Below are 57,671 nucleotides of genomic sequence, written 5' to 3' on the forward strand. Positions count from 1 at the left end.
AAAAAATCAAGAAGCGTTTAAGCTCCAAGAAAGTTAAATACGATCTTGAAGCCTATAAAGAGAGATGGTATCTACAATAAACCTCGATGTTGACCTTATCCGTAGGCGGGAGTTTAACTTGCGCATGTTTTAGGTGTTAGGAATAGCTGTAGACATAGATCTTGCTCACAGCAAGTTGCGAGCTAAGGGGTTAGGGATCAGGCTCGAAGCCCGATCCCCGTAGCCCGCTAACTTTCGACTTTACCCGAACCCCGTTGCCAGTTACATAAATGCCAGACAAAAAAACCGCGTTAAAATAAATTAACGCGGCTTTTTATGCTTTGAGCTAAACTCAGTGCTTATTCAGCACTCAGCGTTTTAGTCATCGCTGAGCTTGCACGACTGGCAGGTTTTACCGAGCCAGGGCGAAGGCCGCTGTCAGGGATTAACTCACGTTTGTCATGTGCCATTGCAACCGATATATGCTTGATTTTGCTATCGGCTACAGGCGTAGGCTGTGCCATTGGCGCATTTGCATGTCCTGCTGTAATCACAGTTTTAGCGTTTGCATTAGCTGAACTCGCTTGCGAAACTGTCTTAGGTTTATTTTCAACCACAGGCGCATCTTTCGCTTCTACAGGTGTTTCAGTAGCGCTAACCGGTGCTGTTTCAGCTTCAACAGCAACTTCTTCAGCTTTTACTAGTTCTTCAGCTTTTACTGGTTCTTCAGCTTTTACTGGTTCTTCAGCTTTTACTGGTTCTTCAGCTTTTGCTGGTTCTTCAGCTTTCACTGGTTCTTCAGCTTTTACTGGTTCTTCAGCTTTTACTGGTTCTTCAGCTTTTAATGGTTCTTCAGCTTTCACTGGCTCTTCAGCTTTTGCTGGTTCTTCAGCTTTTACTGGTTCTTCAGCTTTTACTGGTTCTTCAGCTTTTACTAGTTCTCCAGCTTTTACTGGTTCTTCAGCTTTTACTGGTTCTTCAGCTTTTACTGGTTCTTCAGTTTTTACTGGTTCTTCAGCTTTCGCTAAGTCTTCTTCAACAATGTTTTGTTCAACTGCATCAGAGGCATCAACGGCCGTTTTATGTGCTTTTGCTTTTAGCTCTGCTTCGTATTCAGCAGCGGCTTGATCCGCAACTGGAATGAAAACAGGCGCTTCATCAGACTTCTCTTGCGTGCCTTCACCTTCAGGACGACGACGACGTTGACCTGATGCACGAAGATGACGTGGTGAACGACGTGAGCGAGTACGTGTTTGCTCTTGCTCTTCATCTTGTTTTGCCACATTATCGTTTGCATCAACAACAGCTTCTGTTTGTTCTTTAGCAGGTGCAGGTGCTTTTTCATCTGATACCGGCGCTTGCTTTTCAACAACAGGTGCTTGCTCTTTCACTTGTGGCTTGTCTTCTTTAGCCACTGGTTGCTCAACAGCTTGTACAGTAGTTTGAACTTGCTCTGTGCTTTCGTCTTGTACGCGAACTTTTTTACGTAAATTACGACGTTGACGACGTACCTTAGGCTTTTGCTCTTTTGGTTCAGCATTCTTATCAGATTTAACTGCAGTATCCGCATTTTGAGTTGCCTCTGCTTTTACTTGCGTTTTATCTTCAGTTTTATGCTCAGGACGTTTACGCGTATTTGAATTACGACGGCGCTTATTGCGATTCTCATTCTTTTCTTGCGTATCATTTACAGGCGCCGACTCATTTTTAGCTTCAGTGTCTGCAGTACGTTCGTTACGCGGTTTATTACGAGGGTTATTATTACGACGACGTTGGTTGTTATTACGACGACGATTATCATTACCACGGTTATTACTAGGGCGATCTTGCGATTGCTTTTCAGTCTGTTTTTCTGATTTTTGCTCAGTATCAGACCCAAATAACGACTTAATCCATTTACCTAATGCGGCAAATAAACCAATTTCAGCTTTTGCTTCTACTACCGGCGCAGCTTTTGCTGCCGCTTGTGGAGCAGGCGTTGAAGGCATAACGACGCCTTTAAGCTTCGGCTCTTCACGAACAGGTGCCGCTTGCGATTTAGACATTTCAAATGCTTCAGGCTCAGGCGCAATAACTTGCTCGTAGCTTACAGTTTCAAGCGTTTCATCTTTACGTAAACGCATTACTTCGTAGTGAGGTGTTTCCATGTGTTGATTAGGAATAATCACTACATCACACTTATGATCCTTTTCAATACGGTGAACGCTACGACGTTGCTCATTCAATAAATAAGCGGCAACAGCAACAGGCACTTGAGCATTAACTTGAGCGGTGTTGTCTTTAATCGCTTCTTCTTCAATTAAACGAAGAATAGACAATGCGATTGATTCGTTAGAACGAATAGTACCTTGACCACTACAACGTGGACAAACACCTTGGCTTGCTTCACCTAGTGAAGGGCGTAGGCGTTGGCGCGACATTTCAAGTAAGCCAAAGCGAGAAATTTTACCAATTTGTACGCGCGCACGATCTGGGCGAGCAGCATCTTTTAAGCGGTTTTCTACTTCACGTTGATGACGTGGAGGTGTCATATCAATAAAGTCGATAACAATTAAGCCACCTAAATCACGTAAACGAAGTTGACGTGCAATTTCATCTGCCGCTTCTAGATTGGTGTTAAGCGCTGTTTCTTCAATATCGCCGCCTTTTGTTGCTTTAGACGAGTTGATATCGATAGAGGTAAGTGCTTCAGTAGGGTCAATTACAATAGAACCACCTGAAGGTAAGCGCACTTCACGTTGGAACGCAGACTCAATTTGGCTTTCAATTTGGTAATGCGTAAATAACGGTGTGTCACCTTGATAAAGCTTAACGCGACTCATGAAATCAGGACGAAAGCGCTCTATGTGCGCTTTAGCTTCTTCAAAAACACGAGGCTTATCAATTAAAATTTCGCCAATGTCACGACGTAAATAATCGCGAATTGCACGGAAAATTACGTTGCTTTCTTGGTGAATTAAAAATGGTGCTTTAGCACTGTCTGCCGCTTGTTGAATGGCTTCCCAGTGGACTAATAATGCTTTTAAATCGTAGTTTAGTTCTTCAAACGATTTACCAACACCCGCTGTACGTACAATTAAGCCCATACCTTTAGGTAGTTCTAAGCGGCTTAGCGACTCTTTAAGTTCAGTACGCTCATCACCCTCAATACGACGAGAAATACCGCCAGCGCGAGGGTTGTTAGGCATAAGTACTAAATAACTACCTGCCACGCTGATAAAGGTAGTCAGTGCTGCCCCTTTTTGGCCGCGCTCTTCTTTATCAACTTGTACAATAACTTCTTGACCTTCTTTGATCACGTCGCGAATATTTGGACGACCATGAAAGGTATAACCTTGCGGGAAGTAAGTACGGGCAATTTCTTTTAAAGGAAGGAAACCATGACGATCAGCACCGTAATCAACAAATGCTGCTTCTAAAGATGGTTCAATACGTGTGATTTTACCTTTGTAAATATTGGCTTTTTTCTGTTCGTGACCTGGGCTTTCTATATCTAAATCATATAGGCGCTGGCCGTCAACCAGTGCTACGCGCATTTCTTCTTGCTGCGTTGCATTGATTAGCATACGTTTCATAATGTTACTCTACTAGTTTGTGTCGCTGACATGACGATGTTTTCTCGCCTGTTCAGGTGTTCCTATTTTTAGAATGTGCAGTCTCACGACTGGGTCTTTAACGGAACGGCTCTGTATTTAGTAAGCAGTATTTTAAATGCCGGCAAACAATAGGGTGTAATCACGCTATTAAATTCTAAGAGGATACAAACGTGTCGGCTGTTTAGCTCAATACTCGTTTTATCCAGAAGTTGGCCTGTCATAACAATCTTATTAAATGCATTCATATTAGGTACGTAGGGCTCTTTAGCTTCAAACCATAGTTTTGTTTTTAAACTACCGTTATCGTTTTTATGAGCAAAAATCGCTACCGATGTTAATGAACGCTTATTTATTAGATTTTTTTAGTTCTAAATAAGCTGCTGTACGGTACTACAATATTTGAGCGAATTCTGAACGGCGTTTTTTTACGCCGCCACTATCAGACAAATTATCTGTTCATTGCTTTTATTATCACTTTAAAAATCAATTCATGTTCAAACTTAAGCAGCAATATATTACGCGCATTGCCGTTAGTTGTGCGCACGTGTTAACTGGGTATGTATAAAAGCTTTGGAAAACTTAACTCGGATCTGTATGATCGGTTACCCAGAATGTGCATCACGAATGTTTTAATGTGTTAAAAAGCACCGTTGTTATTTGCAAATACGAAATATTTGCGTTGCTGATTATCCCACTATTATAACTGTGTTAGCAACTAAATTATTTTACTTAAATCAGTGATTAGGCAATGTCAGAAAAAACCGGCTTACAAGTAACTTTTGTCACTATCAACGAAGACCACCTAGGTCAGCGTATTGATAACTTTCTTATTACCCATTTAAAAGGGGTGCCTAAAAGCGCAGTTTACAAAATTCTTCGTAAAGGTGAGGTGCGTGTAAACAAAAAACGCATTAAACCTGTGTATAAATTGCAGCTAGACGACGTTATTCGTATACCACCAATCAGAGTGTCAGAGCGTGAAGAGTTTGTGCCTTCAAAACTCGATAAAGTAACGCGCCTTGAAGACGATATTCTATTTGAAGACAAATACCTGATGGTTATTAACAAGCCATCGGGTATGGCTGTGCATGGCGGCAGTGGCCTAAGCTATGGCCTTATTGAAGCATTACGTGTTTTACGCCCAGAAGAGCGTAGCCTTGAGCTTGTGCATCGTTTAGACCGTGATACCTCAGGTTGTTTACTCATTGCTAAGCGCCGCTCTGTGCTGACTGCCTTGCATGAGCAATTACGCGAAAAAACCATGGAAAAAAATTATTGGGCACTTGTTGAGGGGCAATGGGACTCTAAAACAAAAAATGTGACTGAAGGCTTGCGCAAAAACACCCTAAAATCGGGTGAGCGCGTAGTACGTGTTGATAACACTGAGGGCAAACCGTCGCATACCCGCTTTAAAGTGCTTGAGCGTTTTAACGATTGCTCATTAGTACAAGCATCCCCTGTAACCGGTCGTACTCACCAAATTCGTGTGCATACTCAGTGTCAAGGTCATGCTATTGCTTGTGATGACAAATATGGCGATCAAGGGTTTGACGAGTCAATGCGTAAACGTGGTTTAAACCGCTTATTTTTACACGCCCATGATTTAAGTTTTTACCACCCTAAAAACGAAACCACCATGCGAGTAGAAGCACCACTAGACAAAGCACTATCAAGTTGTTTAGTTAAACTTAGAGCAGCAAAAGCGTGATCTCACCCACCATGAAAAACTATAAGCTGGTGATTTTTGATTGGGACGGCACCATTATGGATTCAATTAGCAAAATAGTTAATTGTATCCGCAAAAGTGCACAGTTACTCAATATTGAACCGCCGAGCGATACGGCCAGTAAAAATATTATTGGTTTGTCGCTTGAAAACGCAATAGCGACCTTGTTTCCTGATTACAGTGAGCATCACGAAGCGCTTATTGCAGGTTATAAACAGCAGTATGCGCTTGATACCACCCCAACACCGGTGTTTGATCACGTTGCACAGGTACTCACTGCGTTAAAAAATCAAGGCGTAATATTGGCGGTTGCCACAGGTAAAAGCCGAATAGGACTGGAACGCCTTCTAGATGAGAGCCAGTTGCGTCACTTTTTTAGTGCCACGCGTACCAGTGACGACGCTAAATCAAAACCCGCTCCCGATATGCTCTATCAACTACTTGAAGAGCTGGCTATTAGCGCCGACGAAGCATTGATGATAGGCGACACCCAAATCGACATGGCAATGGCAAAAGCTGCAGGTATGGATAGACTAGGGGTAACCATGGGCGTGCACAACGCTGCGCAATTAAACGAGTTTACGCCTATTGCAACCGCTGACAACTATCAGCAGTTGCAACAACTTTTACTTAGTTAGTTTTTGCGCTTAATACATCTAAGCCAAACTCAGCCAATAACTGGCTGAGTTTAATGAGTGGTAAACCAATTAAACTATTTGGGTCATCACCACTGAGCTTTTCAAATAAACAAATACCCAAGCCTTCACTTTTAAAACTTCCTGCACAATTATAAGGTTGCTCTGCATCGCAATAAGCACTTATTTGCGCCGTTGTTAACGTTTTAAAGGTTACATTAAAGGGCTCAACAAGGGTTTTGCTTTGCTTAGTGTGTATATCGTACACACACAAGCCAGTTAAAAAAGTGATCGTTTGCCCACTAAATAAGCTGAGTTGTTTCATGGCGTTTTCTTTATTGTGTGGTTTACCTAATATTTGGCCATTAAATACAGCAACCTGATCGGAGCCAATCGCTAAGCCTTGGTCAAAATGCTCGACCGCAGCTGCGGCTTTTAGTTCGCTTAAACGCTTAACAAGATCGTTAGGTGTTTCGTTGCTGTGAGGCGTTTCGTCAACATCGGGCGAAAACGTTTCAAAAGGCAGATTAAATTTTTGTAATAAAGACTGCCTAAAAGGTGAGCTTGAGGCTAATATAAGAGAGTGCTTCATGGCATGTTTTCCTAGCGTAAATCAGATTGAGTTAGGATAAATCAGATCCGTGAGTAAAACACGTGAAAAACAATGTAAAATTGGTTTTTTACTTTGACTAACCCACTAACTATCTATATGATGCAGCCCCTATGCAAAAGGTGAAAATTCCCATCACCCTTCATCCGGGCAAAGCAGCGCAACACCGTTTAAAGTATGACGGCATTGTACCGCTTGAGAAACTTCCTCGTTTACGAGGGGTTATCCAGGAAGAAGTAGGTGAAATAGCGGTAAAAATTCATTGCAAAAACGATGAGCAAGGTTTAGTTGTGATTAGTGGCAATTTGTCCACACACGTAACTGTCACTTGTCAACGTTGTAATGGTGATTTAGGGTTGGATTTGGATCAAGACTTTGTGTATTCGCCAGTCGGTTTGGATGCAGAGTCAGATGATCTTCCAGAAAGCTACGACGAAGTAGCACTTGATGAAAATGGTGAAATAGACGTGTTTGAGTTAATCGAAGACGAGCTTATTTTAGCTGTGCCATTAGTGCCTACCCACAACGAAGCTTCATGCAGTTATACAGCAGAGCCTGCCAGCTTTGGTGTTTTAAAGGCGGAAGATGATAAACCAAATCCATTTGATATTTTGAAACAACTTAAGAAAGATTCTTAGGAGAAGACTATGGCTGTACAAAAAAGCAAAAAGTCTCGTGCAAGACGCGGCATGCGCCGTTCACACGATGCGATCAGTGGTCCAACTTTAACTGTAGACCAAACATCTGGTGAGACTCATCGTCGTCATCATGTGACTGCAGATGGTTACTACAAAGGCGTTCAAGTAATTTCTAACTAAGAGATTGCTTATATGCTGACCAATCTAACCATAGCGTTAGATATGATGGGGGGCGATTATGGCCCCCGTTCATCTATCCCCGCAGCCGTTTCCGCGGTAAATGCTAATGCCAACTTAAAACTCATTTTATGTGGCAACGAGCAAGTAATAGCTAAACAATTAGAATCACTCGATTCACTTTCTCATCCTAGATTAATAATTCGCCATTGTAATGACGTTGTCACCAATGCCTGCGAACCCGCTGTTGCTATACGCTCAAAAAAAGATTCCTCAATGCGTGTTGCCCTTGATTTAGTTAAATCGGGTGAAGCGCAAGCCTGTGTTAGTTCTGGCAATACAGGGGCGCTATTTTTTATGGCGCATTACGTATTAAAAATGCTTCCAGGGGTGAAACGTCCCGCACTTATCTCTGCTGTACCTACTGAACGAAAAAATCCTGTTTACTTACTCGACTTAGGCGCTAATGTGCATTGTGATGCGCAAATGCTGTATCAGTTTGGCATTATGGGCTCAGTGGTTGCAGGCCAAGCACTTGGCTGCGATAACCCAAAAGTCAGTTTATTAAATATTGGCGCTGAAGATATAAAAGGCCATGAAGAAATTAAGCAAGCCGCGCAGTTAATGCAGCAAAGCGAGCTGATTAATTATATTGGCTACAGTGAAGGTAGCGATATTTTTTCTGGCAAAGCCGATGTTATTGTCTGTGAGGGGTTTGTTGGCAATGTTGCACTTAAAACCTGTGAAGGCATTGCTAAACTTATCATGAAAAAATTCACTCGCGCTCTCGAAAAGCACGTCATTTACAAATGCATGGCGTTTATGTTGGCGCCAATCATAAAAAAACTCTATAAAAGAGTGAACCCCGACCAGTATAACGGCGCTTCTCTGGTAGGATTGCGCGGTATTGTTGTTAAAAGCCATGGAAATGCCTCAGCTAAAGCATTTCATGCCGCAATCGACGAAGCAGTGAAAGAAGTAGAACGTCAACTTCCGGATAAAATCGCTGCTATCTTCGAAAAAACACATTCTAAAGACACGGCGGTTGAATAACAGTTAACGTGCCGTGTTACACATTATTTATTTTGTTTAATTAAAAGAGCAAACTATGGCACAAAAAATTGCACTTCTTTTTCCAGGTCAAGGCTCGCAAACTGTGGGTATGTTAAACGAGCTACTTGAAAGCTCAGACATAGTAAAAGCCACATTTGCAGAAGCATCAACCGCACTAGGGTACGACCTAGCAGATCTCGTTCTTAACGGTCCAGAAGAAAAACTAAATCAAACTCACCGTACTCAACCTGCTTTATTAACAGCAAGCGTTGCTATTTACCGTCATTGGTTAGCAGCAAATCCAGATGCAGACGTCGTCATGGCAGGTCATAGCCTAGGCGAATACTCAGCACTGGTATGTAGCGATGTGATCAGCCTAAGTGAAGCCGTAAAACTGGTTGAAAATCGCGGTTTATACATGCAAGAAGCCGTCCCTGCGGGTGTGGGTTCTATGGCCGCTATTATTGGTTTAGGTGATGACGAAATTAAAGCAGCATGTGAAGCGTCTGCACAAGGTGAAGTGGTTTCACCGGTTAATTATAACTCGCCAGGCCAAGTGGTTATTGCCGGTCATAAAGATGCAGTAGATAGAGCATCAGTAGCTTGTAAAGAAGCCGGCGCAAAACGTGCGCTACCATTATCGGTCAGCGTACCGTCGCATTGTGAACTTATGAAACCTGCGGCTGAAAAATTAGCCGCTGATTTAGCGGCTTTAACATTTAATTCACCTAAGTGTGATGTAATTAATAATGTTGATGTAAAAGCTGAAGGTTCAGCCGATGCAATTAAAGACGCATTAGTACGTCAGTTATACAGCCCAGTTCGTTGGACTGAAACAGTGCAAGCATTAGTTGCACAAGGCGTAACGCAAAGTTATGAATTTGGTCCTGGTAAAGTACTAACCGGGCTTGCAAAACGCATTGATAAAGCGATGGTGTGTGGCTCAGTTAATGACCTTGCATCAATCGATTCAGCTAAATAAGAGTATATTATATGAGTAATTTATTTTCTTTAGAGGGCAAAGTTGTCCTGATCACCGGCGCTAGCCGTGGTATTGGTAAAGCGATTGCAAACACCTTAGTGGCACAAGGCGCAAAGGTAGCGGGCACAGCGACAAGCGAGTCAGGTGCGGCTAAAATTAGCGAATACTTAGGTGATAACGGTAAGGGTTATGCGCTTAACGTCACCGATCCTGGGTCAATTGAGGCTACATTAGCAGCAATTAAAGCCGATTTGGGTGATATTGATGTTTTAGTAAATAATGCTGGTATTACGCGCGATAATTTATTAATGCGCATGAAAGACAGCGAGTGGGACGATATTATCGACACCAACTTAAGTTCTATTTTCCGTTTATCTAAAGCGGTACTTCGCCCAATGATGAAGAAAAAGAACGGCCGTATTATCAATATTGGCTCAGTAGTGGGCACTATGGGTAATGCTGGCCAAGCGAACTACGCGGCAGCTAAAGCGGGTGTTATCGGTTTTTCTAAATCATTAGCGCGTGAAGTTGCTTCTCGTGGTATTACTGTTAACGTGGTTGCACCAGGATTCATCCAAACAGACATGACGGATGATTTGACAGATGAGCAAAAAGCAGCAACGCTTGCAAACGTACCTGCGGGTCGTTTAGGCCAGCCAGATGAGATTGCAGCAGCTGTGTGTTATTTAGCATCTGACGCCGCTGCGTACGTATCAGGTGAAACTTTGCATGTAAATGGTGCGATGTACATGGTTTAGCTTCGCAATGCGAAATAGTTAAACCACAAATTACCAATGAGTTTGCTAAAAAACATTGAATTTTTCGCAAACTTGCTTTAAACATACTTGAAATCGCTGTGAAAATAAGCGATAAAAGATAAAATAAACACTCAACAGGTTTGACCAGCAAATTATTTATGGTCAAAAGATTGAATCAGAGAATTATCGGACGTAAACTACGCCGCAATCTGAAAATAACGCATTGGCGTTTTTAATAAAGGAAAGAAGAATGAGCGATATCCAAGAACGCGTAAAGAAAATTATCATCGAACAGCTAGGTGTTAAAGAAGAAGAAGTTAAAAACGAAGCTTCATTCGTTGATGACCTAGGTGCAGACTCTCTTGATACTGTTGAATTAGTAATGGCTCTTGAAGAAGAGTTCGACACTGAGATCCCAGATGAAGAAGCTGAAAAGATCACTACAGTACAATCTGCAATCGATTACGTTACAGCTCACGCTGAGTAATTAATCGCAAATTAAGGGCAGCATTCGCTGCCTTTAATCTTTATATCCAAACCACCTCAAAGTCCATGATTCAATTCCAAACCCTCACTCATCATCAGCAATTAAATTGTTATTGCTCAGCGTTGGTTATTGGTTTGAGACTCGCACTTTGAGGTAGCTTGGGTATGATCATCCCCAATACTAATAACATAACTAGCAACAGCGTTAACGCTGAAATAAACTGAGCTAAGTTAATTGGTATAATAATAATTCCTTATTGGAGGCAAACCGTGGCTAAACGTCGTGTCGTCGTAACTGGCTTAGGAATGTTGACGCCGCTAGGCAATGATGTGCAATCAACCTGGCAAGGCTTATTAGATGGTAAAAGTGGTATTCAAAATATTACCCACTTTGATACATCAAAATTTGGTACTCATTTCGCTGGTTTAATCAATGATTTTGATGCATCGGCTTATATGTCGCCAAAAGATGCTAAAAAAATGGATTTATTTATCCAGTATGGCATTGCAGCGGGTGTTCAAGCTTTTCAAGATTCAGGCCTCGAAGTCACTGAGCAAAACGCAACCCGTATTGGTGTAGCGGTAGGTTCAGGTATTGGTGGCTTAACCCTAATCGAAGAAAACCACATTAAATTACTAAACAGCGGCCCACGAAAGTTATCGCCGTTTTATGTACCGTCTACCATTATTAATATGATCTCAGGTCATTTATCAATAATGCACGGCTTGCGTGGTCCTAATATTTCAATTGTGACGGCATGTACTACAGGCCTGCATAATATTGGCCATGCAGCGCGAATGATTGCCTACGGCGATGCCGATGCAATGGTTGCCGGTGGCGCAGAAAAAGCGTGTACGCCAATTGGTATGGGTGGCTTTAATGCCGCACGTGCGCTTTCAACACGTAACGACGACCCTCAAGCAGCGTCTCGTCCTTGGGATAAAGACCGTGATGGCTTTGTGCTTTCAGATGGTGCTGGTGTGGTTGTTGTTGAAGAATACGAACACGCTAAAGCACGTGGCGCTAAAATTTATGCAGAGCTTGTTGGCTTTGGCATGAGTGGCGATGCCTACCACATGACCTCACCACCAGAAGATGGCACAGGTGCGGCTCTGGCTATGGAAAACGCATTAAACGATGCGCAAGTAAATGCTGAGCAAGTTGGCTACATTAACGCACATGGTACGTCTACTCATGCGGGCGACAAAGCCGAAACGTCAGCGGTTAAAACCATTTTTGGTGATTCAGCGAAAGATGTGATGGTAAGCTCATCTAAATCGATGATGGGTCATTTACTAGGTGCAGCGGGCTCTGTTGAGTCGATAGTGTCTATCTTATCGTTGACCGAGCAAAAAGTAACACCCACAATTAACCTAGACAACCCAGATGAAGGCTGTGATTTAGATTACGTGCCGCACACAGCACGAGACGCCAAACTTGATTACGCGTTGTGTAACTCATTTGGTTTTGGTGGTACTAATGGCTCGTTACTGTTTAAAAAGGTATAATCTTTTTTAACAACGAACGACAATAAGAACCCAGTTGTTTAACTGGGTTTTTTTATGTGTAAAAAAATATGCAAACAATAATAACAGCAAGTGAAACCAGTAGCGTAAGTACCCGCGATAGAGGCTTAAACTATGGCGATGGCTTTTTTACAACCGCGATTATTACTGATGGACAGGTTGAACATTGGTCTTATCATAAAGCGCGTTTAATTGAATGCGCGCAGCGTTTAGGGTTTCCGGCGCTTGAGTTTAGCGCACTTGAGTCGCACATTACTCAGCAAATAGCATCAAAGGTTCAAGCGGTTGTTAAAATAGTGGTAACACGCGGCGAGGGCGGGCGAGGCTATGCGCCACTAAGCGAATGTAATTTAAACATTATTGTGAGTGTTTTACCTTATCCAGCGCATTATAACAGCTTACACGAGACAGGAATTAGTTTAGTCATCAGTCCAATTAAACTGGCTTTACAACCGCACTTAGCAGGGCTTAAAACCTTAAATAGACTTGAGCAAGTATTGATCAAAAATGCCCTACAAACCGAGCAAAGTGATGATGCACTTGTACTTGACTACAACAACAATGTAATTGAAACCTCGGCGGCTAATATTTTTGCAATAAAAAATAATAAAGTAATTAGCCCCAGGCTTGATGAGTGCGGCATTAAAGGTGTTTTTCTGCAATCTTTATGTGATAAATTAGCAATTGAATTTAAAACTATCAGCGTTGATGAGCTTACCCAAGCAGACGCGGTATTTGTATGTAATAGTTTAATGAAAATTGTGCCCGTAAAAAGCATAGGCGAGCACTGTTTTGATATTGCTCACAGTCGGTCATTACTAACAGTAGCCAAGGAGGCTTAGTGTTAAAAGTTATTGTATCAGTATTATTGCTGGCTTTTTTTAGCTCAGTGATTGGCTATCAGCAATTACAGGCAACAATTCAAACGCCATTACAGATAGCCGATAACACCCAATTTGAAGTTAAAAAAGGCACCGGCTTTAATAAGTTGTGCCGTCAATGGCAGCAGCAACAGTGGGTAGAAGACTGTTGGCGGTTTCAAATATTAGCTAAACTCGACCCAACCTTGACCGATTTAAAAGCGGGTTTGTACGAGTTAAGCGCAGATAGCGTAATCAACAATATAAAAAAAATAAACCAAGGCGAGCAAGTTAGTTTTAGTTTTACCATTATTGAAGGCCAAGCACTTAGAGATATATTAAATGCACTAAGTACGGCACCACACTTACAAAACGATTTAAAACGCGAACAACTTGGCGAGCAAATAATAGGTAGGCAAACCCATCTAGAAGGTTGGTTATTCCCCGATACCTATCATTACCATAGCAATGATACTGCCAGCAGTTTACTAAAACGTGCTGCGCAAAAAATGCAGCAAACGTTGGCTGATGCTTGGCAGCAACGGGCAAACGATTTACCTTACGATACCGCCTATGAAGCACTGATCATGGCCTCTATTATCGAAAAAGAAACCGCGCTTGCCAGTGAGCGTCCGTTAATTGCATCGGCGTTTATAAATAGATTAAACACCAATATGCGCTTACAAACCGATCCAACCGTAATATATGGGCTAGGCGAAGATTTTGACGGTGATATTAAACGTAAAGACTTGATAAATTACACACCGTATAATACCTATCGTATTAACGGATTACCGCCCACGCCAATTGCCATGCCATCCAAAGAAGCGATTTTAGCCGCGGTAAACCCGCCTAAAAGCGAGTATGTTTACTTTGTAGCAAAAGGCGATGGCAGCCATCAGTTTTCAACCACATTAAAGCAACATAATGCGGCGGTTAACCGGTATATTTTAAATAAAAAGAATTAGTGTTTATGAAACCAAAATTTATAGTGATAGAAGGCCTAGAGGGCGCGGGTAAATCAACCGCTATTGCCCTGTGCCAAGACTTTTTAAATCATCATCATATTGATTTTATTAATGTCCGTGAACCCGGTGGCACACCACTGGCTGAATCGTTGCGTACCTTAGTAAAAGCAGAGCATCAAGAAGAAATCGCCTTTGAAACTGAGCTACTTATTATGTACGCAGCTCGCTCACAGCTAATGCACAATGTAATAAACCCTGCACTTGAGCAAGGGCAATGGGTATTGGCTGATCGTCACGACTTATCGTCACAGGCGTATCAAGGCGGTGGACGCGGAATAAGTGCAAACACGTTAGCGTCGTTATCCTCTATGGTGTTAAAAGGATTAAAACCCGATTTAACCATATACCTTGATATTGACCCTGTTATTGGTCTTGAACGGGCAAAAGGGCGTGGTGAACTCGATAGAATTGAACAAGAAGCCATTGAGTTTTTTCAGCGCACCCGTATGCGTTACATAGAACTGGCAAACGATGATGAAAGCATTAAAACCGTTGATGCTAACCAAAGTATTGATAAAGTACACCGTGATATTACTAATGTACTGCGTACGTTTTTTTCAGGGTTAAAATAATATGGCATTGCCATGGCTTAACGATGTAGAGCAACGTTTAGCTCAAAGCTATAAAGCGCAGCGCTTTCATCACGCGCAGCTATTTTGTGGGCCTATTGGGGTAGGCAAGTTTGAGCTAAGCGATCAATTAGCTAACAGTTTGTTATGTCACAATACACAATCGCAGTTAAGTGCACCTAGTAGCGTGCTAACGCCGTGTGGGCAGTGTAAAAGCTGCTCGTTAAACCTAGCTGGGACGCACCCAGATAAACGCGTTACTCAAGTAGAAGGGCAAAGCATAGGTGTAGACGACATACGCGGCATAAGCGATTTTATGCACCAGTCGGCGGCGCAAAATGGCAACAAAGTGGCGATTATTGAAAACTGCGAAAAAATGACAACGGCGGCAGCAAATGCATTATTAAAAACTTTAGAAGAGCCCAGTAACAGCCGGTTTTTAATTCTTACAACCAGCCAAGTGGCACAATTACCAGCAACTATCTTAAGCCGCTGTGCTAAAACTGAGGTCAAAGTAACCAATAGTCAGCTAGCACAGCAGTGGCTAAGCTCTTTAGATGTGCCTAACTACCCATGGTTATCATTGTTTTACAGTCAACCCCTGCAAGTAAAGCAGTGGCAACAGCAAAATCAGCTAGAAAGCATTGATACACTCTATAAATTTGCAACTGAGTTTAAACAAAGCCATAATTTCAATGCGTTAGTCGATATAATAAATAAACAGCCTGAGCTTGTTCGTATTTTTACCTTATTTTTAAGTGAGCAGTTAAAACAGCAGCTTTTAAATGGCATGAGTTTTGAAGTCTACCAAGTTGCACAGCAAGCCTTGAATGATTTTTTACAAAATAACATACAAATTCTTGGGCTAAATTTACCGCTTGCGGTATCACGACTAGCGTATACATTACGCAACCAATAAAAAGGATTAGATATGCAAGAGCTATTAGTTGATATAGATGACCTTGACGAACTATATCGCTGCTACATGCCTTTTTTAAAAAAAGGGGGGCTATTTGTACGCACCAATATGCGTTATGAGCCTGGGTATTCACTCGCTTTACGCGTAACCTTACCTGATGCCTTAGAAGACGATGTGGTCACCGGCAAAGTCACGTGGATCACTCCGCAAGGTGCACAAAGCTCAAACCCTCCGGGGATCGGCATTAGCTTTTTAGATGATAAAACAAACCTAAACGCGAAGATCGAAAAACTGCTGGGGACTATGTTAAACTCCGGCAATCCAACTTATACCATGTAGTAAAAACAGGCCTTATTTTGATTGTAGATTCTCATTGCCATTTAGACCGTCTTGATTTTGATAAACTCGATTTAAACCTAGACCAAGTACTTGATAACGCACGCGCAAAAAAAGTAGAACACTTTTTATGTGTTAGCGTCACACTTGATCAGTTCCCTAATATGCTAGAGCAAATTAAGCATTACGACGACGTATCAGCGTCATGTGGTGTACATCCGCTTGATCAAAAAGACGCGCTTAATAAACAGCAATTAATTGATTTAGCCTCGCACCACAAAGTAGTGGCGATTGGCGAAACTGGGCTCGATTATTACTATGCAAAAGACACCCATGCCGTACAACAAGCCAGTTTTGTTGGCCATATTGAGGTGGCAAATGAATTACAAAAGCCGCTTATTATTCATACCCGCGACGCCCGTGCCGACACCATTAACTTAATGCGTGAACACAAAGCAGAAAATTGTGGTGGGGTACTACATTGTTTCACCGAAGATTGGGATATGGCCAAAAAAGCCATTGATATGGGTTTTTATATTTCTATTTCAGGTATTGTAACTTTTAAAAATGCGGTAGAGCTTAAAGAGGTGGTAAAACAAATTCCACTTGATCGACTGCTTATAGAAACCGACTCGCCGTATTTAGCACCAGTCCCATATCGTGGTAAAACTAATCAGCCAGCGTATGTGGAAGACGTGGCTTACTATATTAGTGAACTAAAAGGTATTAGCTTTAACGAGTTGGCAAAAGCCACCACCGATAATTTTTATTCTTTATTTAAATTAGCAGCTAAAGGCTAACCTCATGACGACTCTCTCGGTGCAACACCCGCTGTTACTTATGGGGCCCATGGTGCGCCGAGCAGAAAAAACCGCAGTCTGTATTCAGTTTGCTACCTCAAAGCAGGTAAACAGCCGTATAGAGCTAATGGGCTACGAATGCTATAGCGAACAAAACAGCGTTAGACTGGGTGAACATTTATTTTTACAGTTCATAGTTATTAAACCCATAAACAGCCAGTTCCCGCGCGATATATTACTACAATATCAGTTATTTTTTGATGACAGCCCCGTTGATTTATCAGCGTTTAGTTTTAATGATGGTGCGTTACCTGCGTTTGTGATCCCCAAAAGACTGACGCAAATATTACATGGCTCGTGTCGCAATGCACATCATCCCGCAAAAGACAGCCTAGTTAGTTCAAGTCAGTGGCAAGCTACTCAACGCAGTAATAATCAGCAAGGGGCGCAGTTGCTATTGCTCTCGGGCGATCAGGTATATGCTGACGATGTAGCAGGGCCTATGTTATTAGCTATCCATCAACTCATTAAGCAATTAGGTATTTACAAAGAGCAACCGCTTGCGCTGGATTTACCCGACGATATTAGCCAACAGCTTTATGGCCGCCATCATTTATTACCCACCACCTCGTGGAAAAAGCGCTCTAAATTAGGCATAGGTTATTGGTTAAAAAAAGACGAGCCACATTTTTCTAGCGTAAAAGCGTATAACCACCTTATTCATTTTGAAGAGTTTGTAGCGCTGTATTTACTTAATTTTAGTAGTACCGCGTGGCAATATGTTGACTTATCAAAGCTAAATTACTCAGGCGGTAACGAAAAAAGCCAAGCATTGTTTAGCACAGAAAAAGCCACACTCATTGATTACGCTAAAGGCTTAGCTGAGGTAGAGCGATTATGTGCCAATGTGTCTACCTTAATGATGTTTGACGATCACGATATCACTGATGATTGGAACCTCACCGCCGGGTGGGAGCAAGCCATTAATCAAAACCCCAGTAGCAAACGTATTGTAAATAATGGCTTAGTAAGCTATTGGCTGTTTCAGGGAATGGGTAACGACGCACTACAAAAAACCGGTGCGCTACTTACTCCATTTACAACAAGTCTAGCTGGGGATAAGCAATGGCAATTCAAAGCATTTGATAAACATCTAAATGATTTTAACCATTGGCATTATGAGCTAACAACTATTCCTAAAGTGGTGGTGCTTGATACCCGAACACACCGCTGGCGTAACGAGCAGAACTTTAATGAACCCTCAGGCTTGTTAGATTGGGAGCGTCTTACTGAGCTTGAAGAAAGCCTACTCAGCCATGACCAAGTCATTATTGTATCGCCCGCTCCCGTGTTTGGGGTTAAATCAATAGAGGCAATTCAAGCGGTGTTTAATATGTGTGGGCAACCGCTTATGGTTGATGTAGAAAACTGGATGGCGCATGAAGGCTCAGCTAAAAAACTGCTCGACATATTTAGACGTACCGACACCCCAAATGAAACGCTGATTTTATCAGGCGACGTGCATTATTCGTTTTGTTTTTCAGTGCAAAAGCGTTTTGGCGATCATCATAATAGAATTTGGCAGCTCACAGCCAGTGGCATTAAAAACGAGTTCCCGCGTAAGCTAATAAATGTGCTTGATAAGCTCGACTCCATTTTATATGGCCCTAAAAGTTTGCTTAACTTTTTTACCAAACGCTGGCACATGGAAGTCGACAAACACCAAACTAAAGGCAAAGGGCAAAAGTACCTAGTAAGTGATTCGGCTATTAGTTTGGTTTCCCTTAAAGGCGGTAATTTAGTCCGCTACCAGCTCATACACGGCGACGGCCACACCACCGAATTTGATTTAGAAGAGCAGTAGATTAAAAACAGGTATTAGGTGCTAGGTATCAGGTCGATATTATTGCCGACGTGTAGCAGCGACTTCATGTCGCGTCATTTTTAATGTCGTGAGCGACGGGCAACAGGTAACGGGCTTCGAGTTGCGGGCTAAATAACTAAAACCGGAGTTTTTCAAGTTAGCTATCTCCTAAAACCTTTATTTTTGAACCACAGAGAGCACCGAGGCGCTTTGCGCTGCACAGAGAAAAAGCTTCAATTTTGGAAATCGAATAACTAACAAAAGTTCTTTAACCTTTTTCTTTAATTACTTTCTCTGTCTGCTCCTATCCTCTGTGGTAAATAAATCACTAAGTTCTTATTGTAATAATAGGACTGAGTGAGGGATTAAGCTCGTAACCCGTAACCCGACTCTCGCAGCTCGTTAACTTTCGCCTAGACAAAAAAAGACCCAGAGCTATAAGAACTCTGGGTTATAGAGGGGCTCGTATTTGAGCCCTGCGCTAACTAAAGACACTTTCAGATTCTTAGGGAGAAGAAGAAAGTTATTTAAGTATAGTCAAAAGTGCTAAAAATACACATTTTTGTTCGTTTTTTATACTGCTGTAATTACAGCAAGTTACATTTGTTATACACACCTTTGTTACATTTAAGTTAGGATTTACGCCCAGTTTATTAACTGCGTATTTTGTACTAAATCTCTTGGTAAAGAGTTTTTAACTTTATTTTTTTGCCATTTCCCTAAGCCAATAGGGCAACCACATAAAGTTAGGATCACCTCGCCGCTGGATTTGGTTACCTCTTCTAGGCGTATATCTTTACCATTAAAGTAATCGTTAGCCTGTTCATTGGTTAATGCCAGTACATTACTTTTACACTGCTTTCCAAATACTGTGGCAAATTCGTGCGTTAGGCGTACGCCATTTTTATGAATAACGCCTACTTGTATCCCTAATCGCGCGTATTTTATTTTATTTTGTATTGCTTCAAATTCATCAGGGAACAGCCAAAGCTCTTTGTCGCGCTGCATTAAAGTGCCTGGCAGGCTTGTTAAACCAAATTGCTTTTTGAGGGAGCTCATAAACGCAGCTCTTTGTTTACTATCAAAGTCACTAAAGGGGAACGCGCCTTTTTTAACTTTTAATGTTTGGTTTTCGCAGCTGCTGTGCTTTTTAAATTTGGCAATAAAAAAGCCTTCGCTGTCGAACGTTTGCGGCCAAACATGTAAGTAGCCCTCTGTGGTGGTGGCTTTATCAGCCCCTGGGAATAAATCGCTTAATGACTCAGGGCTTATATATTCGCCAAACTCATCTAATAATGCGCTGCATACTTGTTGGTTTTCGAGTGGGGTTAATGTACAGGTTGAATACACCAGTGTACCGCCAGGTTTAAGTGCATAAAATGCACTTTTAATCAGATCTTTTTGTACTTGGGCAATAGTAATGTTTGATTCGATAGACCAATTTTTTAGCGCGTCACTATCTTTACGAACCGTGCCTTCACCCGAGCAGGGCGCATCAAGCAAAATACTATCAAAGCATTCAAACATGTAATTACCAAATACCACGCCATCAAAATGCGATAGCGCACAGTTACCTACACCCATACGCTTTAGCGTGGCACTAAGCACTTTTAAACGTGACGACGACAGCTCATTTGCAACTAAAACGCCTTGATTGTCCATTATCGCGGCAAGTTGTGAGGTTTTAGAGCCCGGTGCCGAGGCCATATCAAGAACCGTTTGGCTGGTTTGTAAGCTTTGCTTTAATGCCATCGGCGGCAACATTGAACTTGCCTCTTGCACGTACATAGCCCCGCTTAAATGTAAATCGGTATTACCCAGCGCTAGGTTTTGCTCTTCATCGTTTGGGCGCTCTAACCAAAAACCTTCATCACACCAAGGAATAGCGGTAAGTTGCCAGTTTTTTTTAGCCGCTTGTTGCTTGAACTCTTCAACACTCATTTTTAATGTATTAACGCGAACAGACTTACGTAAAGGTCGACGACACGCATTTAAAAAATCATCTAACGTAAGGTGATCAGGCAGATAAGTTTTTACGTCGTCAATAAATTGTTCTGGGATATAAGTGTTAGCGTCCACGATTTGGCTCATACAATAAAAATTAAAGCCGGATAATAGCATTTTTAACGATTTTTTTCAGTGTTAAAAATGAAAGAGTAACCCTTTTAAAGTGTCGACACCTTGTTGAGTAAAGCGGCTTAAACACTATTTTTTATTATACTTTTAGCTAATGCTGTCGACAATGTGGTGGTTTTTTATTCATTTTTAGTGTTTTCAGGGTTGACACTGTAGGTTAATAAGCACATAGTTAACCCATAAATTGTCGACAATATAAAAATACTTTATGACACAGCACTTGTTAAACGACACCGCAGTTACAACCGCTTCCGATAAAGTGTTTGTAGATATGCGCCGCGAGATAGTAGAAGGCAGTATTGCACAAGGCAGCAAAATATCAGAGCCGGAGCTTGCAAAGCGTTATGGTGTAAGCCGTGCAACGCTTAGAGAAGCATTAAACCGTTTAGAAAGTTGTTATTTAGTTGAGCGTAAAGCCAATATAGGCTGCCGTGTTGTGGCATTAACCGCAGAACGTTTAATCGAAGTGTATCAAGTACGTAGTGCCCTTGAAGGACTTGCATGTAGGTTAGCTGCCGACAATATGGAACCAGATGAAGTACAAGGCTTGAAACAATTACTTAATCAGCATTTGCACACTCAGCGTGTTAAAGAAGGTGAGTCGTACTATCAAGAAGCAGGCGACTTAGATTTTCATTACAGAATAATCAAAGGCAGTAAAAACGCGCACTTAATTCATTTGTTATGCCACGACCTGTACCAATTAATAAGAATGTATCGTGTACAAATGGGTATGGTAGGGCCGCGGGTATCTAAAGCGTTTGATGAGCATTTAGCCATTATTAACGCCATAGAAAACCATGATGGAGAGCTTGCCGAAATGTTAATGAAGCGCCATATCAGTGCATCACAAGCAAATATACAAACAAAATTTGATAGATATCAACAATCAGTACAAGCCACTCAAAATGAAATGGCTAACTAGTACAGATGTTTAAAAAATACTAAGTTGCCAAAGAGCAGCCCCGTTCAAAGTTAGGAGAAGGTAATGTCAGCAGGATTAAAATTTAAACAGGCAATTGCAAATAACCATCCGTTACAAGTGGTAGGTACTATTAACGCGTACACCGCGATGATGGCTGAAAAAATGGGCCATCAGGCTATTTATTTATCGGGTGCGGGTGTGGCTAATGCCTCATTTGGTATGCCAGATTTAGGTATGACCAGCCTTGATAACGTGCTTGAAGATATTCGCCGTATTACCGGTGCTAGCGATTTACCTTTGTTAGTGGATGCCGACACAGGTTGGGGTGGGGCGTTTAATATTGCCCGTACCGTTAAAGAAATGACTAAAGCAGGTGCAGCAGGCTTTCATATTGAAGACCAAGTAGCGCAAAAGCGTTGTGGCCATCGTCCTAATAAAGAAATAGTTACCCAAGCTGAAATGGTAGACCGTATTAAAGCCGCAGTAGATGCAAAAACCGATAGCGATTTTTACATTATGGCACGTACCGATGCGTTTCAAAAAGAAGGCTTAAACGCAGCAATAGATCGTGCAGCAGCTTGTGTTGAAGCCGGTGCCGATGCCATTTTTGCAGAAGCCGTTCATGACCTTGCAGATTATCAAGCATTTACCAAAGCGATTAATGTGCCTATTTTGGCCAACATTACCGAGTTTGGCCAAACCCCAATTTACACCAAAGAGCAACTAAGCGATGTGGGCGTAGAAATGGTGCTTTACCCATTAAGTGCATTTAGAGCAATGAACAAAGCGGCACTTAATGTGTACTCGGCTATTTTGAATGAAGGGTCGCAACAAAGCCAAATTGAAAACATGCAAACGCGTGCAGAGCTTTACGACTTTTTAGATTATCACTCATACGAAAACACGCTCGATAACCTTTTTTCAGCAAAATCTGACAAATAATAAAAATTCAACAGGAGACACATCATGGTAGATAAAGCATTAGGTGGCGCAGGCTTACGTGGCCAAGTAGCAGGACAAACCGCATTATGTACAGTAGGACAAACAGGCTCAGGTTTAACTTACTGTGGTTACGACATTAGCGAATTGGCTGAAAAAGCGCAGTTTGAAGAAGTGTCGTTTTTACTTTCACGCGGCGAGCTACCAACATCAAGCGAACTGGCAGAGTACAAAGCTAAACTTAAAAGTTTACGCGGTTTACCAGAGGCACTAAAAACAGTGCTTGAGAACATCCCTAAAGACGCGCACCCAATGGATGTTATGCGTACCGGTTGCTCTATGCTAGGTAACCTTGAAATGGAAAATGACTTTAGCGAAGCAAACGATGCCATTGACCGTATGGTGGCAATTTTCCCAAGTATTATTTGTTACTGGTATCGCTTTACTCATGACGGTGTTCGTATTGAAACACAAACTGATGATGACTCAGTTGGTGCACACTTTTTAACGCTATTACACGATAAAGCGCCAAGTGAATTATTTGCACAAGTAATGAATGTATCACTAATTTTGTACGCAGAGCATGAATTTAATGCCTCTACCTTTACCGGTCGCGTGTGTGCATCAACGCTTTCTGATATTCACTCATGTGTAACTGGTGCAATTGGTACCTTACGTGGTCCACTGCATGGTGGTGCCAACGAAGCCGCCATGGATATGATTGAAGGCTTTACCAGCGCCGATCAAGCAGAAGATGCACTGGTGGGAATGCTTGAGCGTAAAGATAAAATTATGGGCTTTGGCCACGCTATTTACCGCGAGTCAGATCCACGTAATGTTATTATTAAAAAATGGTCTGAAAAATTAGCCGCAGAAGTGGGTGATGAGGTGCTTTACCCAGTATCAGTTCGCTGTGAAGAAGTTATGTGGCGTGAGAAGAAGTTATTCTGTAATGCTGACTTTTTCCATGCATCGGCATACCACTTTATGGGTATTCCTACCAAGTTATTTACGCCTATCTTTGTAATGAGCCGTGTAACTGGTTGGACAGCGCACGTAAAAGAGCAACGTGCAAATAACCGTATTATTCGCCCAAGTGCTGATTACACCGGGCCAGATGCGCGTAGCTACACGCCAATTGAATCAAGAGGCTAATTAGTTAGCGTTTAAGGTGAGCCTAGCTCACCTTTTATTGTTTATAGCGCTGATGATTACTCATTATAGCGCTTTAGCGTACTCTCCTCCGTCACCAAATTAGCGAATTTATTATGACCATTATTAATAACACCCAATACCGTAAGCCTTTACCGGGTTCAAATGTTGATTACTACGATACCCAAGCCGCCGTCGATGCCATTAAACCTGGCGCATACGCTACACTACCTTACAGTTCGCGTGTATTTGCCGAAAACTTAGTGCGTCGCTGTGAGCCCGAAATGCTAACCGATGCACTGAGCCAAATAATTGAGCGTAAACAAGACTTAGACTTTCCGTGGTATCCGGCACGTGTTGTATGTCACGATATTTTAGGGCAAACCGCACTGGTTGATTTAGCGGGCCTGCGTGATGCTATTGCTGCAAAAGGCGGCGATCCTGCAAAAGTAAATCCGGTTGTACCGACTCAACTGATTGTTGACCACTCATTAGCTGTTGAGCACGCAGGTTTTGATCCCGATGCATTTGAAAAAAACCGCGCCATTGAAGATAGACGCAACGATGACCGTTTTCATTTTATAAACTGGACCAAAACCGCGTTTAAAAATATTGATGTGATCCCACCGGGAAATGGCATCATGCATCAAATTAACCTTGAAAAAATGTCGCCGGTGATTCAAAACCGCGATGGCATTGCATTCCCAGATACCTTAGTAGGTACCGACAGCCATACCCCACATGTTGATGCTTTAGGTGTTATTGCTGTTGGCGTAGGTGGCCTTGAAGCCGAAAGCGTAATGCTTGGGCGCGCATCATATATTCGTTTACCCGATATTGTGGGCGTGGAGCTTACCGGTAAACGCCAACCCGGCATTACTGCAACCGATATTGTATTGGCTATTACCGAATTTTTACGCGAGCAACGTGTGGTATCGACTTACCTTGAGTTCTACGGTGAAGGGGCTGATGCACTAACCCTGGGTGATAGAGCCACCATTTCGAACATGACCCCAGAATTTGGCGCCACCGCGGCTATGTTCTACATTGACGATAAAACCATTGATTACTTGCGTTTAACAGGCCGTGATGAAGAGCAAATTGCCCTAGTAGAAAACTACGCTAAAACAGCGGGTTTATGGAGCGATAGCTTAAAAACTGCTCAATATGATCGTGTGCTTAAATTTGACCTATCAAGTGTAAGGCGCAACATTGCAGGCCCTTCAAATCCGCATCGTCGTGTATCTACCAGCGATTTAGCAGCGCAAGGTATTTCGGGTGTTGTTGAGAACGAAGAAGGCTTAATGCCAGATGGCGCCTGTATTATCGCCGCGATTACCAGCTGTACTAATACCAGTAACCCACGCAATGTAATTGCTGCAGGTTTATTGGCGCGTAACGCCAATGCAAAAGGTTTAATGCGTAAACCTTGGGTTAAAACCTCATTGGCACCGGGCTCTAAAGCAGTGCAATCGTATCTTGAGGATGCAAAATTATTACCAGAGCTAGAGCAACTTGGTTTTGGTATTGTTGGTTTTGCCTGTACTACCTGTAACGGCATGAGTGGTGCACTAGACCCTAAAATTCAACAAGAAGTGATTGATCGCGATTTATATGCAACAGCAGTGCTTTCGGGCAATCGTAACTTTGATGGTCGTATTCATCCGTATGCTAAGCAAGCGTTTTTAGCATCACCACCGCTTGTGGTTGCTTATGCAATTGCCGGTACCATTCGTTTTGATATAGAAAAAGACATCCTCGGTAAAGATCAACAAGGTAACGATGTAACCTTAAAAGATTTATGGCCATCTGATGAAGAAATAGATGCGGTTATCAAGCAAAGCGTAAAACCTGAGCAGTTTAGAAAAGTATACGAGCCAATGTTTAACTTAACCGTTGATTACGGCGAAGATAACGACCCACTTTACGATTGGCGTCCAGAAAGTACCTATATTCGCCGCCCTCCTTATTGGGAAGGGGCACTAGCAGGTGAACGCAGCATGAGTGGTATGCGCGCATTAGCAGTGCTTGGCGATAACATTACAACCGATCATTTATCACCCTCTAATGCGATTATGGCAAGCAGCGCGGCAGGTGAATACTTAACTAAAATGAACGTGCCAGAAGAAGACTTTAACTCGTATGCAACGCACCGAGGCGATCACTTAACTGCGCAGCGCGCCACGTTTGCAAACCCTAAACTATTGAACGAAATGGTATTGGATGAAAACGGCGAAGTGAAGCAAGGCTCATATGCACGCATAGAGCCAGAGGGTAAAAACACACGCATGTGGGAAGCCATCGAAACCTACATGCAGCGTAAACAGCCACTCATTATTGTGGCAGGCGCTGATTACGGCCAAGGCTCGTCGCGCGATTGGGCGGCAAAAGGTGTAAGGCTTGCAGGTGTTCAGGTTATTGCAGCTGAAGGGTTTGAACGTATTCATCGTACTAATCTCATTGGTATGGGTGTGTTACCACTGGAATTTGCTGCAGGTACAACCCGCAAAACACTTAACCTAGATGGTAGCGAAAGCTATGATGTAAAAGGCGAACCAGCACCAGGAGCAACTTTAGAATTAGTGATCACTCGTAAAAATGGTGAAGTAGTCACTGTGCCAATGAAATGCCGACTAGATACGCAAGAAGAGCTTTCTATTTATGCGGCAGGCGGTGTATTGCAACGCTTTGCACAAGACTTTTTAGAAGCAACGCAAGCATCATAAGGATATAAAAAAGATGTTTAAACCACAAATTAAAGTGCCAGCGACCTATATGCGCGGCGGCACCAGTAAAGGCGTGTTTTTTAATTTAACTGATTTACCTGAGCCTGCCCAAGTGGCAGGCGAGGCGCGCGATAACTTATTACTGCGCGTTATTGGTAGCCCAGATGCGTACGGTAAACAAACCGACGGTATGGGTGGCGCAACCTCAAGTACCAGTAAAACGGTTATTTTGAGTAAGAGTGAACAGCCCGAACACGATGTTGATTATTTATTTGGTCAAGTTGCTATCGATAAACCATTCGTTGATTGGAGTGGTAACTGCGGCAATTTAACCTCTGCTGTGGGCGCATTTGCCATCAGCAATGGTTTAGTTGATAAAAGCAGAGTGCCTGATAATGGCATTGCTATTGTGCGTGTATGGCAGGCTAACATTAAAAAAAGCATTTTAGTGCATGTACCTATGGCTAACGCTCAAGTACAAGAAACCGGTGACTTTGAGTTAGATGGTGTTACCTTTCCTGCCGCTGAAGTAAAGCTGGAATTTATTGACCCTGCTGATGGTGATGGCGCGTTATTCCCAACAGGTAATGTGGTGGATGACTTAGAAGTGCCAGGCGTGGGGACATTAAAAGCAACCATGATCAACGCAGGTATTCCGACTATTTTTGTAAATGCCAGCGATATTGGTTATTCCGGTACTGAGCTGCAAGATGATATTAATAGCGATAATGCGGCGTTAACTATGCTTGAAAGCATTCGTGCCCATGGCGCAGTAAAAATGGGCTTAATTAAGAATATTAATGAAGCGCAAGCACGCCAACATACGCCTAAAGTGGCTTTTGTTGCTCCAGCAAAAGACTACACAGCCTCAAGTGGTAAGCAGGTTAATGCCAGCGATATAGGTTTGTTAGTACGTGCAATGTCAATGGGTAAGTTACACCATGCGATGATGGGCACAGCCGCCGTGGCTATTGGCACAGCAGCCGCAATTGACGGAACATTAGTTAATTTGGCCGCTGGTGGCGGTGCTATTAACGAGGTTAATTTTGGTCATCCATCGGGCACACTTAAAGTAGGTGCCGAGGCGGTTGTTACAAATGGCCAATGGCAAGTGACTAAAGCGAGTATGAGCCGCAGCGCACGTGTATTAATGGAAGGCTGGGTAAGAGCGCCATTTGATTTTTAAACATTATATAATAGCTGATGGCTATGAGAGCATCAGCTTTATAGTTACCATGGAGTTTAAAATAAATCGTTAATTATCCAAGGTTATAACACTGCTGTTTTTTATTTTTTATAAAGCCTTCAAATTCATTATTTGCACGCATAATCGCTATTTCTGCGTTGATATCATCTAAGATAAATTGCCAATTAGGCGTACTTTTACTGATTTCATAACACAGGGCTTTGTATTCTATGCTTGGCGTTAATGCAACTTGCGCACTAAGCATCCTCTTTTTTCTCTAGCTGATAATAGTGATTTATAAATACTGGCTTTTAGCACTTCTAAGTCGGCAACAATAAGCTCAACCCGACCATTTAAAAGCAAATGAATAAGCTGATACTCACTGTTAGCAACGATGGTTTTTATTTCGCCTTGTTCAATAAGTTCATCTAATTATTTACTATTTGTATATGAGCGTACCACCCCCATAACCCTGTTTTTTTACAGACTCAATACTGCCATCGTAATCTATGCTGTGATCTTAAAGTGCTACAAATGATAAGTCGCCACTTGGAATGGGCTCAGATAACGCCAATAACTGATTACGTGTTTTGGTTAAAGTGTTTTCTGACATTACATCGTCACTAATAAAATACTCAGGAAATAAAATATCAGCTTTACCTAATTCAGCTTCACGCACGGCACGCGTCCAAGGGTAAAACTCTATATGTACACCATAGCCGCTTTTGTATTTCTTTCCGGAAAGCGTGATGTTTTTATTGTCGACCGTATAGGTTACTGGCGAAGGTTGTGCGTAAGTGAAAAATGATAGCACTAAGGCAGCGATTAAAAATATTCTCATGAGGGTAATGCATTTTATCTTTAATTTTAAGTTTAGTGCGTTATTTGGAATAAACAACTTAAATAGTGAGGTTCTTCTAGAACAATTAAATATAGCCTTAAAAAGCGATAGCTATTAACATGCAAAGGTAAGTAATTTCACTTTAAAACGACATAACAACTAAAAGTCTTTTTTACTAGAGGGAATTTTTATGGCTAACAAGCCAATAAGTGAAGACAATCCATTTGCTAATTTATCTGATGTACAGTGTGAGCAGATCCAAAATTGGTACCAAAAGCATATTTCTTCAACTTTACATTCTTTACTTAAAGGCAGTAAGTCTGGGCAAGTTATTGAGAGTAAGTTAGAAAGTACTTTAAATAAAGCATTCTCTCAGAGCAAACAGCTTACTACTTATGCTATTGAGGGGAATTCGAGTATTAAATTAAAAAATGCCAGTGTTATGGCTGAGCTTAATGATACCCGTGATTTGTTTTATGGCGCGCAAGTTAAAATAAATATACTAGAGCAAAAAATAACAACCAGTGCTCAAGAAATACAATTATTAGAGACAGAAAAAAGCGAGCTGCAATTAGAAGTACGTAGCTTAAAGCAACGTTTAAATCACGTACTTTCAAAGCTAGAATCGCAAGGAGTCTCATTCCAAAAAAGCCATTATGTAGGACGTATATTAGTCCAGGCTTTGCGAGCAAGTTTTGAAAATTGGCAGCAAACTCCACAAGGAGAGCCCTTTAAAAATCATGATTTTTACAAGCTTTTCCCGCGTGTTTTGTACTCAAGCTTATTAAAGGAAATAGAAAAACTGCTAGGGGAGCAAGATTATAATCAAATCGAGCGTTCACTTAGTGATTTTGTGTTTAAGCAAAAGGGCTCGCCTGTAGAAAATTGGCCAGATGAAGACCCGATTTACGAGACGCGATTAATTAACCAAAAGCAGTCAGAGCTGTTAATAAAATTACATAGCCAACACCTGCAACGAAAAAACTTTACGTCCTATTTAGAAAAACGCCTTTCTAGTACTGGCTTTACCCATAAACACAGTGATTTATTGATGACTTTAGTTGAGTTTGCGACACACGATGAAAATAGCAAATTTTCTAGTTATTGCCATTAAATGATAAGCAAAGCTGATGGGTAGAAAATAAGCGCTACTAAAGATTATGTTGTAAGCCAAGCTGCTCTAATCTAGTTGCAAAAGTATTTTGTGAGAGTGCTTTTTTTACTAATTTATAAAGCGTGTTTATACCAAGTTGCTGTGTTGGACGAATTAATAACTGGTTTTTATACGTTTGCGCGACGCGTTCAGATATAAGCAGCTTTTTTTTACTTTCTGGGTATTTATTGAGGTATTGATTTAAGTAAGAACGGGTAACAATTGCCATATCGCTGCGTTTTTTTAATACTAATTCAATACTTTTTTTATGACTGCTCAGTAACGTCATTTTATATTCGTTTTCAAGTATTGATGGATTGTTTTCAAAGTTTGCTAACTGATAATGATAGCCTAAAATCCCAATGAGGGTTTTATCGTCTAAGTTATCAAACCAAGCTTGTGACTTTGCAAATTGCTTTAAAGCAATAAATACTTCGCTGTCTGTTGCTATTACAGGGGAGTTACTGATTATATGGTTGCCTTGCAGCCACCCCCAGTTTGGATCTTCAAAAAATACCGCATCGAACAAACCTTGCTGATAATCTTTAAAGCGCCGAATAGGTGTGGTGAGCACAAGCTCAAAATGATAGTTAGATTGTATTTTATTGAGTTCGCTAATTAGCTCTACGGTGAGACCTGAAGCACGGCCGTCAACAACCTCTATGTAGGGAGGAAATTCATAGCCACCCACTTTGACCAGAGTTTTAGCTTGCACTTGCCCAGCAAAAATAAATAGCAATAGTAATGTAATGAGTCCGGCAGACTTCACAGGTAAATCCTTTCCTAGAATACTTTCTGATATTTAATCTTATAAGATAGCCTACTTGTTAACATAGTATTAATTTTCAAGCAATAAATTCTGACTTTGCAACGTGATTAAATGGATGTTACCTGATATTTATTAAGGAAGTTTAGAGCGTGAGCGTTTTTTCTTGGTATGTTTTTTGATGTTGGGCGTTGCTTGATGGTGGTAGGTTACACAATGTCGGGTGGCGCGGCTTCGCCACTTAACCGACCTACGTTCTTTTTGAATTGGTACGACCGAGTGGATTCGAACCACCGACCTCTACCATGTCAAGGTAGCGCTCTAACCAGCTGAGCTACGGTCGTACAATTTTTTTAGGATTCTTAAATGTTGGTACGACTGAGTGGATTCGAACCACCGACCTCTACCATGTCAAGGTAGCGCTCTAACCAACTGAGCTACAGTCGTACTTCTGTATTTAAGAATTGTTAATTGCTTAACAACGGTCGCTAATATATAGCGTGATGAGTGGTGAATCAAGCATGTTTATGTTATTTGAGTTTATTTGCCGTTTTTTTATTCATATTGGACTGATTTCGCACGTTTTATAAAATTTTTGCCACCAGATAACATGCTCTTTTGCTGACGCTTTTAGCTGAGCAAGTAAGTTGTTAGAATTTGGGTCAAGTAGGGCATTTACCGCTTCGCTACTCACTGCTTGATTAAACCATAGCTGCATATAAAGCGGCTGCAATGTTTCTAAATACCCGCTCAGCTGTGCTTGATAAGGCTGTATTTGTTTTAAATAATATTTATTAAATATATTACTGACAATTTTAGCTTGCTGCTTGTTTTTACCTTTAGGGCAAATATTTTCTACTACTAATGAATTTACAAACTGGGTTGCTGTATGATTTAAGCTAATTTGTTCTCGCGCAGCTTGAATAAGCTGTTGGTCAAATTTGTATTTGTTGAGCGTTTCAAGCGCTGACAAAATATCATCGCTGTTTATTGCCATACTCCCTTTAGTTTCTATTTGGTGTTTAATGGTCGTTAGCTTTTTAAGCGCCTCAACCGTGTCACTAAACCCAGCCGGTTGGGTGCTGAGTTCTTGGCCAGTTAGCTGCCAAGTGCTGCTTAGTTCAGGTTCACTATATAAAACATTATTAAAATAATAAGTGAGTTGAGTTTGTTTTTGGTTTTTTGCCGCTGTAATTTTACTGTGAACGTTGCTTTGTTTATCTAAGGTGTTTAAACAGTTTTGCGCGCTTTGAATAAAATCTATTTGGTACTTCAATTGGCTAGCAGCGGTGGCGGTTTTGCCTAATTGATTATTATGCTCGCTTATCAGAACGTTAAGTTTACATTGGCTAATACCAGCTAGTTCAGTTATGCCAATTTTAATGGCAGGTTGCAACGCTTCAACTGGCTTTACTAAGGCTAATTGTTGCAGTGGCTTTGTGTGTGGCTCAGGCGTTTGTAAGGTATTATTCAAGCGAGACAAATAGGTTTTATTTGCCTCACTGGGCTGCTCTGAGCAGCCCAAAAGCACCATACAACATGCCGCCAATAACCAATTAACCGGCAGTTTGGTATAGATTGATTGTTTAAGTGAGAATAAATGGTTCACGTTTAAATCGCCTATGAACGGTCAGCATCAGTAGTATAGCTGCAACTGATAAGCCAACGATAATGCCTATCCAAAAACCATGCGGGCCCATTGCTGGCACTATCATGTCTGTTCTTGCTAATACGTAGCCTAAACTAAAGCCGATTAACCAATAAGAAATAAAAGTAATATACGAAATCGGCGCTGTGTGTTTTAAACCACGTAAAATACCGTTTGCAGCTACTTGTAATGCATCAGGAAGTTGGTAAATACAGGCTAAAATCATAATTGATGAAGCAAGCGCAAGTACCGCAGGGCTATCGCTATATAATTGGCTAATCACATCACGCCCTATAAATGTAATAAAAGCGATAAACAACGCAACCATAGCCGCCATAATATAACTTGTTGATACTGCAGCTTTTAATTGATCTAAATGATTCTGCCCAAATAAATTACCAATTCGTATGCTAATGGCAATTGAGAGGCTCAGAGGCATCATAAATAATAGTGCCGTAACACTGGCTGCAATTTGATGGCCAGACACAGCCACCGCACCCAAATGCGCAATAAACAAGGGAATACAGGCAAACAAGGTCACTTCAAAAAAAGTAGCGAGTGAAATAGGAATACCGAGTTTGGTAATAATACCAATGGTTTTAAAATTGGGTTTTTCAAAGCCAGTTAATAGGCCTTTGGCATCTATTTTTTTACTCAGCTGGCAATAAGTAACTTGCGCAATAGCCATTACAGTAAATACCAGTGCGGTGGCAATACCACAGCCAGCGCCCCCAAATGCGGGTAGACCAAAGAAGCCCTTAATAAAAATATAATTGAGTGGGATATTTACCGCAAGTCCGAGTAGGCTGATATAAAACGCAGGCTTGGTCATCCCCATGCCTTCGGTCATATTTCTATACACGGTAAAAATTAAAAAACCAAATACACCCCATTTAACAAAATGAATGTAATCAAAAGCAAGTCCCGCAATCGCCGGGCTAGTATCAAGCTGTAAAATAACGGTGTTGGCAAGCTGGGCAGCACAAAAACCTGCAATACTTAAAAGGAGCGTTAAATAAAGCGCTTGCTGAAAATAATGGCTAATGCCGTTGCGGTCTTTAGCACCCGCAAATTGAGCAATGACTCCCGTTAGGGCTAATAGAATACCTTGTATTGCTAATAGAATTGGGTTCCATATTCCTGTAGCAATTGAGAGGGCGGCAAGATCGGTAGGGCTCACTTGTCCGGCCATAATGGTATCAACCACTGACATTAATACTAAGGTCACTTGTGCTAAAAAAACGGGAAAGGCGAGGTAAAGTAAACGTTTAGCTTCCCAACTACAAAAAGTCATAAAAAACAGCTATTCAGAAAAACATGGGCGCATTGTAATCTATTGTGATTGCTCTATCTATGTAGACAATCAGCGAATCTATTTAATTGCTGCATAAGCTTACTTTTGTTGCGAATAAAAGTGCTCTTAAGTGAATTATTTTAGCGATTGATACGTTAAACTAGCACTTTGTTAGAAAGAGAAGCGATTTTTATGTTTACCGGTATTATTCAAACTCAAGCAAAAGTAGTCTCTAGAACCCATACGCAGGGTGTATTACGTTTAGTCGTTTCTGTTAATGAGCAATACGTAAAGCATTTAGACTTAGGTGCTAGCATCGCTATAAATGGTTGCTGCTTAACGGTAGTTAAAGTAGAGCTTAGTAATCAAGATGTAGTGGCTCAAGTGCATTTTGATGTTATTGACGAAACTTTGCAGCTTACTAACCTTGGACAACTGGAATTGGGTAGTTTAGTCAATTACGAGCGTTCTGTGTCGTTTGGTACTGAGCTGGGTGGGCACATAGTCTCTGGTCATATTCATTGTACTGCCAAAATAGTGCAAATAGTTAAATTAGAAAATAACTATAAAATACAGCTCAGCCTGCCACAAAAATGGCAAAAATATGTGTTATACAAAGGGTTTGTATCTATTAATGGCGCCAGTTTAACGGTTGGCAATATTGATGAGCATGGCTTTTGGCTGCATTTAATACCAGAAACACTCGATATTACTAATTTAGGTGCAGCCGTTGTAGGTGATGAGTTTAATATAGAAGTTGATCAGCAAACATACACTATTATAAACACCGTCGAAAACTACATGCGCCAACATAGCTAAAATATTTGTTCGTCATCGCTGTCCACGTGTAACTCTAATTTATTACGTGCATAGTCTATATGCATATTTAAATGAATTAGATTACAGCAAGCACTGCATTCTTCATAGTAGTCTTGGTCGCCCATACTGGCATCAAGGTCTAAATGAATATGGTGTCCACAATGTGGGCAGGCGATACGTTGTGATAAAAAGTCTTTCATAACACCTCCTTAAAAATTAAGTTATTTTACCTAGATAGCACATAACGGCTTAATACTAAGTAGCTTGAACTCTAACTAAATGATTTACTCATATTGAGCTATCAACAGTGACTTATTACAAGTAAATTTAATGCAATTAGCGTTAAAAATAACGCTCGAATAGATTTATTTTTTAGAGTTCAAGTATAAGTATAGTGCTTATATTTTGTTTACTCATTTATTTAAGTTTAGTAGTTTTTCAACGTGTTCTTTAGCCTGATTTAAGTAATGGCCTGCATAAATATTGGCATGGTTTAAAATAGGGTAAAGCTGATAAATAAGCTTGCGATGTTGGTAGTTCTGAGAGAGTGGATAATGGTGATCATAGGCGTTATAAAATTCATCGGGTAATGGGGCAAAAAGTTCACTCATAGCTATATCGACCTCCCGATCACCGTAATAGCAGGCAGGGTCAAATAGGGTCGGAATATTATTTACAAATCCCATGTTTCCGCGCCAAAAGTCGCCATGTAATAACGAGGGCAAAACATGATGATTATGCAGTTGCTCTTTTACTAAATTTATCAGTTGTTCGGGGTCTGCCAGCACAATGTCTTTTTCAGCTAATAGCTGTAATTGCCAACCAATACGTTCTTCTGCAAAAAATACATCCCATTTTTTATGCCATTGATTTGGTTGAGGCGTAGAGCTTAAATAATTGTCTGTATCAAAACCAAACATCGCTTGCTCGTGTTTTTGATGTAACATGGCAAGGTGTTCACCCATCGTTGACCAATGCATGTGGGGAAGGTCATCAAGTGTAAGCCACTCTAATACAATAAACGCATATTCTATATTGGCGCCAGTTGTAATGCAGTCGGGCACCATAAATATACTGTTTTGAGTGAGTTGTTTTAAGCCCTGTGCTTGTGCTTCAAAGCGATCGAGCTCATTTTTTTGCGCAATTTTAACTAAATAATTGTGCTTGCCATCACTTATATGGAAAAGCATATCGGTTGATGTGTTTTGCAACTGACGTTTATGGGTGTGTTTAAAATCGTAATGGATAGCTTGGCTGATCTGTTGATTGATTGTTTTCCACATAACAATTGCTCACCTTTTAAACCTATAAATAAACTATGGCAAAAAGGGATTAAATAAACAAATTAATCGGTGTAAAATTAAGACTATCAATTTCTGATACAAATCACTGAAATGGAATAAAAATGAATAAAAGTTTTATCACTAACTTATTGGCAGCGTGTTGTGTTGTTATTGGTTTTGTATTTGATCAAGCCATTGTACTTTCGGTGGGCTTATTTGCACTCTCTGGTGCGGTTACAAACTTACTCGCTATTCATATGCTATTTGAAAAAGTCCCGTTTTTATATGGATCGGGGGTGATTGCGCTCAAGTTTGAAAGCTTTAAAGTAGCTATAAGAAATTTAATACTTACGGAGTTCTTTTCTGAGCATAAAATAGACAAGCTTCTAAGCAAGGCGCAGCCAACGATAGACTTTGAATCGGTAATTGAAAAGGTAGATTTAAATCCCGCTTTCGATAATTTGTTAGTGGTGATAGAGCAATCACAATTTGGCAGCATGCTGGCAATGTTTGGCGGTACAGAGGCGGTAGAGCCAATGCGAGAAAAATTTATCGAAAAAATGCAATTATCGCTGGTGCAAATAAGCGACACCGACGATTTTAAAACGCTATTAAGGGACATGTTAACCCAAGGTAATAACGCGGAAAGTTTGCATAATACGGTGCTTAAGTTAGTGGATGAACGCTTAGATGAACTCACCCCTAAAATGGTAAAAGAAATAATTCAAACCATGATCCGCGAACATTTAGGCTGGCTCGTTGTGTGGGGTGGGGTATTTGGTGGTTTGTTTGGCTTGTTGGCAGCGCTTATTTAATAATAAATACACGTTAAGCAGGTACTAAGCCCTGCTTAACGTGTTTGATTCGCGTAAATTGAACGTATTAAAAACCGATTTCCTAGTCATAATTTAGGTTATTTAGATCCCGCCATAATAACCACCATCGGTTTATTTACCTTTGCCAAATCCCTTATTGATGTGTTGGTGGTAGCCTCAATATTGAAAAAGCGTGCAGATTTGTCTAAATTATAAAGCGCTACAAAATCATTCACTGATAAATTATTGCAGCGTAATTTTTTGCCAATTACATGCTTGTTGGTATGGAGCTCTTTAATTGTTTTGTGCAGTGTCAGTTGTTTGTTAGATGCAACGGCCATGCAAACTTGTGTACCGGGTGATGAATCAGTGGCAACAAAAGTGGTTGCCATTAGAGGCGCTGTTAATGTTGCTGCGCCCAATAATACAGTTGAATATAGAGTTGCTTTGAAAGAAATCATAGTATTTGCCTCTTTGTTTATATGCAACTTAAGTATTGCTTAATGTAGCCGAAATCTTGTTAACTGAATGGGGTAAGCTGTAAGAAGATGTGTATATAAATCGTGCAATTTTGTAGGTGTATGAAAAGTTGTTCATAAGTAACCTGAACTATGGATAATAAATCTATCTCAAGCAGCTATTTTCAGCGCTAACTGCGTTGAATTTACTTGCAATAGGCCCGCTATTGACGCGAAAATTCGCCTTGTTTTCACTGTAAATTTCTGGCTGGAGAAAACAAACCAAATTATTAATATAATTCAATATGTTAGTAAATCTCTTAACCAGAGTTCAGGTTAAGTAATTTATTTTTGACACACTTTAGCGTTTTCATACTGAAATATTTTTTCAGACTGTTATTATCGCGCCCTAAATTTGTGGCATTTTATATTTTTGGAGCGCAATTGTGAATAAAACGTTAGCCAGTTACTACCAGCAAGCTTATGCGTGTGAGCAACAGCATTTTAACCAATGTTTTTATTGCGGCTGTGAGGCAACAGAGCGCGATCATTGCCCACCATTGCACATGTTACAAAGTATGATTGATTTAGGCGAAGAAGCAGATTTTGTTGCTATTGCGGCTTGTTATGAATGCCATGCATTACTTCATAATGAACGCTTAATGACCATTGATGAGCGTTTTAGTAAGCTTAAAAAGAAACTATCAAATAAATACGCAAAGCCCTTACGTGTGTACAACATGTGGGAAGAAAGCGAGCTTGGCGACATGAGCGATGAATTTGCGCACAGCATTAAAGCAGGCATGAAACTCGGTAAAGAAGCGGCTGAGCGACTCGCCTTTACAGGGTTTAGTTATGCCACTGAAGAAGCGCGCGTTACGGTGCGCAAAAAAACCAAAGAGTTTGATGTAGAAGGCACCGTATTTACCGACTTCAAAGAAGCGCTTAACTATTGCATTACTGTATTAAAAGTACAAAAAAGTGATTTTTATAAAATTTTAGTCGAGGATTATCAAGGCGATTTTAATAAGGCATTGAGCCAATACAGGCATCGTCATGATAAAGTCACCGCCGCAAAAGATGGTAATACATTAATTAAAGATTTTTCAAAATTACATAAGCAAAATTCGGATTTTGTAACCCGAACGGTTAAACACTTTATTAGTAAAGATCCATCGCTCACCACAGAAGGGGCACTGGATAAGCTTTATAACAATTATATAAAAAAATAATTACAGAAACTCACCTTAAATAACCGCCTTTTCACCTGTTTTTTTAGCTTTATGCGTTTGCTTTCGCTAAAGTAGTAAAAAAACAGGAGAACCTAAAAACATGCAAAAATTTGCTCCCTCATTGTTAGCTGTTAGTTTAGCAGCGGCTCTTGTTGGTTGCCAAGAAAGCGGCCCGCAAGATGCAAAAGTAACCATTAATAAAAACCCATACCCAAGTACTTATCAACCCGTTGCTACATCAAGCACATTAATTACCAATGCCACTGTATTAACAGGCACGGGTGAGCGTTTAGATGAAGCCGATGTATTACTTGTTGATGGTAAAGTACAGCAAGTTGGTAAAGATTTAACCGCTAACGCAGACACCACTATAGATGCGCAAGGCAAATGGGTAACACCAGGTATTATTGATGTTCACTCTCATTTAGGTGCTTATCCAAATCCGTCGGTTGAGTCTCACCAAGATGGCAACGAAATGACTAGCCCAAATACAGCAGAAGTATGGGTTGAGCATTCAATTTGGCCACAAGATCCAGGCTTTAATCGCGCACGTGAAGGCGGTATTACCTCGTTACAAATTTTACCAGGTTCAGCTAATTTATTTGGTGGACGTGGCGTTACCCTTAAAAATGTACCGGCTCACACCATGCAAGGGATGAAGTTTCCTGATGCACCATACGGTTTAAAAATGGCGTGTGGTGAAAACCCTAAACGCGTTTATGGCCGTAAAGGTGAATTACCGATGACACGTATGGGTAATATGGCAGGCTATCGCACAGCTTGGATTGGGGCGCAAGAGTACAAGCGTGCTTGGGACAAATACGATGCTGATTACGCTGCGGGTAAAAACCCAGAAGCTCCACACCGCGATATTAAATACGATACCCTACGTGGTGTTTTAGAAGGTGAGGTTCGTATTCACAATCACTGTTATAAAGCTGAAGAAATGGCGATGATGATCGACCTTTCTAAAGAGTTTAATTATCACGCGGGTACATTCCATCACGGTATTGAAGCCTATAAAATCGCAGATTTACTGGCTGAAAATGGCTCGTGTGCAGCACTTTGGCCAGACTGGTGGGGCTTTAAAATGGAAGCCTACGATATGGTACAAGAGAACGTAGCGATTGTTGATGCAGTTAAAAACTCATGTGCCGTTGTGCACTCAGATTCTGACACGACGATTCAACGCTTAAACCAAGAAGCCGCTAAAGTAATGTACAGTGCAAACCAAAATGGGTTTGATATTTCTGAGCAGCATGCAATTAAGTGGATCACGGCTAATGCCGCTAAATCACTCGGCATTGAAGATAAAACAGGCTCACTTGAAGCGGGTAAACAAGCTGATGTGGTTATTTGGAATCAAAGCCCATTTAGCGTTTACGCAAAAGCTGAGCAAGTGTTTGTTGATGGCGCAAAAGTTTACGATAGAAACGATAGTGCATACCAAGCACAAAGTGATTTTATGTTAGGTCAACAATAAGGAGCACCCAGAATGAAAAAATTATCACGTTCGTTTTCGCTTTCTCTGGTTGCTGCAGGGTTACTAGCATCGGGTGCGGTGAGCGCTCAATCTCTTGCTATAATTAACGCAACACTGCATACATCCTCAGATCAAGGCGTATTAGAGTCTGCCAGCATTGTAATGAATGATGGCAAAATCACTGCAATTAATCCTAGCGATGTTAAAGCAGATAAAATTATTGATGCCAAAGGTCAAATCGTGACCCCTGGTTTTATTGCCACTGTAAATCAACTTGGTTTAGTTGAAGTAGGTGCGGTTGCAGGCTCTCGCGATGCGGGAGAAGAAAAAGCAGGTATTGATTTTGATGCAAGCTTGGCATTTAACCCTCGTTCAAGCCTAATCCCTTATGCACGTAAAGGCGGTGTTACTCGCGATTTGATCACCCCGTACGGCGGTGACAGCATATTTGCAGGCCTTGCCAGTGTGGTGGATTTAAGCGGCAGCTTTGAAAGCGTAAACAAAAAGCAAGCGGCATTAGTGGTTCATTTGGGTGAGCGAAGCAAAGGCTCTCGTGCATTTACATTGCAAACACTGATCAATAAGTTAGATGAGCACCAAACTAAAGCAAGCAAAGAAGCTAAAAAAGACGATGCTAAGCCAAGTGCTGAAGATAAAATAATGGCTAAAGTACTAAAAGGCGATATGCCATTACTAATTAGTGTGTCGCGTGCATCGGATATTGTTGAACTTATAAAAGTGAAACAGCAGTTTGGGGTAAATATTGTTCTTAATGGTGCGCAAGATGCCGTTGTAGTTAAAGATCGTATCGCAAAAGCGGGTATTCCTGTGATCATCAGTGCAATGGATAACTTACCAGGCAGTTTTGATTCATTACATGCAAGCCTAAATAATGCCGGCATACTAGAAAAAGCAGGTGTTAAAGTACTTTTAACTGTGGGTGGCGATGCCAGTCATAATGTTTACCAGCTCCGCTATGATGCCGGTAATGCAGTGTCTTATGGTATGAGCCAGCAAGGCGCATTAAAAGCGATGACTTCAAATGTGGCTGATGTATTTGGTATTAATGCGGGTAGCTTAGAAGTGGGTAAAGCCGCTGATGTTGTAATGTGGAGTAATGACCCGTTTGAGCTGAGCAGCCACGTAAATAAAATGTTTATTAATGGGGTTGAGGTAAGTACTGAATCTCGCCAAGATAAACTGCGTGAGCGCTATACAACAGAATCAAACATGCCACGTGCATACACTAAATAAACTTGTTTAGTTGAATATTAAAGGCCGCATTAGCGGCCTTTTTTACGAATGCCTTTTACTTATACCAATCCGCAAAGTAAACCACTTAAATAAGCGAATTGGTATTAGGCACAAAAAAAGGCGCTCTTTGGAGCGCCTTTTCATTCATTTAATGGATTTATACCAGTTTAGATAAAATCTCGTTAAATGTTGTGCTTGGGCGCATTGCTTTAAAAGCTGCATCGTCATTTGGCTGGAAGTATCCGCCAATGTCCATTGCTGGGCCCTGTGCATCGTTTAGCTCGCTAACAATTTGCTCTTTGTTAGTTTCAAGGTCGCTAGCAATTTGCGTAAACTGCGCTTTAAGCTCGCTGTCATCATTTTGCTTAGCAAGTTCTTGTGCCCAGAATAAAGATAAGAAGAAATGAGAACCACGGTTATCAATCTCTTTTACTTTACGTGAAGGCGACTTGTTTTCAGCTAAGAATGTGCCGGTAGCTTTATCAAGCGTATCTGCAAGTACTTGTGCTTTTTTGTTACCTGTTGTTGTGCTTAGGTGCTCAAGTGAAGCAGCAAGTGCTAAGAATTCACCTAAAGAATCCCAACGTAAGTGGTTTTCTTTCTCAAATTGTTGAACGTGCTTAGGAGCAGAGCCACCCGCACCAGTTTCAAATAAACCACCGCCATTCATTAGTGGCACAATTGAAAGCATTTTAGCACTGGTACCCAACTCTAAAATTGGGAATAAATCTGTTAAGTAATCACGTAACACGTTACCTGTTACAGAAATTGTGTCTTTACCTTCTTTGATGCGTGCTAGTGAGAACAAGGTTGCATCCATTGGCGATAAAATTTGAATATCTAGGCCAGCAGTGTCGTGATCTGGCAGGTATTTATTTACTTTTTTGATTAGCTCAGCATCGTGTGCACGTTCTGCATCTAACCAGAAAATAGCCGGATTACCTGTCGCGCGAGCGCGGTTTACTGCAAGTTTAACCCAATCTTGAATAGGTGCATCTTTAACCTGACACATGCGCCAGATATCGCCTTTCTCAACACTGTGCTCAAGTAACGTATTACCGTTTGTGTCTACAACACGGATAGTACCGTCAGCTTTTGCTTCAAATGTTTTATCGTGTGAGCCGTACTCTTCTGCTTTTTGAGCCATAAGGCCAACGTTTGGTACGCTACCCATAGTCGTAGGATCAAATGCACCGTGCTCTTTACAAAAATCAATCGTTGCTTGGTAAACGCCAGAGTAACAACGATCTGGAATTACAAAGCTTGTGTCTTGTAATTTATCGTCTTTATTCCACATTTGACCGCTTGAACGAATTGCAGCAGGCATAGAGGCATCGATGATCACATCACTTGGTACATGTAAGTTTGTAATACCGCGATGAGAATCAACCATTGCGATAGCAGGGCGGTCAGCGTAAACAGCTTGAATGTCAGCTTCAATTTCTTCGCGCTTAGCGTCATCTAAAGTTTGAATTTTAGAGTACACATCGCCTAAACCGTTATTTACATCAACACCTAGCTCTTCAAAAAGTGCACCGTGTTTTGCAAAAACATCTTTGTAAAATACTTTTACAGCGTGACCAAAGATGATTGGATCAGATACTTTCATCATGGTCGCTTTCATATGAAGCGAAAATAACACGCCTTTTTCTTTAGCTGCATTAATTTCAGCTTCAAGGAATGCTTGTAATTTTGCAGCACTAATACGTGATGCATCAATAACTTCACCAGCAAGTAGCGGTGTGCTTTGCTTAAGTACAGTGATATCGCCATTAGCCGCTACGTGTTCAATACGAACATCTGTTACTTCATCAACAGTTAGTGACTGCTCTGAACCAAAGAAGTCACCTTCTTCCATGCTTGCAACATAAGACTGTGAATCTTTGCTCCATGCACCCATAGAATGTGGGTTATTACGTGCATATTCTTTTACTGAACTTGGTGCGCGACGGTCAGAGTTACCTTCACGAAGTACAGGGTTTACTGCACTGCCTTTAATTTTGTCATAGGCGGCTTGAATCGCTTTTTCTTCATCGTTTTTAGGTTCTACAGGGTATTCTGGAAGTGCATAACCTTTTCCTTGAAGCTCTTTAATTACAGCGCGAAGTTGTGGAACTGAGGCACTGATGTTTGGTAATTTAATGATGTTAGCTTCTGGTGTTTTTGCCATTTCGCCAAGTTCTGCAAGTGCATCACCAATGCGTTGTTCTTCTGTTAGGTAATCCGGGAAGCTCGCAATTACACGACCAGCGAGTGAGATGTCGCGTGTTTCAACTTCAACACCTGCCGCATTTGTGTACGCTTGGATAATTGGTAACAACGAATACGTTGCTAATGCCGGAGCTTCGTCCGTTTTTGTGTAGATAATTTTTGATGTCATCATCATTCCTAGATAGTAGGCCGCATTGGCCAAATTCAACAATGCAAAGATATCATCGCCTAATACCTTGTAAATAAAGCATTAATATATGCAATGAAAAGTCTGTTAGGTGTTGGTACTCGTATAACCTAAACAAGGTGAGAATAATCACACCTGACGGACTAGTGTCTCTTATAACTAAAATTTATGTAAATACAAATTAGCCATTAGGCTAAAGTAATTACGTTTTACAGGATAAAGAGTGTAACAAGCTTGGCTAAAAAGGGCTAGGATTACGCGCCAAACGCCAGTAGTTAAACATCTAACAGTGAAATTATTGGGGTAGATAAAATAAAATCAAGGAGTGGGGTTGAATTAACGAACAATGAAGCAATTAATATAGAAGTGGTTAGGGGTTTTAGGGAATTAAGCGAGGATCTAAACAGGTCGCTCGCTTTAGTCTCATATTTACAATCACTCTAAAATATCGCCGTTAGGGGCAATATTAGTAGCGTGTAGACCTTTAGGGCCTTGTTGTAATTCGAAGGTAACATCTTGACCAGCTTTAAGTGTCTTGTATCCGTCCATTACAATAGTGGAGTAATGAGCAAAAATGTCGTTCTCGCAACCGTCTTCTACGATGAAACCAAAACCTTTGGCGTTGTTGAACCATTTGACTTTACCACAAGCCATACTTCTACATCCTTCTATAAGTTGACTAATTTAGTTATCCTAAACTGTATTGTTTGCTAGACTGACTAAGGTTTAATCAATCACCATTTGACTGTAGTTTATTTAAGCAACCAGTCAAGTGTTTTTGGGTTATTTTTTAACATTTTATTTATTTTTTTATTCAAGTTTGCTTGAGTTACAAAGACAAGACTATATTTAATTATGAGTGGTATGAAAGATTCTGGTGTTATCGACACCGTTCGCGATAGTGAAAAGCAAAAGTTGCAGCCACCGCGAAAATATAAAGTTGTGTTAAACAACGATGATTACACGCCGATGGATTTTGTAATTGAGATCTTGATGACGTTTTTTAATATGGATAGCGATAGAGCAACTGATGTGATGCTGCAAATACATCAGCAAGGTAAGGGCATTTGTGGTGTTTACAGCGCAGATGTAGCACATACCAAGGCTGAGCAAGTTAACCGCTACTCAAGGGATAACGAGCATCCACTGCTATGTAGTTGTGAGCAGGAATAAATACCACAAAGGTGAACTTTCATCTTTGAAGTGCGGTATAAAATTATTATCTCTGTAAGGGGTTGCCAATGCTAAATAAAGACTTAGAACTAACTTTGAACACCGCGTTTCGTGAAGCGCGTACACGTCGTCATGAGTTTATGACCGTAGAGCATCTTTTATTAGCTCTACTCGATAATCCATCAGCTGGAGAAGCGCTTAATGCGTGTGGTGTTGACATTTCTGGATTAAAAACAGAGTTACTTGAATTTATTGATGAAACCACACCGGTTATTCCTGATTTAGAAGAAGAACGCGAAACTCAACCAACGCTTGGTTTTCAGCGTGTATTACAGCGCGCGGTATTTCATGTGCAATCTTCGGGAAAAAATGAAGTGACAGGTGTAAATGTACTGGTGGCTATTTTTTCTGAGCAAGAAAGCCAGGCAGTTTATTTACTTAAAAAGAATGATATTTCTCGCCTTGATATTGTTAATTTTATTTCTCATGGGATTGCTAAAGGTGATGACGAATTAGGCGATGACACTGACGATATACATGAAGAAGTGCAAGAAGTTGACAGTGAAGAAGCGAGTAAGCTCGACAGCTTCACCACTAATCTCAACATACAAGCCAAAGAGGGCAACATTGACCCGCTTGTTGGTCGTGACAGCGAAGTAGAGCGCACAGTGCAAGTGCTGTGTCGTCGTAAAAAGAACAACCCATTACTGGTTGGTGAAGCTGGCGTGGGTAAAACCGCTATTGCTGAGGGTTTAGCGTATCGAATTGTTAACGAACAAGTGCCTGAAGTTATTGCAGATGCGATTGTTTACTCATTAGATATGGGCGCTTTGCTTGCAGGTACTAAATACCGAGGCGATTTTGAAAAGCGCTTTAAAAGCTTATTAAAAGAGCTGCAAGCAAAACCGGGTTCAATTTTATTTATTGATGAAATTCATACCATTATCGGTGCAGGTGCTGCGTCGGGTGGGGTAATGGATGCCTCAAACTTAATTAAACCGCTACTTTCAAGTGGGCAATTACGTTGTATGGGTTCAACGACTTACGGTGAGTACAAAAACATTTTTGAGAAAGATCGTGCCTTGGTACGTCGCTTTCAAAAAATTGATGTGCTTGAACCTAGCGTTGAAGATACCACTAAAATTCTTAACGGCTTAAAAGAGCGTTATGAAGCACACCATGGTATTCGTTACACGCAAAAAGCGTTAAAGGCGGCAGCCGAGCTTAGCGCAAAGTATATTAATGAACGTCACTTACCTGATAAAGCGATTGATGTTATTGATGAAGCGGGCGCAAACCAACGTTTGTTACCTACCTCTAAGCGTAAAAAAACGATTGGTGTATCTGATATTGAGATGATTGTGTCTAAAATGGCGCGCATTCCACCACAAAATGTGTCGTCTTCTGATAAAGAAACGCTGAAAAACTTAGACCGTAATTTAAAAATGTTGGTGTTTGGACAAGATCAATCAATTGATGCATTAACTTCTGCTATTCGCTTATCGCGCTCAGGTTTAGCAAACGAGAACAAACCGGTTGGTTCGTTCTTATTTGCAGGCCCAACAGGGGTCGGTAAAACAGAGGTTACCAAGCAATTAGCTAAATGCATGGGTGTTGAGTTTATTCGTTTTGATATGTCTGAATACGTTGAGCGCCATGCGGTGAGCCGTTTAATCGGTGCGCCTCCGGGTTATGTAGGTTTTGAACAAGGCGGCTTATTAACAGAAGCGGTTATAAAAAATCCACATGCAGTGGTATTGCTGGATGAAATTGAAAAAGCCCATCCTGATATCTACAACATTTTATTACAAGTTATGGATCACGGTACGCTAACAGATAATAACGGCCGAAAAGCTGACTTTAGAAACGTCGTCGTGGTGATGACCACCAATGCCGGCGTACAAGAAACTACACGTAAGTCGATTGGTTTTAGTGAGCAAGATCATACACACGATGCAATGGGTGAAATTAACAAAGTATTTTCACCTGAATTTAGAAACCGCTTAGATAACATTATTTGGTTTAATCACCTCGAGAAAGAGGTTATTTTGCAAGTGGTTGATAAATTTGTTGTGGAGCTTCAAGCGCAACTGGATAAGAAGTCAGTTAATCTTGAGCTTACCTCTAAAGCACGTGAATGGTTGGCTGACAAAGGCTATGACAAAGCAATGGGCGCACGCCCTATGGCACGTGTTATTCAGGAAGACCTTAAAAAGCAATTAGCAAACGAAATACTGTTTGGTGAGCTAATTTCTGGCGGTACGGTAAAAGTATCGGTTAAAGATAAAAAACTACGTTTTGATTACGAGAGTGACTTAACGCCAGCCTAACCTAAAAGGTTAGCGATTTTAAAAAGCCTGCTTTGTGCAGGCTTTTTTTATTTGCCAAAGAAATAGGCAACAAAAAACCCAGCAAAGGCTGGGTTTTTTGTTTATTAAATGTAATTACTGGCTACTAGGGTCTGTTGACCTTTCAAGGTTAAATTTGCAGCAGTCTGTTTGGTATTTAGGCAAGGCAGAGCCTATGTGGTGTGGTTATTCCCCATAAATAGGCGATAACGCAGCATCAATGCCAAACAGGCGCTGCCCGAAGGGTTCTGCCTAGGGGCGATTTACTCTTTGTTGCTCGGTTTTTACTTAGCCCACTAGGTTACAAACCTCGCGCCGCGATTAAACCGCCCTTAGTTTGAACGAATTTTAATCCGCAAAGGTCAACAGACCCTAGCATTAATTACATTTAATAAACGCTTAAAGCTAGTTTGCACTAGCCAAAAACTAAATCTCGTTTACGCACTTACTTAGCGAGCACGGAATACGATACGACCTTTCGATAAATCGTAAGGAGTCATTTCTACCGTTACTTTATCGCCGGTTAAAATACGGATATAGTTTTTGCGCATTTTACCTGAAATATGAGCCACAACTACGTGACCATTTTCTAGCTCAACTCGGAACATTGTATTTGGTAAAGTATCAAGGACTGTCCCTTGCATTTCGATTACGTCTTCTTTCGCCATGTTTAGCGTAACACCTCTTTAATAGTTAAACGCTGCAGATTTTGCCCAAAATACGCCAATAAGTAAAGGCGCAGGGGCTATTTTTGTAAATTAAATAGCCAGCCACTGGTCATTGCACTGTTTTTGAGCAGGTAAAAACTGCGTTTTATAGTTCATTTTGTCGCATTCATCTATTTGATAGCCTAAATAAACAAACTGTTTGCGCTGCTGTTTAGCAAATTTAAGCTGCTGTAATATCATTACAGTGCCTAAACTAAAGTGTTCGTAGTCAGGGTCAAAAAATGTATAAATGGCCGAAATAGCGTTGTCCATACAATCAGTTACAGCAACAGCTACTAAGTTTTCTTGATCCCAAAGCTCAATAAAAGTAATGGTTAACCAACTACAAAACAAAAAGCTTTGAAATTGTGATTTATCAGGCGGATACATACTACCGTCTTGGTGGCGCAAGCTAATGTATTTACTGTAAAGTGGATAGTATTGTTCGCGTTCAACTTGAGAATATTTTACCTCAAAGCGGTTTTTTGCTTTGTTAAGTTTACGTTTTTGCGATTTTGTCGGTATAAACTTATCAGCTAAAACGCGCACAGAACTACACGCGCTGCAAATAGGGCAGTGCGGACGGTAAATTTGGTTACCGCTGCGACGAAAGCCTAATGCTAATAATGACTCAAACTTATTGCTGCTGTAACAACTTGGATCGAGTATCACCAGCAATTGCTCTTGGCGATCAGGTAAATAACTGCACTCAAATGGTTGGCTTAGGCCAATACGAGCCGGAAGTTGTTCATTCATATATCGCGATTAGCTCCTGTGGCTGCCACATACTGGCAGCTGGGGTGTAACACTGTGCTTTATTAAGTTTAGTTAAAAATTCTTCACGTGGAATCACGCTGGCACCTAACGACATTAAATAAGGATTTTCTAATTGGCAATCAATAAAATGCGCATTGTGGCGTTTAAGCCAATTAACCAGCGCCCACATAGCCAGTTTGGAACAATTTGTTTGATGATGAAACATTGATTCACCACAAAAAACACCTGTTTGCATGATGCCATATAAGCCACCTGCAAGCTCTCCCTCGCGCCAAACCTCTAAACTATGAGCTAGGCCATTGTGATGGGCATTAATGTACGCCTGTTGCATTTGCAAAGTGATCCAGGTGCCATCGGTATCAATGCGTTGATCGCGACATGCTTCTATCACTTCTTCAAAGGCATGGTTTATGGTTACGGTGACCGGGTGTTTTTTTAAATGCTTACGTAGACTTTTACTAACATGAAAGTCATTGAGCTCAACAATACCGCGTTCACTAGGCGACCACCACATAATTGGCTCGTGTTCACTAAACCACGGAAAAATACCTTGGCTGTAGGCATTTTTTAATCGCGATACTGATAAGCATCCACCAATGGCAAGTAAACCATCGGGATCATCTAATGCATGGTTGGGATCAGGAAAAGCAAAGTGGCTTTGAGCGAGTTGATAGAGTTGTTTAGTCATAACACCGATTGAATAACTGCATGGTCAAGATAAAGTGTAACCTGTTGCTTTAAAATCACAAACTACAAATTATTGTGTCACTACATAGGATTTACTTTCTAAGCGCTATTTTTGTTAGGCAAAAAAAAGCGCGTTTAAAACGCGCTTTTAATTATTAGCTTAAAAAGTGCTAACTAATCGAATTAGCTAACCACCTTTACTGGTACTGCTTGTCCAGCGTTGAACTTAGTTGTCATTGCTTCTTCAACAGGTGTAAACGAGGTAAGGTCAATGCCTTCAACCGCAGACTTATACTCTTCGATAGTCGGGAAACGACCAAGTACAGTAGAAAGTACTACAACCGGCGTAGAACCTAGTAGTGACTCACCTTTTTTCTCAGATGTATCGGCTACTACACGGCCTTGGAACAGACGAGTTGATGTTGCGATAACAGTGTCACCAGGTTCTGCTTTTTCTTGGTTACCCATACATAAGTTACAACCAGGGCGTTCTAGGTATAGGATATTTTCATACTTAGTACGTGCCGCTGTTTTTGGTTTTTCATCGTCAAATTCAAAACCAGCGTATTTAGCAAGAATATCCCAGTCGCCTTCCGCTTTAAGCTCATCAACAATGTTGTATGTTGGTGGCGCAACAACTAATGGTGCTTTGAATGTGATAGAACCGTTTTTCTTTTCAAGGTTACGTAGCATGTGAGCAATAATTTTCATATCGCCTTTGTGAACCATACACGAACCAACGAAACCTAAATCAACAGGTTTGTCGTTGTAAAAAGAAACAGGGCGGATCACATCGTGAGTATAACGTTTAGAAACATCATCGTTGTTCACGTCTGGATCGGCAATCATTGGCTCAACGATTTGGTCCAAATCAACCACAACTTCTGCGTGGTATTTAGCGTTGTCGTCTGGAGAAAGTGCTGGCTCTTCACCAGATTGAATACCTGCAATACGCTTGTCAGCTAAGTCGATTAGACCTTGTAGCGTTTGCGCTTCGTTATCCATACCTTTGTTGATCATGATTTGGATACGTGATTTAGCAAGTTCAATTGACTTAATTAGCGTTTCATCATTTGAAATACAGATTGACGCTTTTGCTTTCATTTCTGCAGTCCAGTCAGTGAAAGTAAACGCTTGGTCAGCCATTAGGGTACCAATATGAACTTCAATGATACGACCTTGGAACACGTTTTCGCCGCCAAATTGCTTAAGCATTTGCGCTTGCGTTGCATGAACAACATCGCGGAAATCCATGTGCTTAGCCATTTTGCCTTTAAACGTCACTTTAACTGAATCAGGAATCGGCATCGCTGATTCACCGGTTGCAAGTGCAACAGCAACGGTGCCTGAATCGGCACCAAAGGCAACGCCTTTAGACATACGTGTATGCGAGTCACCACCGATGATGATAGCGCGATCATCAATGGTAATGTCGTTCAATACTTTGTGAATAACGTCAGTCATTGCATGGTAAACGCCTTTCGGGTCACGTGCAGTGATCAAACCAAACTTATTCATAAACGCCATTAGTTTAGGAATGTTAGCTTGTGCTTTGCTATCCCATACTGATGCTGTATGACAACCAGACTGATAAGCACCATCAACAAGTGGTGAAATCGTTGAAGCAGCCATCGCTTCTAATTCTTGTGCTGTCATTGGACCGGTTGTATCTTGCGAACCAACGATGTTCACTTTAACACGAACATTTGAGCCTGCGTGAAGTGGCGTATCTGATAGAACACCTACCGCATTACGGTTAAAGATTTTTTCAACCGCTGTTAAGCCTTGGCCTTCATGTGAAATTTCTTTTGAAGGTGCATACACAAGAGGAGTTTCAATACCCAGCGTTTCAGCAGCAAACGTTTGTAGTTTTTTACCAAATACAACAGCGTAAGAACCACCAGCTTTCATGAATTCAACTTTTTGCGGTGTGAACGCTGATGATACATCAACCAGTTCTTTATCGCCGTTATAAAGCTTTTTCTCTTTTGTATTGATTGTTAATACAGTACCTGTGGCAACTGAATAAGCTTCTTCAAGCACTGCATCGCCATTTTCATCAGTTACAGTATTGCCTTCTGCATCTACTTTCTTAACCCAGTTTTTAAGGTCAAGACCAATACCGCCGGTTACATCAACCGTCGTTAAGAAGATTGGAGCGATACCATTAGTACCTGCAACAACAGGTGCAATGTTGATGAAAGGAACGTATGGGCTTGCTTGTTTACCCGCCCAAAGTGCAACGTTATTTACACCAGACATACGAGATGAACCAACGCCCATTGTGCCTTTTTCAGCAATAAGCATTACTTTAGCATTAGGGTGTTTCTTTTGAAGTTCAACGATTTCTTGTTGTGCTTCTTCAGTGATCATACACTTACCGTGTAATTCACGGTCAGCACGTGAGTGTGCTTGGTTACCTGGAGACAGTAAATCAGTTGAGATGTCGCCTTCACCAGCAATGTAAGTTACAACTTCGATTTTTTCTTCGATGTCAGGTAGTTTTGTAAAGAATTCAGCTTTTGAGAAACTCTCTAGTAATTCTTTAGCAATTGCATTGCCTGCTTCGTAGGCCGCTTTAATACGCTCCATATCAGCATCGTATAAGAATACCTGAGTTTTAAGTACTTCAGCCGCTTGTGCTGCGATTGCTGCGTCATCACCAAATGCTAAATCAATTAGCATTTCAATTGACGGGCCGCCTTTCATGTGTGAAAGCAGTTCAAATGCAAATTCTGGAGTGATTTCTGCAACGTGCTCTTCACCTAAAATGATTTCTTTTAGAAACTGTGCTTTAACGCTCGCAGCACTGGTTGTTCCAGGTAAAGTATTATAAATAAAGAAATGCAGTGAATCTTTACGGTGCTCGTTATTAGTATCTTTAATTTGATTAATTATTTCTGATACTAGTTCAGCGCTATCGATTGGTTGTGGGCTTAATCCAAGCTCCGTTTTACGGGTTTGGATTTCTTCCATATATTTTGTATACAAACTCATAGAAAACTCTCGGTAATTTACTTGATATGAAGTTAAGCATTTTAACTGATTTTACAGTCTCTAGTAATGCCTAAATGAATAAAGCTTTTATTCCTGACGATAATTATAGCTAGTTTTACTTTTATAATTTGACGGTATTCGTTGCTCACCCTTAGATCCTATCGCACCTAAGCCATTAATTGTATAAATAAAACTAATTTCAATTATAAATACAATGAATTTTGGTGTGTGTACAGTTATGTTTGGGCACAAAAAAGGGCTGAAAATTCAGCCCCAAAAGTATGCTATGTATGCTTATAGGTTATCTAAAAAGCGTTCTGCATCAAGTGCAGCCATACAGCCAGTACCGGCAGAGGTAATCGCCTGACGGTAAATATGATCAGACACATCACCAGCAGCAAATACACCTGGCACACTGGTTTGGGTTGCATTACCGTTAAGACCAGATTCAACCACTAGGTAGCCGTCTTTCATTTCTAGCTGACCTTCAAACATATCGGTGTTTGGCTTATGGCCAATGGCAATAAACACACCCGCTAAATCAAATTCTTCAGTAGCATCTGACGCCACATCTTTAATGCGAACGCCGGTCACACCCATTTGGTCACCAAGTACTTCATCAAGTGTACGGTTGTAGTGCATTACAACATTACCGTTCGCAGCTTTTTCAGCAAGGCGGTCAGCAAGAATTTTTTCACTACGGAAACTGTCACGACGGTGAATAACATGAACTTCATCAGCAATGTTAGACAGGTATAACGCTTCTTCAACGGCTGTGTTACCACCACCAACAACCGCTACTTTTTGACCTTTATAGAAAAAGCCGTCACAGGTTGCACAAGCAGAAACACCGCGGCCTTGGAAATTAGTCTCAGACTCTAAGCCTAAATATTTCGCAGAGGCACCGGTTGCAATAATTAAAGCATCACATGTGTAAGTACCTTGGTCACCGGTTAGTGTGAAAGGGCGCTTAGATACGTCAACTTTGTTGATGTGGTCGAACACAATTTCAGTTTCAAAGCGTTCTGCATGCTCTTTCATACGATCCATTAATGCAGGGCCGGTTAAACCGTGTGCATCACCAGGCCAGTTTTCAACTTCAGTGGTGGTCGTTAGCTGGCCACCTTGTTGAATACCTGTAATTAAAACAGGGTTTAAATTAGCACGTGCAGCGTAAACTGCGGCTGTGTAGCCAGCAGGGCCCGAACCTAAAATAAGTAACTTACAATGTTTTGCTTCAGTCATGATCTTTTCCTAAACGTTTAATACGGTTTTAATGCGCCCGATTCTAAGAAAAACAAGCAGGAAGTAAATAAAAGATGAGATTATTTTTTTTCGCAAATTACAAAGCTGTTCATTAATGTGTACTAGTAAATGCATTAAAGCCAGCGCCCGCCTAATAAATAGACTGTTAGCCAATAAAACGACGTTAATTCATGACCAGCCTGATTTTTTTTGTTATCTTTTAACTAATTTTGATTTGTCACTGCTTAATTATGTGACCTAAGTGAATAGGCAACTATGTTATTTTGGCAAGAGAAACCCGCATTTGGGTTGACTTCAAAAGACGTTAACGTCTTAACCAATGCGCAAGAATACCGTACGCAATTGTTAGATTTAATTGCCAACGCAAAAAAACGAATTTATATCACCACACTTTACTTACAAGATGATGAAGCGGGTCGTGAAATATTAGCCGCACTACACAGTGCATCGTTAGCTAACCCTTCGCTTGAAATTAAAGTACTGGTTGATTTTCATCGCGCACAGCGCGGTTTAATTGGTGCAGAAAAGTCTGAGGGCAATGCAAGCTTATATTGCGACAGCTTAGAGAAGTTTAATTCAAACGTTCAAGTGTATGGTGTTCCCGTAAAGGCAAAAGAACTGTTTGGGGTATTGCATTTAAAAGGCTTTGTTATAGACGATACATTGCTCTACAGCGGTGCCAGTTTAAATAATGTGTATTTGCAATATAGCGACCGATACCGACTCGATCGCTACTTTTTAATCTTGCAAAGCGAATTATGTGACTCAGTAGTCGATTTTATTGAATCAACTTTATTAAGCTCTGAAGCGGTACCAAGAATAGATCAACGACCGCTTAAATGCATGGCTGACTTTAAACTTGAACAAAAGCAACTTATGCGTGAGCTTAAATCGGCAAGCTATAAAAGTGCGCAGCACTTGAATACTCATGCAATGGGTATTCGTTTATTTTTAGGATTAGGCCGTCGTAATAATGAGCTTAATCGCTTAATTAAAGCGTTATTTGATACCACCGAGCAAGAGCTGGTGTTATACACGCCGTATTTTAATTTTCCGGCGCCATTAATGCGCTCTTTACGCAGGTTATTAAAGCAAGGTAAACAAGTTACTATTGTGGTGGGTGATAAAACCGCAAACGATTTTTATCTGCCACCTAGCGAGCCATTTAGTAAAATTGGTGCACTGCCGTATTTATACGAAACTATTTTGCACAAGTTTGTAAAATCGCAAAAACGCCACATAGATAATGGCAACCTAAACGTATACCTTTGGAAACACGAGAGTAACTCGTTCCATCTAAAAGGGATTTGCTGCGACCGTAAAGTGCATTTACTTAGCGGGCATAACCTAAATCCGCGCGCGTGGGGGCTGGATATCGAAAATGGCATTCTGATAGAAGATCCTGAACAATCTATCATGCGCGATATTGATAATGAACGCCAAGAAATTTTAAAGCATTGTCGTCGTTTAACCGGCCCAGATGATCTAGAAACCATGGACGATTACCCACAGCCAGTGAAAAAACTGCTTGGTCAAGCTAAGCGCGTAAAAGTCGACTTTATTATTAAACGATTTATATAACATTAGGGTCTGTTAACCATAGACCCTAAAATTTAGATACAAAAAAAGCAGCTAATTAGCTGCTTTTTTAATGCTTATACCTAAATTATGGCTTAGGTATAAGCGGTAACAATAATAGTTACGCGTTTTCTACTGCAGTGCGTGGGTCAACATATTCCATATTGAACGCTTCAGCTACTTCTTTGTAAGTTACTTGGCCTTTAATTACGTTTAAGCCTTTTAAGAAGTGAGCGTCATCTAGTAGTGCCTTTTTGTAACCTTTGTTTGCAAGGTTAATAATGAACGGCAATGTTGCATTGTTAAGTGCAAACGTAGATGTACGTGGAACAGCACCTGGCATGTTAGCAACACAGTAGTGAACAACTTCATCAACGATGAAAGTAGGATCAGCGTGCGTAGTTGCTTTAGACGTAGCAATACAACCACCTTGGTCAATGGCAACATCAACAATTGCAGCACCTGGCTTCATTGCTTTAATGTGTTCAGCAGTCACTAGCTTAGGTGCAGCAGCACCCGGGATAAGTACGCCACCAATTACTAAATCAGCTTCAAGTACGTGCTTTTCAAGCGCGTCAGCTGTTGAATAAATAGCTTTAACTTTATTACCAAACTGTGCGTCTAGTGCACGTAATACGTCGATGTTACGGTCAAGTACAACAACCTCAGCACCTAGGCCAACGGCCATTTGTGCAGCGCTTCGACCAACCATGCCGCCGCCAATAACAACTACTTTAGCTGGCTCAACACCTGGTACACCACCTAGCAACATACCACGACCGTGGTTTGCTTTTTCTAGCGCTTGTGCACCTGCTTGAATAGACATACGGCCAGCAACTTCACTCATTGGCGCTAGAAGTGGTAAACCACCGCGTGAATCAGTCACAGTTTCATAAGCAATACAGATTGCTTTACTTTTAACAAGGTCTTCAGTTTGTGGAAGATCAGGTGCAAGATGAAGGTAAGTGAAAAGAATTTGGTCTTCACGTAACATTGCACGCTCAACAGCTTGTGGCTCTTTTACCTTGATGATCATTTCTGCTTTTGCAAAAACATCAGCAGCTGTTTCTAAAATTTCAGCGCCTGCTTGAACATAATCATCATTTGTAAAACCAATGCCCATACCAGCGTTAGTTTCAACAATCACTTGGTGGCCGTGATTTACAAGTTCGCGAACACTCGCAGGAACCATACCTACACGGTACTCATGGTTTTTAATTTCTTTAGGTACACCAATAATCATAATTTTGCCTTGTTAGAACGGGATAAAAATTTTTCACTATTATATTCATGCTAGGGTAGTGTGTCTCACCTTTTTTTAAGCTCTTTGCAGTGTTAGTATCTGTAAAATTAATTTTATTAGAATAAAAAACTAAAAAGCCATGCATAACTTATTAGACCGTATTGATCGCAAAATTTTAGTCGAATTACAACTTGATGGCCGCCTGTCAAATGTTGAACTGGCCCGACGAGTTGGCCTAAGCGCCACGCCCTGTTTAGAGCGAGTGAAAAAGCTCGAACGAGAAGGGTATATTTTAGGCTACAAAGCAGTGGTTGATCCCGCCAAGCTTGGTCAAGGGCTTTCTGTGTATGTAGAAGTAACCATTACCAAAACATCGCCCGACGTATTTGAAGAGTTTAGTGCTGCTGTTAGAAAGCACAAAGAAATTATAGAATGTCATTTGGTTTCGGGTAATTTCGACTTTTTATTAAAAACCCGAGTTAACGATATGTCAGAATATCGCGGCGTGCTCGGTGATATACTATTAAAGCTGCCCAATGTGAGTGAAAGCCGCACCTATGTAGTCATGGAAGAAGTAAAGGGTGAAGAGGGCGTGGTGATCCGTCCTTTTGTTGCTTAATGATAGAGTAACAGCCTTTAAAATACTTTTATTGTTGCAGTCAATTTTGCTTGGCTTGGAAAAAGCCGATTAAATAATAAAAACTTGTTCATAATCAGGCCATCATGGTTAAGATAGAGTGCATCAAAATACATTTCCTGCTAAGGTATTCTATTGCCAAGTGAGTGTAAAAAATAATAATGAGGGATAGGTAATTATGCGCCTAAACGGTGTGCAAAGACTATTAGAAGCGGGGCTGATCGTCAGCACCTTTGCAGCGGTATTTATTTTATGTGCTTTAATTAGTTTTCATCCTGCCGATCCTGCTTGGTCGCAAACGGGTGAATTTACCAACGTACAAAATATAACGGGTACAGCGGGCGCGTGGGTGGCCGACATACTATTACTTACCTTTGGCTGGCTTGCCTATTTTGTGCCAGCGGCTATTCAGCTGCTAGGTTACTTGGTGTTTAAGCAGCCACACCGTATTTTACAACTCGATTACACCACACTTGGATTACGCATTATTGGTTTTGCGCTGTTTATTACCTCAGCAACTGCTATTAGCAGTATTAATTTTGATGATATTTATAATTTTTCATCCGGTGGGGTAGTGGGCGATGTGATTGCATCAGCCATGATGCCAGCGTTTAATTTTACCGGTACCTCTATTTTACTACTGTGTTTCTTTTTTGCAGGGCTAACGCTATTAACGGGTGTGTCGTGGGTACAATTTGTTGATTACTTGGGTGATTTAATTGTTCGATTATACCGCTTTTTGGTGACCTATGCCCGTGGTTGGATGCAACGCGAACGCACTGCAGGTAAAGTACAAGACGAGCAACCTGATGCCTATTTTGAAAACGATACACGCCAACAAGAACCTGAGCTTGCTAATAAAGTAGCAGACAAACCAAAAGCAATTGATAAACCAGCAACTAAGGTTAATGCCCCTCAAGACGACGAATTTATGCCGTTTGACGAACTTGACCAAATACTCGATCAAGAAATTAGCTTTAGCGCCATAGACGATGAACCGATGGACACAGAAGCAGCACTTAACGCGCTGGATCAAAGCCCTGTGGTTGAACCTGAAAAACCAGCAACAACCGTGGTTTCACCAGCAAGGCCAATTAACAAGCCAAAATCAGGGTTTCAACCGCCGCCAACTGCAAAAGAAAAGTTTGAGCAATTATTAGAGCAAGAGCCACCTCCGGGGCCATTGCCATCACTTGATTTACTCGAC

At 41.1% G+C, this 57,671-nt stretch carries 51 protein-coding genes and 2 tRNA genes (1 of these 53 running past the window's edge); 32 read left to right on the top strand and 21 right to left on the bottom strand.

Annotated features, from left to right (window positions below; translation table 11 throughout):
* Positions 1-338: 338 nt before the first annotated feature.
* Positions 339-3,554, bottom strand: coding sequence for a ribonuclease E (gene rne, locus MTN97_RS12985; protein WP_248474566.1), 3,216 nt, complete (start codon positions 3,552-3,554; stop codon positions 339-341).
* Between the two features lie 769 nt (positions 3,555-4,323).
* On the opposite strand from rne, the gene rluC reads away from it, so the two are divergent.
* A complete protein-coding gene (rluC, locus tag MTN97_RS12990) occupies positions 4,324-5,283 on the top strand; it encodes a 23S rRNA pseudouridine(955/2504/2580) synthase RluC (protein ID WP_036982979.1) in 960 nt (319 codons plus the stop codon).
* A gap of 11 nt (positions 5,284-5,294) precedes the next feature.
* Complete coding sequence (locus MTN97_RS12995) at positions 5,295-5,939, top strand: HAD-IA family hydrolase (RefSeq protein WP_248474606.1); 645 nt, start codon at positions 5,295-5,297, stop codon at positions 5,937-5,939.
* Here the strand turns inward: MTN97_RS12995 and MTN97_RS13000 are convergent.
* Positions 5,932-6,528 (bottom strand): nucleoside triphosphate pyrophosphatase, encoded by a 597-nt coding sequence (locus MTN97_RS13000; RefSeq protein WP_248474567.1) that lies wholly within the window; start codon positions 6,526-6,528, stop codon positions 5,932-5,934. The genes MTN97_RS12995 and MTN97_RS13000 overlap by 8 nt on opposite strands.
* A 131-nt stretch (positions 6,529-6,659) precedes the next feature.
* Between MTN97_RS13000 and yceD the strand changes: the two genes are divergently transcribed.
* The 14 genes from yceD (at position 6,660) to MTN97_RS13070 (ending at position 18,543) form a co-directional block, all read left to right on the top strand.
* The gene (gene yceD / locus MTN97_RS13005; protein WP_013464694.1) at positions 6,660-7,184 is read left to right on the top strand and encodes a 23S rRNA accumulation protein YceD; all 525 of its coding nucleotides are present in this window, start codon (positions 6,660-6,662) and stop codon (positions 7,182-7,184) included.
* Positions 7,185-7,193: 9 nt separating this feature from the next.
* Positions 7,194-7,364: a 50S ribosomal protein L32 gene (rpmF, locus tag MTN97_RS13010; RefSeq protein ID WP_008109865.1), complete on the top strand. Its 171-nt coding sequence runs from the start codon at positions 7,194-7,196 to the stop codon at positions 7,362-7,364.
* A gap of 12 nt (positions 7,365-7,376) precedes the next feature.
* Positions 7,377-8,414: a phosphate acyltransferase PlsX gene (gene plsX / locus MTN97_RS13015; protein ID WP_214552844.1), complete on the top strand. Its 1,038-nt coding sequence runs from the start codon at positions 7,377-7,379 to the stop codon at positions 8,412-8,414.
* 55 nt (positions 8,415-8,469) lie between these two features.
* Positions 8,470-9,396: an ACP S-malonyltransferase gene (gene fabD, locus MTN97_RS13020; RefSeq protein ID WP_248474568.1), complete on the top strand. Its 927-nt coding sequence runs from the start codon at positions 8,470-8,472 to the stop codon at positions 9,394-9,396.
* 11 nt (positions 9,397-9,407) lie between these two features.
* Complete coding sequence (fabG, locus tag MTN97_RS13025) at positions 9,408-10,154, top strand: 3-oxoacyl-ACP reductase FabG (RefSeq protein WP_036982969.1); 747 nt, start codon at positions 9,408-9,410, stop codon at positions 10,152-10,154.
* A 250-nt stretch (positions 10,155-10,404) separates the two neighbouring features.
* Positions 10,405-10,641 (top strand): acyl carrier protein, encoded by a 237-nt coding sequence (gene acpP, locus MTN97_RS13030; protein WP_008109873.1) that lies wholly within the window; start codon positions 10,405-10,407, stop codon positions 10,639-10,641.
* A gap of 269 nt (positions 10,642-10,910) precedes the next feature.
* On the top strand, positions 10,911-12,149 hold the full coding sequence (fabF, locus tag MTN97_RS13035; RefSeq protein WP_138626506.1) for a beta-ketoacyl-ACP synthase II: 1,239 nt from the start codon (positions 10,911-10,913) through the stop codon (positions 12,147-12,149).
* Positions 12,150-12,217: 68 nt separating this feature from the next.
* Positions 12,218-13,009 (top strand): aminodeoxychorismate lyase, encoded by a 792-nt coding sequence (gene pabC / locus MTN97_RS13040; RefSeq protein ID WP_036982968.1) that lies wholly within the window; start codon positions 12,218-12,220, stop codon positions 13,007-13,009.
* Entirely contained in the window at positions 13,009-13,995 is a 987-nt protein-coding gene (gene mltG, locus MTN97_RS13045; RefSeq protein WP_248474569.1) for an endolytic transglycosylase MltG, read from the top strand. Before pabC ends, mltG begins: the two co-directional genes overlap by 1 nt.
* A gap of 5 nt (positions 13,996-14,000) precedes the next feature.
* Positions 14,001-14,627, top strand: a complete 627-nt coding sequence (tmk, locus tag MTN97_RS13050; RefSeq protein WP_016899838.1) for a dTMP kinase — start codon at positions 14,001-14,003, stop codon at positions 14,625-14,627.
* A 1-nt stretch (position 14,628) separates the two neighbouring features.
* Positions 14,629-15,543 (top strand): DNA polymerase III subunit, encoded by a 915-nt coding sequence (locus MTN97_RS13055; protein ID WP_248474570.1) that lies wholly within the window; start codon positions 14,629-14,631, stop codon positions 15,541-15,543.
* Positions 15,544-15,555: 12 nt separating this feature from the next.
* Positions 15,556-15,882, top strand: a complete 327-nt coding sequence (locus MTN97_RS13060) for a PilZ domain-containing protein (RefSeq protein ID WP_008109887.1) — start codon at positions 15,556-15,558, stop codon at positions 15,880-15,882.
* A 17-nt stretch (positions 15,883-15,899) separates the two neighbouring features.
* Positions 15,900-16,679 carry a TatD family hydrolase gene (locus MTN97_RS13065; protein WP_013464702.1) on the top strand — a complete coding sequence of 260 codons (780 nt, stop codon included), beginning with the start codon at positions 15,900-15,902 and terminating at the stop codon, positions 16,677-16,679.
* Between the two features lie 4 nt (positions 16,680-16,683).
* Positions 16,684-18,543: an alkaline phosphatase D family protein gene (locus MTN97_RS13070; RefSeq protein WP_248474571.1), complete on the top strand. Its 1,860-nt coding sequence runs from the start codon at positions 16,684-16,686 to the stop codon at positions 18,541-18,543.
* Between the two features lie 639 nt (positions 18,544-19,182).
* On the opposite strand, the gene rsmF is transcribed toward MTN97_RS13070, so the two are convergent.
* The gene (rsmF, locus tag MTN97_RS13075) at positions 19,183-20,622 is read right to left on the bottom strand and encodes a 16S rRNA (cytosine(1407)-C(5))-methyltransferase RsmF (protein ID WP_248474607.1); all 1,440 of its coding nucleotides are present in this window, start codon (positions 20,620-20,622) and stop codon (positions 19,183-19,185) included.
* A gap of 265 nt (positions 20,623-20,887) precedes the next feature.
* On the opposite strand from rsmF, the gene MTN97_RS13080 reads away from it, so the two are divergent.
* The 5 genes from MTN97_RS13080 (at position 20,888) to prpF (ending at position 27,607) form a co-directional block, all read left to right on the top strand.
* Positions 20,888-21,604, top strand: coding sequence for a GntR family transcriptional regulator (locus MTN97_RS13080; RefSeq protein ID WP_036982928.1), 717 nt, complete (start codon positions 20,888-20,890; stop codon positions 21,602-21,604).
* Positions 21,605-21,667: 63 nt separating this feature from the next.
* Positions 21,668-22,546 (top strand): methylisocitrate lyase, encoded by an 879-nt coding sequence (gene prpB, locus MTN97_RS13085; protein WP_013464731.1) that lies wholly within the window; start codon positions 21,668-21,670, stop codon positions 22,544-22,546.
* A 24-nt stretch (positions 22,547-22,570) separates the two neighbouring features.
* The gene (prpC, locus tag MTN97_RS13090) at positions 22,571-23,698 is read left to right on the top strand and encodes a 2-methylcitrate synthase (RefSeq protein ID WP_248474572.1); all 1,128 of its coding nucleotides are present in this window, start codon (positions 22,571-22,573) and stop codon (positions 23,696-23,698) included.
* A gap of 113 nt (positions 23,699-23,811) precedes the next feature.
* The gene (gene acnD, locus MTN97_RS13095) at positions 23,812-26,421 is read left to right on the top strand and encodes a Fe/S-dependent 2-methylisocitrate dehydratase AcnD (protein WP_248474573.1); all 2,610 of its coding nucleotides are present in this window, start codon (positions 23,812-23,814) and stop codon (positions 26,419-26,421) included.
* Between the two features lie 13 nt (positions 26,422-26,434).
* A complete protein-coding gene (prpF, locus tag MTN97_RS13100) occupies positions 26,435-27,607 on the top strand; it encodes a 2-methylaconitate cis-trans isomerase PrpF (RefSeq protein ID WP_248474574.1) in 1,173 nt (390 codons plus the stop codon).
* A gap of 73 nt (positions 27,608-27,680) precedes the next feature.
* On the opposite strand, the gene MTN97_RS13105 is transcribed toward prpF, so the two are convergent.
* Positions 27,681-27,872, bottom strand: a complete 192-nt coding sequence (locus MTN97_RS13105) for a hypothetical protein (protein ID WP_248474575.1) — start codon at positions 27,870-27,872, stop codon at positions 27,681-27,683.
* Between the two features lie 255 nt (positions 27,873-28,127).
* A complete protein-coding gene (locus MTN97_RS13110) occupies positions 28,128-28,448 on the bottom strand; it encodes a hypothetical protein (RefSeq protein WP_248474576.1) in 321 nt (106 codons plus the stop codon).
* A gap of 190 nt (positions 28,449-28,638) precedes the next feature.
* Between MTN97_RS13110 and MTN97_RS13115 the strand changes: the two genes are divergently transcribed.
* Complete coding sequence (locus tag MTN97_RS13115) at positions 28,639-29,562, top strand: hypothetical protein (protein ID WP_248474577.1); 924 nt, start codon at positions 28,639-28,641, stop codon at positions 29,560-29,562.
* Positions 29,563-29,599: 37 nt separating this feature from the next.
* Here MTN97_RS13115 and MTN97_RS13120 read toward each other — a convergent pair whose 3' ends face one another.
* The 5 genes from MTN97_RS13120 to MTN97_RS13140 all read right to left on the bottom strand — a co-directional run bounded on the left by MTN97_RS13120 (position 29,600) and on the right by MTN97_RS13140 (position 33,309).
* On the bottom strand, positions 29,600-30,370 hold the full coding sequence (locus MTN97_RS13120; RefSeq protein WP_248474578.1) for a transporter substrate-binding domain-containing protein: 771 nt from the start codon (positions 30,368-30,370) through the stop codon (positions 29,600-29,602).
* Between the two features lie 264 nt (positions 30,371-30,634).
* Positions 30,635-30,711, bottom strand: a tRNA-Val gene (locus tag MTN97_RS13125).
* Positions 30,712-30,737: 26 nt separating this feature from the next.
* Positions 30,738-30,814 (bottom strand) — tRNA-Val (locus MTN97_RS13130).
* A 112-nt stretch (positions 30,815-30,926) separates the two neighbouring features.
* Positions 30,927-31,976: a DUF3080 family protein gene (locus MTN97_RS13135; RefSeq protein ID WP_248474579.1), complete on the bottom strand. Its 1,050-nt coding sequence runs from the start codon at positions 31,974-31,976 to the stop codon at positions 30,927-30,929.
* The gene (locus MTN97_RS13140; protein WP_248474580.1) at positions 31,954-33,309 is read right to left on the bottom strand and encodes an MATE family efflux transporter; all 1,356 of its coding nucleotides are present in this window, start codon (positions 33,307-33,309) and stop codon (positions 31,954-31,956) included. The genes MTN97_RS13135 and MTN97_RS13140 overlap by 23 nt, the downstream gene beginning before the upstream one ends.
* 192 nt (positions 33,310-33,501) lie before the next feature.
* On the opposite strand from MTN97_RS13140, the gene MTN97_RS13145 reads away from it, so the two are divergent.
* Positions 33,502-34,128, top strand: coding sequence for a riboflavin synthase (locus tag MTN97_RS13145; RefSeq protein WP_036982911.1), 627 nt, complete (start codon positions 33,502-33,504; stop codon positions 34,126-34,128).
* On the opposite strand, the gene MTN97_RS13150 is transcribed toward MTN97_RS13145, so the two are convergent.
* Entirely contained in the window at positions 34,125-34,328 is a 204-nt protein-coding gene (locus tag MTN97_RS13150; protein WP_008464077.1) for a CPXCG motif-containing cysteine-rich protein, read from the bottom strand. The genes MTN97_RS13145 and MTN97_RS13150 overlap by 4 nt on opposite strands.
* 213 nt (positions 34,329-34,541) lie before the next feature.
* Positions 34,542-35,411, bottom strand: a complete 870-nt coding sequence (locus MTN97_RS13155; RefSeq protein ID WP_138564086.1) for a fructosamine kinase family protein — start codon at positions 35,409-35,411, stop codon at positions 34,542-34,544.
* Positions 35,412-35,533: 122 nt separating this feature from the next.
* Here MTN97_RS13155 and MTN97_RS13160 point away from each other — a divergent pair, with 122 nt between their 5' ends.
* A complete protein-coding gene (locus MTN97_RS13160; RefSeq protein WP_248474581.1) occupies positions 35,534-36,226 on the top strand; it encodes a DUF445 domain-containing protein in 693 nt (230 codons plus the stop codon).
* Positions 36,227-36,324: 98 nt separating this feature from the next.
* On the opposite strand, the gene MTN97_RS13165 is transcribed toward MTN97_RS13160, so the two are convergent.
* Positions 36,325-36,714, bottom strand: a complete 390-nt coding sequence (locus MTN97_RS13165) for a DUF3718 domain-containing protein (RefSeq protein ID WP_248474582.1) — start codon at positions 36,712-36,714, stop codon at positions 36,325-36,327.
* 416 nt (positions 36,715-37,130) lie between these two features.
* On the opposite strand from MTN97_RS13165, the gene MTN97_RS13170 reads away from it, so the two are divergent.
* The 3 genes from MTN97_RS13170 (at position 37,131) to MTN97_RS13180 (ending at position 40,653) form a co-directional block, all read left to right on the top strand.
* On the top strand, positions 37,131-37,916 hold the full coding sequence (locus MTN97_RS13170) for a hypothetical protein (RefSeq protein WP_248474583.1): 786 nt from the start codon (positions 37,131-37,133) through the stop codon (positions 37,914-37,916).
* Between the two features lie 100 nt (positions 37,917-38,016).
* Positions 38,017-39,399 carry an amidohydrolase gene (locus MTN97_RS13175; RefSeq protein ID WP_248474584.1) on the top strand — a complete coding sequence of 461 codons (1,383 nt, stop codon included), beginning with the start codon at positions 38,017-38,019 and terminating at the stop codon, positions 39,397-39,399.
* 12 nt (positions 39,400-39,411) lie between these two features.
* Positions 39,412-40,653 (top strand): amidohydrolase family protein, encoded by a 1,242-nt coding sequence (locus tag MTN97_RS13180; RefSeq protein WP_013464749.1) that lies wholly within the window; start codon positions 39,412-39,414, stop codon positions 40,651-40,653.
* Positions 40,654-40,810: 157 nt separating this feature from the next.
* Here the strand turns inward: MTN97_RS13180 and MTN97_RS13185 are convergent, their stop codons facing one another.
* On the bottom strand, positions 40,811-43,033 hold the full coding sequence (locus MTN97_RS13185) for an NADP-dependent isocitrate dehydrogenase (RefSeq protein ID WP_248474585.1): 2,223 nt from the start codon (positions 43,031-43,033) through the stop codon (positions 40,811-40,813).
* A 453-nt stretch (positions 43,034-43,486) separates the two neighbouring features.
* Entirely contained in the window at positions 43,487-43,705 is a 219-nt protein-coding gene (gene cspD / locus MTN97_RS13190; protein ID WP_013464751.1) for a cold shock domain-containing protein CspD, read from the bottom strand.
* A 210-nt stretch (positions 43,706-43,915) separates the two neighbouring features.
* On the opposite strand from cspD, the gene clpS reads away from it, so the two are divergent.
* Entirely contained in the window at positions 43,916-44,224 is a 309-nt protein-coding gene (gene clpS, locus MTN97_RS13195; protein WP_008110102.1) for an ATP-dependent Clp protease adapter ClpS, read from the top strand.
* 68 nt (positions 44,225-44,292) lie between these two features.
* Complete coding sequence (clpA, locus tag MTN97_RS13200; RefSeq protein WP_248474586.1) at positions 44,293-46,554, top strand: ATP-dependent Clp protease ATP-binding subunit ClpA; 2,262 nt, start codon at positions 44,293-44,295, stop codon at positions 46,552-46,554.
* A 467-nt stretch (positions 46,555-47,021) separates the two neighbouring features.
* Here the strand turns inward: clpA and infA are convergent, their stop codons facing one another.
* The 5 genes from infA to trxB all read right to left on the bottom strand — a co-directional run bounded on the left by infA (position 47,022) and on the right by trxB (position 52,985).
* Positions 47,022-47,240, bottom strand: a complete 219-nt coding sequence (infA, locus tag MTN97_RS13205) for a translation initiation factor IF-1 (RefSeq protein ID WP_002962494.1) — start codon at positions 47,238-47,240, stop codon at positions 47,022-47,024.
* 90 nt (positions 47,241-47,330) lie between these two features.
* The gene (locus tag MTN97_RS13210) at positions 47,331-48,035 is read right to left on the bottom strand and encodes an arginyltransferase (protein WP_036982898.1); all 705 of its coding nucleotides are present in this window, start codon (positions 48,033-48,035) and stop codon (positions 47,331-47,333) included.
* Positions 48,028-48,744, bottom strand: a complete 717-nt coding sequence (aat, locus tag MTN97_RS13215; RefSeq protein WP_036982897.1) for a leucyl/phenylalanyl-tRNA--protein transferase — start codon at positions 48,742-48,744, stop codon at positions 48,028-48,030. The genes MTN97_RS13210 and aat overlap by 8 nt, the downstream gene beginning before the upstream one ends.
* Positions 48,745-48,926: 182 nt before the next feature.
* Positions 48,927-51,740: a bifunctional aconitate hydratase 2/2-methylisocitrate dehydratase gene (locus MTN97_RS13220; RefSeq protein ID WP_081762907.1), complete on the bottom strand. Its 2,814-nt coding sequence runs from the start codon at positions 51,738-51,740 to the stop codon at positions 48,927-48,929.
* 294 nt (positions 51,741-52,034) lie between these two features.
* Positions 52,035-52,985 carry a thioredoxin-disulfide reductase gene (gene trxB, locus MTN97_RS13225; protein ID WP_248474587.1) on the bottom strand — a complete coding sequence of 317 codons (951 nt, stop codon included), beginning with the start codon at positions 52,983-52,985 and terminating at the stop codon, positions 52,035-52,037.
* A 276-nt stretch (positions 52,986-53,261) separates the two neighbouring features.
* Here trxB and pssA point away from each other — a divergent pair, with 276 nt between their 5' ends.
* A complete protein-coding gene (gene pssA, locus MTN97_RS13230) occupies positions 53,262-54,587 on the top strand; it encodes a CDP-diacylglycerol--serine O-phosphatidyltransferase (RefSeq protein ID WP_248474588.1) in 1,326 nt (441 codons plus the stop codon).
* A gap of 118 nt (positions 54,588-54,705) precedes the next feature.
* Here the strand turns inward: pssA and ald are convergent, their stop codons facing one another.
* Entirely contained in the window at positions 54,706-55,827 is a 1,122-nt protein-coding gene (ald, locus tag MTN97_RS13235) for an alanine dehydrogenase (RefSeq protein ID WP_008110075.1), read from the bottom strand.
* Between the two features lie 139 nt (positions 55,828-55,966).
* Here ald and lrp point away from each other — a divergent pair, with 139 nt between their 5' ends.
* Positions 55,967-56,446 carry a leucine-responsive transcriptional regulator Lrp gene (gene lrp, locus MTN97_RS13240; RefSeq protein ID WP_036982893.1) on the top strand — a complete coding sequence of 160 codons (480 nt, stop codon included), beginning with the start codon at positions 55,967-55,969 and terminating at the stop codon, positions 56,444-56,446.
* A gap of 196 nt (positions 56,447-56,642) precedes the next feature.
* Positions 56,643-57,671, top strand: the 5' end (the start) of a protein-coding gene (locus tag MTN97_RS13245) for a DNA translocase FtsK (protein ID WP_076920930.1). Its footprint extends 1,461 nt past the window's final position; 1,029 of the gene's 2,490 nt are visible here — the first part of the coding sequence; the start codon lies at positions 56,643-56,645; its stop codon lies off the right edge, out of view.

The organism is Pseudoalteromonas sp. 2CM36K (assembly GCF_023161865.1).
GTDB classification, from domain to species: Bacteria; Pseudomonadota; Gammaproteobacteria; order Enterobacterales; family Alteromonadaceae; genus Pseudoalteromonas; species Pseudoalteromonas tetraodonis.

Coding starts and splice junctions, on each gene's coding strand:
- MTN97_RS13070 (WP_248474571.1), top strand. CDS start 16,684: ATGACGACTCTCTCGGTGCAACACCCGCTGTTACTTATGGGGCCCATG.
- MTN97_RS13185 (WP_248474585.1), bottom strand. CDS start 43,033: ATGACATCAAAAATTATCTACACAAAAACGGACGAAGCTCCGGCATTA.
- prpF (WP_248474574.1), top strand. CDS start 26,435: ATGTTTAAACCACAAATTAAAGTGCCAGCGACCTATATGCGCGGCGGC.
- clpS (WP_008110102.1), top strand. CDS start 43,916: ATGAAAGATTCTGGTGTTATCGACACCGTTCGCGATAGTGAAAAGCAA.
- MTN97_RS13105 (WP_248474575.1), bottom strand. CDS start 27,872: ATGCTTAGTGCGCAAGTTGCATTAACGCCAAGCATAGAATACAAAGCC.
- ald (WP_008110075.1), bottom strand. CDS start 55,827: ATGATTATTGGTGTACCTAAAGAAATTAAAAACCATGAGTACCGTGTA.
- plsX (WP_214552844.1), top strand. CDS start 7,377: ATGCTGACCAATCTAACCATAGCGTTAGATATGATGGGGGGCGATTAT.
- prpC (WP_248474572.1), top strand. CDS start 22,571: ATGGTAGATAAAGCATTAGGTGGCGCAGGCTTACGTGGCCAAGTAGCA.
- MTN97_RS13000 (WP_248474567.1), bottom strand. CDS start 6,528: ATGAAGCACTCTCTTATATTAGCCTCAAGCTCACCTTTTAGGCAGTCT.
- acpP (WP_008109873.1), top strand. CDS start 10,405: ATGAGCGATATCCAAGAACGCGTAAAGAAAATTATCATCGAACAGCTA.
- tmk (WP_016899838.1), top strand. CDS start 14,001: ATGAAACCAAAATTTATAGTGATAGAAGGCCTAGAGGGCGCGGGTAAA.
- rpmF (WP_008109865.1), top strand. CDS start 7,194: ATGGCTGTACAAAAAAGCAAAAAGTCTCGTGCAAGACGCGGCATGCGC.
- MTN97_RS12995 (WP_248474606.1), top strand. CDS start 5,295: ATGAAAAACTATAAGCTGGTGATTTTTGATTGGGACGGCACCATTATG.
- MTN97_RS13110 (WP_248474576.1), bottom strand. CDS start 28,448: ATGAGAATATTTTTAATCGCTGCCTTAGTGCTATCATTTTTCACTTAC.
- MTN97_RS13060 (WP_008109887.1), top strand. CDS start 15,556: ATGCAAGAGCTATTAGTTGATATAGATGACCTTGACGAACTATATCGC.
- cspD (WP_013464751.1), bottom strand. CDS start 43,705: ATGGCTTGTGGTAAAGTCAAATGGTTCAACAACGCCAAAGGTTTTGGT.
- MTN97_RS13140 (WP_248474580.1), bottom strand. CDS start 33,309: ATGACTTTTTGTAGTTGGGAAGCTAAACGTTTACTTTACCTCGCCTTT.
- infA (WP_002962494.1), bottom strand. CDS start 47,240: ATGGCGAAAGAAGACGTAATCGAAATGCAAGGGACAGTCCTTGATACT.
- MTN97_RS13150 (WP_008464077.1), bottom strand. CDS start 34,328: ATGAAAGACTTTTTATCACAACGTATCGCCTGCCCACATTGTGGACAC.
- rluC (WP_036982979.1), top strand. CDS start 4,324: ATGTCAGAAAAAACCGGCTTACAAGTAACTTTTGTCACTATCAACGAA.
- MTN97_RS13115 (WP_248474577.1), top strand. CDS start 28,639: ATGGCTAACAAGCCAATAAGTGAAGACAATCCATTTGCTAATTTATCT.
- MTN97_RS13055 (WP_248474570.1), top strand. CDS start 14,629: ATGGCATTGCCATGGCTTAACGATGTAGAGCAACGTTTAGCTCAAAGC.
- acnD (WP_248474573.1), top strand. CDS start 23,812: ATGACCATTATTAATAACACCCAATACCGTAAGCCTTTACCGGGTTCA.
- pssA (WP_248474588.1), top strand. CDS start 53,262: ATGTTATTTTGGCAAGAGAAACCCGCATTTGGGTTGACTTCAAAAGAC.
- MTN97_RS13175 (WP_248474584.1), top strand. CDS start 38,017: ATGCAAAAATTTGCTCCCTCATTGTTAGCTGTTAGTTTAGCAGCGGCT.
- MTN97_RS13080 (WP_036982928.1), top strand. CDS start 20,888: ATGACACAGCACTTGTTAAACGACACCGCAGTTACAACCGCTTCCGAT.
- pabC (WP_036982968.1), top strand. CDS start 12,218: ATGCAAACAATAATAACAGCAAGTGAAACCAGTAGCGTAAGTACCCGC.
- MTN97_RS13155 (WP_138564086.1), bottom strand. CDS start 35,411: ATGTGGAAAACAATCAATCAACAGATCAGCCAAGCTATCCATTACGAT.
- MTN97_RS13210 (WP_036982898.1), bottom strand. CDS start 48,035: ATGAATGAACAACTTCCGGCTCGTATTGGCCTAAGCCAACCATTTGAG.
- prpB (WP_013464731.1), top strand. CDS start 21,668: ATGTCAGCAGGATTAAAATTTAAACAGGCAATTGCAAATAACCATCCG.
- MTN97_RS13160 (WP_248474581.1), top strand. CDS start 35,534: ATGAATAAAAGTTTTATCACTAACTTATTGGCAGCGTGTTGTGTTGTT.
- fabD (WP_248474568.1), top strand. CDS start 8,470: ATGGCACAAAAAATTGCACTTCTTTTTCCAGGTCAAGGCTCGCAAACT.
- yceD (WP_013464694.1), top strand. CDS start 6,660: ATGCAAAAGGTGAAAATTCCCATCACCCTTCATCCGGGCAAAGCAGCG.
- fabG (WP_036982969.1), top strand. CDS start 9,408: ATGAGTAATTTATTTTCTTTAGAGGGCAAAGTTGTCCTGATCACCGGC.
- MTN97_RS13180 (WP_013464749.1), top strand. CDS start 39,412: ATGAAAAAATTATCACGTTCGTTTTCGCTTTCTCTGGTTGCTGCAGGG.
- lrp (WP_036982893.1), top strand. CDS start 55,967: ATGCATAACTTATTAGACCGTATTGATCGCAAAATTTTAGTCGAATTA.
- MTN97_RS13145 (WP_036982911.1), top strand. CDS start 33,502: ATGTTTACCGGTATTATTCAAACTCAAGCAAAAGTAGTCTCTAGAACC.
- rne (WP_248474566.1), bottom strand. CDS start 3,554: ATGAAACGTATGCTAATCAATGCAACGCAGCAAGAAGAAATGCGCGTA.
- trxB (WP_248474587.1), bottom strand. CDS start 52,985: ATGACTGAAGCAAAACATTGTAAGTTACTTATTTTAGGTTCGGGCCCT.
- aat (WP_036982897.1), bottom strand. CDS start 48,744: ATGACTAAACAACTCTATCAACTCGCTCAAAGCCACTTTGCTTTTCCT.
- MTN97_RS13220 (WP_081762907.1), bottom strand. CDS start 51,740: ATGAGTTTGTATACAAAATATATGGAAGAAATCCAAACCCGTAAAACG.
- clpA (WP_248474586.1), top strand. CDS start 44,293: ATGCTAAATAAAGACTTAGAACTAACTTTGAACACCGCGTTTCGTGAA.